We start from the raw sequence: 57,125 nt of genomic DNA, 5'->3' as shown, positions 1-57,125 counted from the left end.
GTCGACCGGATCCGCGACGGGCGGTCCTTCACCACCCGCCGGGTGGTCGCCGTCCAGCACGGGCAGCCGATCTTCCACCTCTCGGCGTCGTTCCAGACGTACGAGGAGGGGCTCGACCACCAGGCCGACATGCCGCCCGCGCCGGACCCCGAGACCCTGCCGACGGCGGCCGAGATGCTGCCCCGGCACCTCCCCCGCGAGGTCGCGGACCGGCTGATCGGGGCCCGGGCCGCGGTCGACCTGCGGTACGCCGAGACGCCCCCGTGGGGCACGGTCGGGCAGCCGCGCGAGCCGCGCTCGCAGGTCTGGTTCCGCACCAACGGCAAGCTCGCCGACGACCCGCTGCTGCATGTCGTCCTCGCCACCTACGTCTCCGACATGACGCTGCTCGACTCGATCCTGCTCGCGCACGGACGTGGCGGCTGGGCGGTCGGTGACGTCGTGGGCGCCTCGCTCGACCACGCGATGTGGTTCCACCGCCCGTTCCGGGCGGACGAGTGGCTGCTCTACGGCCAGGAGTCGCCGACGGCGTCGGGCGGCCGCGGCCTGGGCCAGGCCCGGATCTACACGCAGGACGGACGGCTCGCGATCTCCGTCATCCAGGAGGGCGTCGTCCGCGTCCCGCGACGCGACTGAGCGGGGGCCGGGCGCCCCGGGTGGGGCGCCCTAGCACCTGACTCGCTCGGCCGACGCGGCCGCGGCCTGCTTTTGACGCCGGACGCGTCGCCGACGTCGCCGACGTGACCACGCGCGGCCCCCGTCAGCCGGTCGTCAGGCGGTCGTCAACCCCGCCGCGTCCAGTACGTACGCCGTCATCGGCTCGTAGTAGCGCGGGTCCACGACGTGGTCGTCCAGGGGGATCGTGACCTGCATCGTGCCCTCGGCCTCGGCGAGGAAGAGGGCCGGGTCGTTGCAGTCGGCGTAGCCCAGGGACTCCAGGCCGCGCTGGGCCGCGCGGCCGGCCCAGCCGTGGTCGGCGACGACCAGGTCCGGCGCGGGCTCGCCGAGGGCCTCCAGGCCGTCCAGGATCGCGTTCATCGGCTCCGGGGAGTGGGTGTGCCACAGGCTGGCGCCGCGCTCGAAGACGGCGACGTCGGCGAACTGCACCACGTACCCCTCGTCGGCGGTGAGCCCGCCGGGGATCCGGACGATGTCGCAGCCGCGGGCCCGCAGCGCGGCGGCGACGCGGCTGTGCGCGTCGATCAGCGAGCCGGGGTGGCCGGTCGCGAACAGCACCCGCTCCTTCGCGGCGGCGGCCTTGGCGAGCCGCGCGGCCATCCGGTCGAGGGCGGCCACGGTCAGCTCGGGGTCGATGGTGTCCTGCCCGGTGCGGTGCGCCGGGTCGTCGACGACGCCGCAGCGCTCGGCCATGACGGCGAGCACGTCCTGCTCGTCCGTCCACCGGTCGCCGAACTCGAGGCCGAACCAGTAGTGCCGGTCGCCGTTGGCGAGCTTGCGGTAGTGGCTAAGGTTGTTGTCGCGCGGGGTGGCGACGTCTCCGGCGATACGGCTCCGGACGAGGTGCTCGACGAGGTCGGCGCGGCTGAGTATCGGCATGGCCCCCATTCTGCCGGGCGGCGGCCGCACTTGGGCCCGGACCTCCCCCACGCCCGGATCTCCCCCTCGCCCGGACCGGCGCACCGAGTCGAGTGAACCCCCTCGAAGAGCCCGGCCCGTTCCCCGGTTTCCCTGTACCCCCGTCTCCCCCCGATGATAGGAACAGTCTGTAGCCGAACGGGGACTGGGAGTACATATGACTGTGAAGGCCGGCACGCGGGAGGAGGCCGGGACGGTGGGGCGGGTGTGGGTGGTGCGCCTGGACCCCGACGGGCGTCCGCCGACGGTCGCGGTCCGGCTCTCCTGTTCCCGCCCGTCCTGCCCCGATGAGCGTCTGCCGAGCACCGCCGATGGACGCAGGGCCGCCGTCGAACACGTCAACGCGCACCTGGCCCGCATCCGCGCGGACGGCGGGCCGCGGGGAGCGGCGTGGTGCGGCTGCCGTGCCGCCGGGTGCGCGTGGCACACCCCGGCCACGGCACGTACGGGCCGCCCGGCATCCGACGTCGCGCACTGCGAAGGCCCCGTGGTCCTGTCGGTGTACGCGGACCGGGCCGGCCGGCTGTGGCGGATCGCGGAGACCTGCGCGCGTTGCGCGGCCGCCATCCCCGGCTGCCGGGTCCTGGCCACCGCTCCGCGCCCGGCCGCGGCGGGCCGGGCGACAGGGATGCCCGGAACGCCCGGAGCGCCAGGAACGCCGAGAACACCGGGAGCACCGGGAACTCCGGGAGCGGACATCGAGGGCGGGCCTGTGGCGGCGACGTTCTCCGACCGCGCCCCGGCCCTCTCCGCCGCCGGACCCTCGGCCTCGGCACCGGCACCGGCCCAAGGTCCCCGTTCCCTCCCCCGCGCCCGCACCGCATCCCCCGGCAGGCGGCTGCCCCGGCCGCCGAAGCCCGCGGGGAAGATCGCGCAGCGGATCGTGCCGCACGACCTCCAGCCCGAGGTCCTCCGTCTGGAACTCGCCGAACTCGGCGACGCGTTCCGCGCCTACCAGCAGTGCCCCGAGCCCGACCTGACCCTCCTGGCCGCACTCCACGAACGCAAGGCCCGCGCGTTCGCCCTGTGGGGCGACGTCACCGGCGACAAGGAACTGCTCCTGGAGGCGGACCGGGCCCGCAAAGCCGTGGAGACCACCCTCATGATGCGCGACAGCCGCGTCATCGCGCCGGCCGACGGTGCCGCGGGAGGCGACGTGCCGCCGGTGGAGCGGCTGCTCACCCGGGGACAGGCCGAGCTGAGCCGTACCGTGCTCGGCCACGTCCGTACGCACGCGCCCCGACGCGACGCCGGGGTGCACCTCGCGGTGCTCATGCTGGCCCTGCGAGCCGCCCGCACCGGAGCGGGGAACGTCACGGGGCAGGACCTCACCGGCTGGCTGCAGGCCGACGCGGAACGCGTACTGGCGGAGCTGGTGGCCACCGACTGGCTGCACCTGCCCGACACCGTCGAACAGGTCCTGGCGTCCCGGCCCGAGCACCCCACCGCGTTCACCGTCCCCGAGCTGCTGCCCGACCGGCCGACCGCGCTCCACCTCGGCAAACTGGCCCGGACGCGGCTCTCCGGCTGGGCCCAGAAGGTGGTGGGCGACCGGAAGATCCGCAAGAAGAAGCTTCCGGTCGCCACCCGGCTCCTCGCCCTGTACACCACCGCCCACATCTCGCCCGACGGCCGGCTCGGACACGCCCAGGACGAAGGGCTGCGCCTGGACGACGTCGCCGCCTTCTGCGCTCTGTCCCCCGAAGAGGTCGCCGAACACGCGGAGCGCCTCACCTCGGCCGACTGGCTCACCGATGTCCGGACCACCGAGGACCGGCTGCACGGACGGCTCACCGCGAGGGTCCTGCCGTACGGCGGACTGCTGTCACACCCGTCGGACTGCTGAGCGTCGGCCCCAGGCCCCGGGCCCCGGCGCCTACTCCGCCCCCAGCGCCCCGAACGCCCCGTGCGCCAGCCCCCGCAGCAGCCGTTCCGTCGCCTCGCGGCCCAGTGGCGTGCCCAGGTGCGGGGTGGAGTTGAGCAGGCCGAAGACCGCGTGGACGGCGGCGCGCACCTCGTACTCCCCCGCCGTCGGGTACAGGTCGCGGACGACGGCGACCCACAGCTCGACGTACTGCCGCTGGAGCTGGCGGACCCGCTTGCGGTCCTCGTCCTTGAGGCGGTCGAGCTCGCGGTCGTGGAGGGTGATCAGCGGGCGGTCGTCGAGGGCGAAGTCGATGTGCCCGTCGATGAGGGAGCGGAGCACGGCGCGCGGGTCGCCGTCGGACTCGGCGACCCGCAGCCGGCCGCCGTCGAGCAGCCGCTCGCTGATGCCGACGAGCAGCTCGGCGAGCATCGCGTCCTTGCCGGGGAAGTGGCGGTAAAGGCCGGGGCCGCTGATGCCGACGGCGGCCCCTATCTCGTCCACCCCCACCCCGTGGAAGCCGCGCTCGGCGAAGAGACGCGCCGCCTCCTTGAGGATCTGCTCGCGTCGCGTCGGGGCGTCCGTCCGCGCACTCGCGGCCGTGGGGCTCGTGGTCATGAAGGGAATTCTAGACAACCCGGTTAGCGGTCGTTAACCTTGCCGACATACGTTAACGCTCATTAACCGAGCGGACGACCGAGCAAGGGAGCTCGACGGATGCAGCAGGCACCCGTGCTGACGAGTGCGGCGGACCCCGCCTCGCCGGCCTGGCAGGCCAACGAGGCGGCCCATCACGAGCTGGCGGCGACCCTGCGCGCCCAGCTCGCGGCGGCCGCGCTCGGCGGCGGCGAGAAGGCCCGCGCGCGGCACACCGCGCGCGGCAAGCTGCTGCCGCGCGACCGGGTGGACACCCTCCTGGACCCGGGCTCGCCGTTCCTGGAGCTGGCCCCGCTCGCGGCCAACGGGATGTACGGCGACCAGGCCCCGGCCGCCGGTGTGATCGCGGGCATCGGGCGGGTCTCCGGCCGCGAGTGCGTGATCGTCGCCAACGACGCGACCGTCAAGGGCGGCACGTACTACCCGATGACCGTGAAGAAGCACCTGCGCGCGCAGGAGGTGGCGCTGGAGAACCGTCTCCCCTGCCTCTACCTCGTCGACTCCGGCGGCGCCTTCCTGCCCATGCAGGACGAGGTCTTCCCGGACCGCGAGCACTTCGGCCGGATCTTCTTCAACCAGGCCCGGATGTCCGGCGCCGGCATCCCGCAGATCGCGGCCGTCATGGGCTCCTGCACGGCCGGCGGCGCGTACGTCCCGGCGATGAGCGACGAGGCCGTGATCGTCCGCGACCAGGGCACGATCTTCCTCGGCGGCCCGCCGCTGGTGAAGGCCGCGACCGGCGAGGTCGTCACAGCCGAGGAGCTGGGCGGCGGCGAGGTCCACTCGCGGATCTCCGGCGTCACCGACCACCTCGCCGAGGACGACGCCCACGCGCTGCGCATCGTCCGCAACATCGTCGCGACCCTCCCCGAGCGCGGCCCGCTGCCCTGGAAGGTCGAGCCGGCCGAGGAGCCGAAGGTCGACCCGGCGGGCCTGTACGGCGCGGTGCCGGTGGACTCCCGCACCCCGTACGACGTGCGCGAGGTGATCGCGCGGATCGTGGACGCCTCCCGCTTCCAGGAGTTCAAGTCCGAGTACGGGCAGACCCTGGTCACCGGCTTCGCCCGGATCCACGGGCACCCGGTCGGCATCGTCGCCAACAACGGCATCCTGTTCGCCGAGTCGGCCCAGAAGGGCGCGCACTTCATCGAGCTGTGCGACCAGCGCGGCATCCCGCTGCTGTTCCTGCAGAACATCACCGGCTTCATGGTCGGCAAGGCGTACGAGCACGGCGGCATCGCCAAGCACGGCGCCAAGATGGTGACGGCCGTGGCCACCACGCGCGTGCCGAAGCTGACGGTGGTGATCGGCGGTTCGTACGGCGCGGGCAACTACTCGATGTGCGGGCGGGCGTACTCCCCGCGATTCTTGTGGATGTGGCCCAACGCCAAGATCTCGGTCATGGGCGGCGAGCAGGCCGCGTCCGTGCTCGCCACGGTCAAGCGCGACCAGCTCGGCGACGCGTGGAGCGCCGAGGAGGAGGCGGCCTTCAAGGAGCCGATCCGCGCGCAGTACGAGACCCAGGGCAACGCCTACTACGCGACCGCCCGCCTCTGGGACGACGGGGTCATCGACCCGATGGAGACCCGGCAGGTCCTCGGCCTCGCCCTGACCGCCTGTGCCAACGCGCCCCTGGGTGACCCCCAGTTCGGCGTCTTCCGGATGTAAGGGGACCTCGGAACATGCTGTTCGACACAGTGCTCGTCGCCAACCGGGGCGAGATCGCGGTCCGCGTCATCCGCACCCTGCGGGAGCTCGGCGTGCGCTCGGTCGCCGTCTACAGCGACGCGGACGCCGACGCCCGGCACGTACGGGAGGCGGACACGGCGGTACGGATCGGGCCCGCGCCGGCCTCGGAGTCGTACCTCTCCGTCCCCGCCCTGCTCGACGCGGCCCGCCGCACCGGCGCGCAGGCCGTCCACCCCGGCTACGGCTTCCTCGCGGAGAACGCGGCCTTCGCCCGCGCCTGCGCGGAGGCGGGGCTCGCCTTCATCGGCCCGTCGGCCGAGGCGATCTCGCTGATGGGCGACAAGATCCGGGCCAAGGAGACGGTGAAGGCGGCCGGCGTCCCGGTCGTCCCCGGCGCCGCCGACCCCGAGATCGAGGCCGCGGCGCACGAACTGGGCGCGCCGGTGCTGCTCAAGCCGAGCGCGGGCGGCGGCGGCAAGGGCATGCGGCTCGTCCGCGACCTGGCCGTCCTGGCCGACGAGATCGCGGCGGCGCGGCGCGAGGCGCGGTCCTCGTTCGGCGACGACACGCTCCTCGTGGAGCGCTGGATCGACCGCCCCCGGCACATCGAGATCCAGGTCCTCGCGGACGCCCACGGCAACGTGGTGCACCTGGGCGAGCGCGAGTGCTCCCTCCAGCGCCGGCACCAGAAGATCATCGAGGAGGCGCCGTCGGTCCTCCTGACCCCGGAGATCCGGGCGTCGATGGGCGCGGCGGCGGTCGAGGCGGCGCGGTCCTGCGGCTATGTGGGCGCGGGCACGGTCGAGTTCATCGTGCCGGGCGGCGACCCTGCCGCGTACTACTTCATGGAGATGAACACCCGTCTCCAGGTCGAGCACCCGGTGACGGAGCTCATCACGGGCCTGGACCTGGTGGAGTGGCAGCTGCGGGTCGCCGCGGGCGAGCCGCTGTCCTTCGGGCAGGACGACGTCCGGCTCGACGGCTGGGCGATCGAGGCGCGCATCTGCGCCGAGGACCCGGCGCGCGGCTTCCTGCCGTCCGGCGGCACGGTCCTGGCGCTCGGCGAGCCGCAGGGCTCCGGGGTCCGCACGGACTCGGGCCTGAGCAAGGGCACGGAGGTGTCCAGCCTCTACGACCCGATGCTCTCGAAGGTCATCGTCCACGCCGCCGACCGCCCGACGGCCCTGCGCAAGCTGCGCGCGGCCCTCGCGGACACGGTCACCCTGGGCGTCCCGACGAACGCGGGCTTCCTGCGCGAGCTCCTCGCCCACCCAGAGGTGGTGTCGGGCGAGCTCGACACGGGCCTGGTGGAGCGGGACGCGGAATCGCTGGTCCACGGGTCGGTCCCGGAGGAGGTGTACGCGGCGGCGGCGCTCGTCGCCCGGGGAGACTTCCCCCGCCCCGCCCCTTCCCGAAACCCTGCCGGGGGCGACGGGGCTGCCGCCCAGGGCTGGCTGGACCCCTTCGGGGTCGCCGACGGCTGGCGCCTCGGCGGAACACCGGCGTGGACGATCCACCACCTCAGGGTCCCGGGCCACGACCCCGTCGAGGTCCGCACCCGCGCTGCCACGCGGGGCGTGGAGATCCTCCTCCCGGGGGAAACCCCGGCCTCGCCGGCGCTTGAGGCGCGGGGGCCCGGGGGCGGAGCCCCCGGTTCGGGAAGGGGCGGGGTGGGGAACGTGCCCCGCGCAGCGGCCCCCTCCACCGCCCGGGCTGTCGCCGCCGAGGGCGGGCTGATCACGGTTGATCTCGACGGCGTCACCCACCGCTTCACCGTCGCCCCCTCCCCGGAGGGGCTCTGGCTCGGCCGCGACGGGCACTCCTGGCACGTGCTCGACCACGACCCCGTCGCCGCCGCGCTCTCCGGCGCCCGGCACGCCGGGGCCGACACGCTCGCCGCGCCCATGCCCGGCACCGTCACCGTCGTGAAGGTGGCCGTCGGGGACGAGGTCGAGGCCGGGCAGAGCCTGCTGGTCGTCGAGGCGATGAAGATGGAGCACGTCATCTCCGCCCCGCACGCCGGCACCGTCACCGAACTCGATGTCACGCCGGGCACGACCGTCGCCATGGACCAGGTCCTGGCCGTGGTGACGCCCCGCGACGAGGAGGACGCATGACCACCGGACTGCCCATGAGCGTGCCGGCGGCGGGGCTTCCGGCCCGGGTGAGGATCCACGAGGTGGGGCCGCGCGACGGGCTGCAGAACGAGAAGACGGCCGTCCCGACCGACGTGAAGGCGGAGTTCATCCGGCGGCTCGTCGCCGCGGGCCTCACCACGGTCGAGGCGACCAGCTTCGTGCACCCCAAGTGGGTCCCCCAACTGGCCGACGCCGAGGACCTGTTCCCGCAGGTCAAGGATCTGCCCGTACGGCTCCCGGTGCTCGTGCCGAACGAGCGCGGCCTGGACCGGGCGCTCACGCTCGGCGCCCGCGAGGTCGCCGTCTTCGCGTCGGCGACCGAGTCCTTCGCCAAGGCCAACCTCAACCGCACCGTCGACGAGGCGCTCGCCATGTTCGCGCCCGTCGTCACCCGCGCCGCCGAGGCCGGCCTCAGGGTCCGCGGCTACCTCTCGATGTGCTTCGGCGACCCGTGGGAGGGCCCGGTCCCCATCGAGCAGGTCGTCCGGGTCACCAAGGCCCTCGCCGACATGGGCTGCGACGAGCTGAGCCTCGGCGACACCATCGGCGTCGCCACCCCGGGCCACGTCAAGGCGCTGCTCACGGCGCTCAACGAGGCGGGCGTGCCCACCTCCCGTATCGCCGTGCACTTCCACGACACCTACGGGCAGGCCCTCGCCAACGCCTACGCGGCCCTCGAACACGGCGTCACCGTCTTCGACGCGTCCGCCGGCGGCCTCGGCGGCTGCCCGTACGCCAAGTCCGCCACCGGGAACCTCGCCACCGAGGACCTGGTGTGGATGCTCCGCGGCCTCGGCATCGAGACCGGGGTCGACCTGGCCGCCCTCACCGCCACGAGCGGGTGGATGGCCGACCATCTGGGCCGCCCGAGCCCGTCCCGTACCGTCCGAGCGCTCTCCCACAAGGAGTCCTGATCATGTCCCTCGACCACCGGCTCTCCGAAGAGCACGAGGAACTCCGCCGCACCGTGGAGGCGTTCGCCCACGACGTGGTCGCCCCGAAGATCGGCGACTACTACGAGCGGCACGAGTTCCCGTACGAGATCGTCGCCGAGATGGGCCGCATGGGCCTGTTCGGCCTGCCGTTCCCCGAGGAGTACGGCGGCATGGGCGGCGACTACCTCGCCCTCGGCATCGCCCTGGAGGAGCTGGCCCGCGTCGACTCCTCGGTCGCCATCACCCTGGAGGCGGGCGTCTCGCTCGGCGCCATGCCGCTCCACCTCTTCGGCACCGAGGAGCAGAAGCGCGAGTGGCTGCCGAAGCTGTGCTCCGGCGAGATGCTGGGCGCCTTCGGCCTGACCGAGCCGGGCGCCGGCTCGGACGCGGGCGGCACCCGTACGACGGCCGTCCGGGACGGCGACCACTGGGTCATCAACGGCTCGAAGTGCTTCATCACCAACTCCGGTACGGACATCACGGGCCTGGTCACGGTCACCGCGGTGACCGGCCGCAAGCCGGACGGCCGCCCGCTGATCTCCTCGATCATCGTCCCCTCGGGCACGCCCGGCTTCACGGTCGCCGCGCCCTACTCGAAGGTCGGCTGGAACGCCTCCGACACCCGCGAACTCTCCTTCGACGACGTGCGCGTGCCGGTCGAGAACCTCCTCGGCGAGGAGGGCCGCGGCTACGCGCAGTTCCTCCGCATCCTCGACGAGGGCCGCATCGCGATCTCCGCGCTGGCCACCGGGCTCGCGCAGGGCTGTGTCGACGAGTCGGTCAAGTACGCGAAGGAACGTCACGCCTTCGGCCGCCCGATCGGCGACAACCAGGCCATCCAGTTCAAGATCGCCGACATGGAGATGCGCGCCCACATGGCCCGCATCGGCTGGCGCGACGCGGCCTCCCGCCTCGTCCTCGGCGAGCCCTTCAAGAAGGAGGCGGCCCTGGCCAAGCTGTACTCGTCGACGGTGGCCGTGGACAACGCCCGCGAGGCGACCCAGATCCACGGCGGCTACGGCTTCATGAACGAGTACCCGGTGGCCCGGATGTGGCGCGACTCCAAGATCCTGGAGATCGGCGAGGGCACGAGCGAGGTCCAGCGCATGCTGATCGCCCGCGAGCTGGGACTGACCGGCTGACGCCTGGTCGACGGTTGATGTGGACGCGGCCCGCCGAGCACGACTCGGCGGGCCGTTTCTGAGCCCGCCCGAAGAAGCCCGCCACTCCGACCAGGGGTGGCGGGCTTTCGTCGTTCGCTGCTCGCCCCTGTTGATCGTAGTGAGGTTAGGCTAACCTGCCCTCAATAAGGTGAGGCTAACCTACCTCGACCTACCCGCCTGCCCGGCCGCCGACCGACCCCGGCACGTACCGAAAGCGACTTCGCCATGCCCAGCACCGCCGTCCGAGCCACCTCCCTCACCCGTCGCGGCCTGCTCGCCGCGGGCGGCGCCCTCGGGATCGGCGCCGCGCTCGCCGCGTGCGGGGGCGAGGACACGAAGGGCGGAGACGCCGCGAAGTCCTCGGCCGCCGCCGGGAAGTCCGGGGCCTGGGAGTTCAAGGACGACCGGGGGCAGACGGTGAGGACGCCGTCCGTCCCGAAGAACATCGTCGCCTTCACCGGCACGGCCGCCGCCCTCAAGGACTTCGGCGTCGAGGTGAAGGGCGTCTTCGGCCCGACCTATGTCGAGGACGCCAGGACGAAGACGCGGAAGCCGGACGTCCAGGCCGGTGACCTCGACATCGACAAGGTCACCGTCCTCGGCAACGTCTGGGGCGAGTTCAGGATCGAGGAGTACCTCAAGCTCCAGCCCGAGGTCCTCATCACGGACATGTGGGAGAAGGACGCCCTCTGGTACGTCCCCGAGGAGCAGAAGGACAAGATCCTCAAGATCGCGCCGAGCGTCGCCCTGTGGGCCGCCGGGAAGTCCATGCCGGCCGTGCTCCAGCGGCACACGGACCTCGCCGCCTCCCTCGGCGCCGACACGCAGAGCGCGCGGATCAAGGCCGACAAGGCTCGCTTCGAGGCCGCCGCCGAGCGGGTCCGCAGGGCCGCGAAGGCGAAGAAGGACATCAAGGTCCTCATCGGCTCCGGCGCCCCCGACACCTTCTACGTCTCCACCCCGGTCCGCCCGACCGACACCCTCTTCTTCCAGGAGCTCGGCGTGAACCTCGTCGTACCGGACAAGCTGGACCCGTCCGGCTGGTTCGAGCTGCTCAGCTGGGAGAACGTCGACAAGTACCAGGCCGACGTCATCATGCTCGACAACCGCACCTCGGCCCTCCAGCCCGAGACCCTGAAGTCCAAGCCGACCTGGGCCGCGCTGCCCGCCGTGAAGGCCGGCCAGGTGGTCCCGCGCGTGACCGAGCCCGTCTACTCGTACGCCAAGTGCGCCCCGCTCCTGGAGGACCTGGCCAAGGCCCTCGAGAACGCCAAGAAGGTGGCCTGACCGACATGACGAACGACGCCGAGACCGCCCCGTTCCAGTTCTTCTCCCTCCAGGTCGACCGGACGCGGCGGCTCGGCCCGTCCCTGGTCCGCGTCACCTTCGCCGGGGACGACCTCGCCGGAGACCACCTGAAGGGCTTCGCCTCCGGGGGACGCGACCAGTCGCTCTCCCTCTTCCTGCCGCACCCGGGACAGGACGCGCCGGTCCTGCCGCCGCTCGACGACCCGGACGCGTACCCGGACATGTACGCGGTCCTGGGCGCCTACCGGGCGATGCCGCACGACGTACGGGCCGTGATGCGCTCGTACACCGTCCGCGCGCAGCGCACCGCACCCGACGGGCGCACCGAGGTCGACATCGACTTCGCCGTGCACGCGGACGGCGGGCCCGCCTGCCGCTGGGCGCAGCGCGCCGAGCCCGGCGACCGGGTGGTCGTGCTCGGGCCGGCGGTGGCCGACAACACCGGCGTGCGCTTCCGGCTCCCCGACGACGCCGACTCGGTGCTGATCTGGGGCGACGAGACGGCCCTGCCGGCCGCCTCCGCGATCCTGGAGTGGCTGCCGGCCGGGACCCGCGCGCACGTCTACCTCGACGTCCCGCACTCCGGCGACCGGATGGAGCTCGCGACGGAGGCGGACGCGACCGTGACCTGGCTCGTACGGGAGGAGGGCGCGCCGTCCGCCGTCGAGGCCGTCGCGGGCGCGGGGCTGCCCGGCGCCGACCCGTATGTATGGATCGCCGGCGAGTCCGGCGCCGTGAAGGCCCTGCGCCGCCATTTCGTACGCGAACGGGGCCTGGACCGGCGCCGGGTGACGTTCGTCGGCTATTGGCGCAAGGGACTGTCGGAGGATGCCCTGCGCGAGGTCCCGGACGAGACGGAGACCGACGCCCAGGCGGATGCCCAGACCGACGCCCCGGCCGCCGCCGCCGCATAGAACCAGGGCACACGAAATCGGCCCTTCGCCGAACGCCCCTCGATTCAACCGGGTCGAGGGGCTTTCTCGTGCTCAAACTTAGGTTAGGCTAACCTTACTTACACCGACCGAGTTCCCTCCCGGAAGGCCCCCACATGCGCTCCCACCTGCTCAACGACACGACGGCGGACGTCTACCGACGTTCCGTCACCGAAGGAGTCGAGCGGGTGGCGAGGAAACTCGCCACGGCGCGCGGGCCGTTCACGGGAGTCACGCCGGCCGAACTCGCCCCCGTCGTCGACGCCGTCGACCTCGACCGGCCGCTCGGCGACGCCTCCGCCGCCCTCGACGAGCTGGAGGACGTGTACCTGCGGGACGCGGTCTACTTCCACCACCCCCGCTACCTGGCGCACCTCAACTGCCCGGTCGTCATCCCCGCCGTCCTCGGCGAGGCCGTGCTCTCCGCCGTCAACTCCTCCCTCGACACCTGGGACCAGAGCGCCGGCGGCACCCTCATCGAGCGGAAGCTCATCGACTGGACCGCCGCCCGGATCGGCCTCGGCCCGCTCGCCGACGGCGTGTTCACCAGCGGCGGCACCCAGTCCAACCTCCAGGCGCTGCTGCTCGCCCGCGAGGAGTCCGGCACCACCGACCTGTCCCGCATGCGCGTCTTCGCCTCCGAGTGCAGCCACTTCAGCGTCCAGAAGTCCGCGCAGCTGCTCGGCCTCGGCCGCGACGCGGTCGTCCCCATCCCGGTCGACCGCGAGAAGCGCCTGCAGTCGGTGGTCCTGGCCGCGGAGCTGGAGGCCTGCCGGGCCGAGGGCCTGGTCCCGATGGCGATCGTCGCCACCGCCGGCACCACCGACTTCGGCTCGATCGACCCGCTGCCCGAGATCGCCGCCCTGGCCGCCGAGTACGGCGCGTGGATGCACGTGGACGCCGCCTACGGCTGCGGGCTCCTCGCCTCGACGGCCCGCCGCCACCTCCTCGACGGCATCGAGCACGCCGACTCGGTCACCGTCGACTACCACAAGTCCTTCTTCCAGCCGGTGAGTTCGTCCGCCGTCCTGGTCCGCGACGGCGCCACGCTGCGGCACGCCACGTACCACGCCGAGTACCTCAACCCGCGCCGCACGCTGGCCGAGAAGGTCCCGAACCAGGTGGACAAGTCCCTCCAGACCACCCGCCGTTTCGACGCCCTCAAACTGTGGCTGACCCTGCGGGTCATGGGCGCCGACGGCATCGGCGGGCTCTTCGACGAGGTCTGCGACCTGGCCCGGGCCGGCTTCGAGCTGCTCGCCGCCGACCCGCGCTACGACGTGGTCGTCGCGCCCCGGCTGTCCACCCTCGTCTACCGCTACATCCCCGAGAACGTCACCTCGCCCGCCGAGATCGACCGCGCCAACCTCCATGCCCGCAAGGCCCTGTTCGCCTCCGGGGAGGCCGTGGTCGCGGGCACGAAGGTCGACGGACGCCAGTACCTCAAGTTCACCTTGCTCAACCCCGAGACGACCGTGGCCGACATCGCCGCCGTCCTCGATCTGATAGCCGGCCACGCCGAGCAGTACCTGGGAGAGAACCTTGTCCACGCCTGACACGTACGACTTCATCGGCATCGGTCTCGGTCCGTTCAACCTCGGCCTCGCCTGCCTGACCGAGCCCATCGCCGAGCTCAACGGCCTGTTCCTGGAGTCCAAGCCGGACTTCGAGTGGCACTCCGGCATGTTCCTGGACGGCGCCCACCTCCAGACGCCGTTCATGTCGGACCTGGTCACCCTCGCCGACCCGACCTCCCCGTACTCCTTCCTCAACTACCTTAAGGAGAAGGGGCGGCTGTACTCGTTCTACATCCGCGAGAACTTCTATCCGCTGCGGACGGAATACAACGCCTACTGCCGCTGGGCCGCCGCCAGGCTCTCCTCGATCCGCTTCTCGACCACGGTCGGCTCGGTCACGTACGACGAGAGCGGCGAGCTGTACGAGGTGGCCACCACGTCCGGCGAGACGTTCCGGGCCCGCCGCCTCGTGCTCGGCACCGGCACCACGCCGTACGTCCCCGGGCCCTGCGCGGACCTGGGCGGCGACCTGACCCACACCTCGGGCTACCTGCCGAACAAGGCGGCCCTCCAGCGGAAGAAGTCGATCACCATCGTGGGCAGCGGCCAGAGCGCCGCCGAGATCTACCACGACCTGCTGTCCGAGATCGACGTCCACGGATACCGGCTCAACTGGGTCACCCGCTCCCCGCGCTTCTTCCCGCTCGAATACACCAAGCTCACCCTGGAGATGACCTCTCCGGACTACATCGACTACTTTCACGCCCTGCCCGAACCGACCCGCTACCGCCTGGAGTCGGAGCAGAAGGGCCTGTTCAAGGGCATCAACGGCGACCTGATCAACGACATCTTCGATCTGCTCTACCAGAAGAACACCGAGGGCCCCGCCCCCACCCGCCTGCTCACCAACTCCGCGCTGCGCTCCGCCTCGTACGACGAGACGACGGGCACGTACGCGCTCGGCTTCCGGCAGGAGGAGCAGGAGAAGGACTTCCGGATCGACACCGAGGGCCTGATCCTCGCCACCGGCTACAAGTACGCCGCCCCTGCCTTCCTGGAGCCCATCGGCGACCGCCTCCGCCGCGACTCGCACGGGCGCTTCGACCTCGCCCGCAACTACGCGATCGACACCACCGGCCGCGGGGTCTTCCTGCAGAACGCCGGCGTGCACACCCACTCGATCACCTCGCCGGACCTGGGCATGGGCCCGTACCGGAACGCGTGCATCATCGCCGAGATGCTCGGCACCGCGTACTACCCCGTCGAGAAGACCATCGCCTTCCAGGAGTTCGCGGCATGAGCACGACGAGCGTGATCAGCATCCGCCCGCTCGACCCCGTCGAGGACGCCGAGCTGATCCACCCCTGGGTCACCCACCCCAAGGCCGCGTTCTGGCTGATGCAGGACGCGAAGCTCCAGGACGTCGAGCGGGAGTACATGGCGATCGCGGCCCATCCGCACCATGACGCCTTCATCGGCCTGGTCGACGGGGAGCCCGCCTTCCTGATGGAGCGGTACGACCCCGCGCGCGTCGAGCTCGTCGGCCTGTACGAGGCGCAGCCGGGCGACGTCGGCATGCACTTCCTGGTCGCCCCCTCCGACACGCCCGTGCACGGGTTCACCCGCAGGGTGATCACCGCCGTATTGCGCGAGCTGTTCGCCGATCCGGCGACGGCCCGCGTGGTCGTCGAGCCGGATGTACGGAACAAGGCCGTGCACGCGCTCAACGAGGCCGTGGGATTCGTTCCGCTCCGGGAGATACGAAAGCCCGAGAAGACGGCGCTGCTGAGCTTCTGCACCCGCGCCCAGTTCGAGACCGCCGTCGGAGCCTCCGTATGAACCCCGTCGCCCACCTCACCCCCGCCCGCTGGGCCGACGCCAACCGCGCCCTGATCCGCAAGGCGCTCGCCGAGTTCGTCCACGAGCGGCTGCTCGATCCGCGCGAGCTCGGCGACGGTCGCTACGCGGTGCTGAGCGACGACCGCCGCACCGAGTACCGCTTCGCCGCCGACCGCTTCGCGCTCGACCACTGGCAGGTGCGCCCGGAGTCGATCAGCCGGCACCGGGAGGGCGAGGAACTCCCCCTCGACGCCCTGCAGTTCATCACCGAGCTGCGCGGCTCGCTCGGGCTCGGCGACGAGATCCTGCCGGTGTACCTGGAGGAGATCTCCTCCACCCTGGCCGGCACCGCCTACAAGGCGGCCAAGCCGCGCCTCGGCTCGGCCGACCTCGCGAGGGCCGGATTCCAGGCGATCGAGACCGGGATGACCGAGGGCCACCCCTGTTTCGTCGCGAACAACGGACGGCTCGGCTTCGGTCTCGACGCGTACCGCGCGTACGCCCCCGAGACGGCCTCCCCCGTCCGCCTGGTGTGGCTGGCCGCGCACCGCGACCGCGCCACCTTCACCGCCGGCGCCGGCATCGACTACGAGGGCTTCATCCGCGCCGAGCTCGGCGACGCGGCCGTCGACGGCTTCGCCGCGACCCTCGCCGCCCGTGGCCTCGACCTCGCCGACTACCTCCTCGTCCCCGTCCACCCCTGGCAGTGGTGGAACAAGACGGCGGTCACCTTCGCCGCCGAGGTGGCGCAGCAGCGCCTGGTGTACCTGGGCGAGGGGGAGGACACGTATCTGGCGCAGCAGTCCATCCGTACCTTCTTCAACACCACCGACCCGGCCAAGCACTATGTGAAGACGGCGCTCTCCGTCCTCAACATGGGCTTCATGCGCGGTCTTTCGGCCGCCTACATGGAGGCCACGCCCGCCATCAACGACTGGCTGGCCGGTCTGGTCGACGCCGACGAGACCCTGCGGGCGGCGCGCTTCTCGATCATCCGGGAGCGGGCGGCGGTCGGCTACCGGCATCTGGAGTACGAGGCGGCCACCGACCGCCACTCGCCCTACCGCAAGATGCTCGCCGCGCTCTGGCGCGAGTCCCCCGTGCCCTCCCTCGCCGAGGGCGAGCGGCTCGCGACCATGGCCTCCCTGCTGCACACCGACCACGCGGGCGCATCTTTCGCGGGCGCCCTGGTCAAGGAGTCGGGCCTGGCGCCGACGGAGTGGCTGCGCCGCTACCTGGACGCCTACCTCGTACCGGTGCTGCACAGCTTCTACGCGTACGACCTGGTCTACATGCCGCACGGCGAGAACGTGATCCTGGTCCTCGACGAGACGGGCGCGGTGTCGCGCGCGGTCTTCAAGGACATCGCCGAGGAGATCTGCGTCATGGACCCGGACGCGGTCCTTCCGCCGGCCGTGGAGCGGATCCGCGCCGAGGTCCCCGAGGACATGAAGCTGCTGTCCGTCTTCACGGACGTCTTCGACTGCTTCTTCCGCTTCCTCGGCGCGACGCTCGCAGCTGAGGGCGTGGTCGGCGAGGACGACTTCTGGCGGACGGTCGCCGCGTGCGTGAAGGACTACCAGGCCGGGAAGCCGGAGCTGGCGGACCGGTTCAGGCAGTACGACATGTTCGCGGAGACCTTCGCCCTGTCCGCGCTCAACCGCCTCCAGCTGCGCGACAACCGGCAGATGGTGGACCTGACAGACCCCTCGGGCACGCTCCAGCTGGTCGGCGACCTGGTGAACCCGATCGCACGGTTCGCCTGACGGCCGTCTGACGGCGGGAGCCGGCAGACCGGATGCCGGGCCGGGGCGGAGTACGGTCCTCCGCCCGGGCCCGGCATCCCCCCTCCGATCAGGCGATTGCGCTGCGTAACCGCTCGACGGTCGTCGACTACTCAGCGTCGCCATGTCAGCTTGACCACGTGAAGACTCGAATCGCCCGTGGCCTCTCCGGCACGGCACTGCTCCTGGCCCTCGCCGCGACCGCCGCCTGCGGGAACACGGCCGACACCATGACGTCGGGTGACACGTCGGAGACCACGGAGGCGCCGACGACGGGCCCGACACCGGATTCGGGCGACACCGTGGCATCGCTCTTCCCGGGGAAGGGTGGCGGACAGGCCGCCCCCGCACACGTGCCGACCGCCAAGGTCGGCGAGACGAAGCACGTGAAGGTGAAGGTCCACAACAGCTCCGACCAGCCCATGAACTTCGCGGGTCCGCAGGCTGCCACGGAAGACCCCGCGAGCGTGTCGGCAGCAGCCGGCCTCGGCACCTGCGGCGGCACGCTGAGCCCCGGCGCGGAGTGCGAACTGGACCTCGAGATCACACCGTACGAGGAGGGGTCCTACACCGGAACGCTGACCGTCGAGACCTCGCAGGGTGAAACACTCACCGCGCCCTTCGCCGGGGAGGCGGTCGGGGATGCTCCCACGGACACCATCTCGCCTACGACCGACACTCCGACCCCCACCGAGACGACCGAGACCCCGACCGAGCCGCCGACCGAGCCACCGACCGAGCCACCGACCGAGTCCGAGTTCGAGCCCGAGCCCTAGTAGCTCTCCGAGGTCAGCGCCACGCGCACCGTGTCATCGTCGGGCAGCACGACCGTCATGTAGTTCCGGTTCGTCGCGGTGTGGGAGACCAGGTAGAAGCGGGACGGGGCCTTCACGAGCAGGAGGAATCCGATGTACCGGTGCCGGTACGGCCCTGCGCCGTCGCCCATGTCCTTGTATGTGATGCCCGACGCCGAGTGCGCGATCGGGATGCGCGAGTAGACCACCACCGGCAGGCTGCCCGTGTTTCCGTCTCTGATGGCATCCCGGGCTTCGCTCGCCCCCGCGGCGACCACGTACTGGGACATGCCGAAGAACAGGCTCATGGCCAGCAGCCCGATCAACAGGGCACCGCCCGCGGCCCACATCCGTTCGGCGGTCTCGTCCCGTCCGCCCGAGTCGTGCGCGCTCCGCTGCAGCCGCTGCTGCACGGCGAAGAACGCCAGAGTGGCCCCCAGGGCCACCACGAGGATCGGGACGTATTCGGTCCCCCACCAGCTTTCGGGGAGAGGGTTCGGGATCCACAGCCCGAAGAACACCCAGAATCCCAGCATCGCCATCAGGAGACCGGCGACGAGGAGCCACCGGCACACCGTGCGGCGCCGGCGCTCCTTCCCGGGGCGGGCCAGCACGTGGCCGACCCTTCCGAGCACCAGCAGCACGACCAGTCCGCAGACCAGCAGGAACCACACCGGGCCGAAGACCGCGTCCGGGCTCTTGGCCAGGTACGCCTGGACGGAGAGCTGGAGATCGGTCGGCGGCACGCCGAAGGACGAGTAGTAGGCGTCGGTGTAGACGCTGCCGAAGTAGTACAGCAGGCCGATGACGGCGGTCCCCGGTGCCACCACGTACGCCGCCTTGGCGAGCAGACTCGCCGTCGGTGGCGCGGGCTCCGGCGCGGAATCGTCCCCTCGCGGCACATGCATGCCGCCAGCCTCCGCACCGGCCCCCGGCCCCGCACCCAGAGGCGCGCCACCTGGCTCAACGGCCCGTCACACCCACGGCACCTGCGGCGAGCGGTAGTAGTCGATCCCCAGCGCGTCGAGCCGCGGCCCCTGCCGGCCCAGCCGCAGCCGGTACGCCTCCCAGTCGTGGCTCGCGGCCGGCGACCAGCCGAGTTCGGCGATCCCCGCGACCCGCGGGAAGGCCATCCGGTCGATGTGGGCGCTCTGCGAGATCGTCTCCGTCCACAGCGGCGCCTCGACGCCCGCGACCGCCTCCTCGGGCAGGCCCGGCAGCAGGGTCGCCGGGTCCCAGTCGTACGAGCGCCGCACCTCGACGTAACCCGCCCAGGAGAGCCCGAGCGGCGTCTCCTTCGTGTACTTCATGTCGAGGTACGCCCGGTCGGCGGGCGACAGGATGATCCCGGTCCCGGCCCGCCCGGCCGCCGCGACCTGCTCCTTCTCGGCGGCCGACGACCGGTCGAGCCCCCAGTACTGGGCGAGCGCGCCGGGCGCGGGCCTGGCGCCGGTCAGCTGGTGCCAGCCGATGACGGTCTTGCCGTACGTGGCGACGAGCGGCTGCACCCGGTCCATGAAGGCCGCGTAGTCGGCGTGGCTGGTGGAGTGCGCCTCGTCGCCGCCGATGTGGAGGTAGCGGCCGGGGGTGAGCTCGGCGAGCTCGCGGATCACGTCCTCGACGAAGTCGTACGTGCGCTCCTTCGGCACGCACAGCGAGCTGAAGCCGACGTTCGTGCCGGTGTAGAGCGGCGGGGCGACGCCGTCGCAGTTGAGCTCGGGGTAGGAGGCGAGGGCCGCGTTGGTGTGCCCGGGCATGTCGATCTCGGGGACGACCTCCTGGTAGCGGGAGGCGGCGTAGCGGACGATCTCCCGGTAGTCGTCCTTGGTGTACGAGCCGCCGGCGCCGCCGCCGACCTGGGTCGAGCCGCCGTACGCGGCGAGCCGGGGCCAGGAGTCGACGGCGAGGCGCCAGCCCTGGTCGTCGCTGAGGTGCAGATGCAGCTTGTTGACCTTGTAGAGGGCGAGCTGGTCGATGTAGCGCTTGACCTGGTCGACGGTGAAGAAGTGCCGGGAGACGTCGAGCATCGCGCCCCGGTACGCGAAGCGCGGGGTGTCGGTGACGGTGCCGCCGGCGATCTTCCAGGGCCCGGACTGCACGGTGCGGCGCTCGACGGCGGCGGGCAGCTGCTGGCGCAGGGTCTGCACGCCGCGGAAGAGCCCGGCGGGCGCGTGGGCGGTGAGGACGACACCGGCGCGCCCGGAGCGCAGCTCGTAGCCCTCGTCGCCGAGACCGGTGGCGCGCCGGTCGAGCCGGAGCAGGATGCCGCCGCCGGCCGCGTGGTCGTCGACGACGGGCAGCGGATAGCCGGTGGAGGGGCGGAGCACCCCCGCGAGGTAGCGGCCGATCTCGCGGGACTCGTGCTGGACCCGGATGGAGGTCGCCCTGGTGAGCGTGTACGGCTCCCCGCCCGGGGTGACGGAGGCGGGCGCGGGCACGACGTCGCCGAGCGGGCGCACGACGGGTTCGGCGGCGGCGCCCGCGCCGGAGGAGGTGCCGGCGGCGAGCAGCAGGGAGGAGAGGAGGAGCGGAAGCGTTCTGCGCGGAGTCACAGGCAGGTCCCTTTCGACGGGATGCCCGGCGGTGGGACCGACAGGCATGCGGCTGCGGGCGTACGGCTGCGGACGTGTGGCTGCGGGCTTTGCGTATCCGGACAGTCGCCATGCGTACCGTCTGCCCCGCCGAGGGTCAAGGTGTAGACCAATTAGCCCATCCGGCGGCGTGATCATGACCACTGTTGCCCGAAATCGGGCAGGATTGTTGCCAGGACCGCCTGGAACCCCTCAGTATTCACGGGTGCTCGAACGCCGCCCGTCGCATGACGACCTCATCGACCATCTGGTCCGCAGCACCGCGCTCCAGCGCGGTGAGGCCGCCCGGGTGGTCCTCGACGTCCTTGCGTACTTCGACGAGTCGACCGAGGAGTTCGTCCGCCGCCGCCACCGCGAGCTGCAGTCCGGCGGGGCGGTGAACGCCGAGATCTTCGAGCGGATCGCGGCCGAGCTGCCGCACCGCGCGGTGGCACCGCCAGAGCTCTCGCTGCGGCAGCTGCGCCGCATCGTCTACGGCTGAATCCTCGACGCCCGGATCGTCCACGGCTGAGCAGCACCTGTCACCAACTTGGAGGGGTAACACCTTTATGTGCGGAATCGTCGGTTACATCGGTAAGCGCGACGTGGCCCCGCTGCTCCTGGAGGGCCTGGCCCGCCTGGAGTACCGCGGCTACGACTCGGCCGGCATGGTCGTCACCAGCCCGAAGGCCTCCGGCCTGAAGATGGTGAAGGCCAAGGGCCGGGTCCGTGACCTGGAGGCCAAGGTCCCCAAGCGCTTCACCGGCACCACCGGCATCGCGCACACCCGCTGGGCCACCCACGGCGCCCCGAGCGACATCAACTCGCACCCCCACCTGGACCCCGAGAACAAGGTCGCGGTCGTCCACAACGGCATCGTCGACAACGCGGCCGAGCTGCGCGCCAAGCTGGAGTCCGAGGGCGTCGTCTTCGCCTCCGAGACGGACACCGAGGTCATCACCCACCTCATCGCCCGCTCCCAGGCCGAGACCCTGGAGGAGCGGGTCCGCGAGGCGCTCAAGCACATCGAGGGCACCTACGGCATCGCCGTGATGCACGCCGACTTCAACGACCGCATCGTGGTGGCCCGCAACGGCTCCCCGGTCATCCTCGGCATCGGCGAGAAGGAGATGCTCGTCGCCTCCGACGTCGCCGCCCTGATCGCCCACACCCGCCAGGTCGTCACCCTCGACGACGGCGAGATGGCCACCCTCAAGGCCGACGACTTCCGCACGTACACCACCTCGGGCGCCTCCACCACGGCCACCCCCGAGACGGTCGAGTGGGAGGCCGCCTCCTACGACATGGGCGGCCACGACACGTTCATGCACAAGGAGATCTCCGAGCAGCCCGACGCGGTCGACCGCGTGCTGCGCGGCCGGATCGACGACCGCTTCTCCACCGTGCACCTGGGCGGCCTGAACCTGGACCCGCGCGAGGCCCGCACCATCCGCCGGATCAAGATCCTCGGCTGCGGCACCTCGTACCACGCCGGTCTCATCGGCGCCGGGCTCATCGAGTCCCTGGCCCGTATCCCCGCCGACGCCGAGCCGGCCTCGGAGTTCCGCTACCGCAACCCGGTCGTGGACCCCGACACCCTCTACATCGCCGTCTCCCAGTCCGGCGAGACCTACGACGTGCTCGCCGCCGTGCAGGAGCTCAAGCGCAAGGGCGCGCGGGTCCTCGGCGTCGTCAACGTCGTCGGCTCCGCGATCGCCCGCGAGGCGGACGGCGGCATGTACGTGCACGCCGGCCCCGAGGTCTGCGTCGTCTCCACCAAGTGCTTCACCAACACGGTGGTCGCCTTCGCGCTGCTCGCCCTGCACCTCGGCCGCATCCGCGACCTGTCGGTCACCGACGGCAAGCGGATCATCGAGGGCCTGCGCAAGCTGCCCGGCCAGATCGAGGAGATCCTCAAGTCCGAGGACGAGATCAAGAAGCTGGCCAAGGAGTACGCGGGCGCCCAGTCGATGATGTTCATCGGCCGTGTCCGGGGCTACCCGGTCGCCCTGGAGGCCTCCCTCAAGCTGAAGGAGATCTCCTACATCCACGCCGAGGCCTACCCGGCCTCCGAGCTGAAGCACGGCCCGCTCGCCCTCATCGAGCCGGCCCTGCCGACGGTCGCCATCGTCCCCGACGACGACCTCCTGGAGAAGAACCGCGGCGCCCTGGAGGAGATCAAGGCCCGCAGCGGCCGCATCCTCGCGGTCGCGCACCAGCCGCAGGAGAAGGCCGACCACACCATCGTCGTGCCGAAGAACGAGGACGAGCTGGACCCGATCCTGATGGGCATCCCGCTCCAGCTCCTGGCCTACCACACGGCGCTCGCCATGGGCCGCGACATCGACAAGCCGCGCAACCTGGCCAAGTCCGTCACGGTCGAATAGCGGAACCTCCGGGCCTGTCCCCCGGACCCCCGCCGCCGGGCCTGTCCCCCGGCGTCGACCGGACACAAGAGCGGCCTCTGTGCATCCCAGGTGCACAGAGGCCGCTGCTTCTTTGTGGCTCGGTTCAGCCGGCCGCAGCCGCGCGGGAGCCGCGGGCCAGGGAGGTCGGCCAGCCGGCCACCGCCGCCGTCGCGCCGTACCAGGCCGCGAGGCCGGCCACCGCGGCGACCCAGCCGCCCGCCTTGCCGAGGCCCGAGTTGTCGGCGAGGGCGCCGATGCCCATGAGCAGCAGGGCGACGAACAGCAGCCCGTACACGCCCTGTCCGAACAGGCCGGAGCCGTTGGACGCGACGGTCAGGGTGAGGGCGAGCAGGGCCCACAGCAGCAGGAAGAGGCCGGCGGCCTCGGCCGAACCGCCGTCGCCGACCCCGGTGCCCCAGGTGAACCAGAAGGCGCCGAGCGCCGTGGAGGCCGTGCCCTCGCCGGTGTTTCCGGCACGCAGGGCGAGCAGCCCGACGAGGAACAGGGCGACTCCGCCGACCCAGGTCGCGAGGCCCGCGGCACTGCCCGCACCGACGTGGTCGATCACGCCGGTGGAGCCTATGCCGAAGGCCAGCAGGGTCAGTCCGAGTGCGAGGTGTCCGAGAGTGGAGGTGCTGTTTCCCGCGGCGGCTTCGTTGGACACGGCGGGCTCCCTTCAGGAGTGCAGTTGTGCTGCTTGGGCCACTTTTGTTCCGGTGGCTCTTATGTACCCTTCACAAGCACACAATTCACCTGAGGGAGGCCGAAATTATGGCCGAATCAAGGGAGTTGAGGGGAGCCGCGACAGAAGCCGCGGCAGGAGCTGAAGAAGTGACCGCTGTGACGGGAGAGATGGGGCCCGGGCTACGGGATGACGACCACGGGCCGCTGGGCGCGGCGCGCGAGCCGGCCGGCGACCGAGCCGAAGATCCGTCCGACGACGCCGTGGGTCGAGCCGACCACGATCGCGTCGGCGGAGTACTCCTTGCCGACCTCCTCCAGCTCGTGGCAGATGTCGCCGCCGCGCTCGACCAGGATCCAGGGCACCTCGGAGAGGTGCTCGGCACAGGCCAGCTCCAGGCCGAGGACCTCGGTGCGGTGGTCCGGCACGTCGACGAAGACCGGCGGCTCGCAGCCGGCCCACACGGTGGTGGGCAGCCGGTTGGCGACATGCACGATGATCAGGCCGGAGCCGGAGCGGCGGGCCATGCCGATGGCGTACGCCAGGGCGCGTTCACTGGACGTCGAGCCGTCGAAGCCGACGACGACCCCGTGCCGGAAGGCCGGGTCGCAGGGGTGACGTGGCTGTTCCACCGCGAGGGGGTCGACCGTGGAGTCGGCGACGCGCTTGCGGTCCGCGGGTTCGGGGTATTCGTGACCGGCCATCGGTGTCTCGGCGAAGAGGGTCCTCAGAGAGGGACGGAAAGGACGGGGAGCGGAACAACGGTTGGCGGCGGAGCTGTGTCCGGGAATCATCTTCCCAAGCCCATACCCCCAAGGGTACGGCGACACTCCTCCGGTGCCCAGGGGCGACCGCCGGCGCCGTGACGGCGTCCCAGGGAGCATGCACGAGCCGCGCGCCGTAGCGCAATGCCGGTTGTGTCCTACAGGCGTCCGTACGGGGGCCAAACGGACGCCCCGCGCAGTGACCGGAACGTTCCGCTCCTCGTTGCCACAGGTCAACGTCACCGTCGCAGGGAGCCCGCCCGTGCCCGCACCGTCCCCCATGGACACCGACGCCCGCCCCGACCCCCGCCGCCCCCGTCACCCCGCTCACCCCCGTGCCGACCCTCACCCCCGCCCCCGGGTCGACCCCGCCGCACTCGCCGCCGCCGAGACGGTCACCGCGTTCCACGTCCCCACGAGTGCGGGCACCGGCGCCGCCCCGGCGCACGGCCGGACCCCCGGCGCGCGGGCCGGCGGCGGGCGCCGCCGGGCCGCCTCACCGGTGCCGGGGAGCGCCGGGGCGGACAGCGGGGGCGACGTGGTGCGATGGGCGGTGTTCTGCTCGGTCCTGGTCCCGGTGGTCCTGCTGGTCTACGGCACCTCGCTCGGCGGCGCGGCCGGCACCGCGCTCGGACTCGCGGTCGTCACGGCGGCCTGCCGGGTGCTGCTCCGGCGCTCGGAACGCGGGCTGCGGGCCGAGCTTCGGGCCGAACGCCACTCTCGGAGTTGACAGGGTCGCACAGCCGATCCCGTATGTTTTCAGCCAAGTTCCAGTACTCGGTGAGTCCTTGGCCGAAGACCGATTGACCCGCATCGGTGCTGGCATCACCGCGCTGTACTGGGCTTCACGATCGAATGCTTCACGCCAAGTTGCCATGTCGACAATGTGCCGGAAGGAGAACGTGGCACGCGGGTGCCGCGGGACGCAGTAGATTCGATCATGGATACCGAAGACTGGGGTCTCGCGCAAAACCGAGGGGAAACGTGGCACATCCACATGACCAGGGAGACGCCAACACCGAGGGGGGCTTAGCGTCATGAGCCAGGACTCCGCCGCACCGGAGGCGGCACGGAAGCTGTCCGGGCGCCGCCGTCGCGAAGTCGTCGCGGTACTGCTGTTCAGCGGTGGCCCCATCTTCGAGAGCTCCATCCCGCTCTCCGTTTTCGGCATCGACCGCCAGGACGCGGGGGTGCCGCGCTACCGGCTGCTCGTCTGCTCGGGCGAGGAGGGCCCCCTGCGGACCACAGGGGGACTCGAACTCACCGCGCCGTACGGCCTGGAGGCGATCAGCAGGGCCGGCACCGTCGTCGTGCCGGCCTGGCGCTCCATCACCTCGCCGCCGCCCCTGGAGGCGCTCGACGCGCTCCGCCGGGCGCACGAGGAGGGCGCGCGCATCGTCGGTCTGTGCACCGGCGCGTTCGTGCTCGCCGCGGCCGGGCTGCTCGACGGCCGGCCGGCGACGACGCACTGGATGTACGCGCCGACGCTCGCCAAGCGCTACCCGTCGGTCCACGTGGACCCGCGGGAGCTCTTCGTCGACGACGGCGACGTGCTGACCTCGGCCGGCACCGCGGCCGGAATCGATCTGTGTCTGCACATCGTGCGGACCGACCACGGCACGGAGGCCGCGGGCGCCCTGGCGCGCCGGCTGGTCGTCCCGCCGCGGCGCAGCGGCGGTCAGGAGCGCTACCTCGACAGGTCTTTACCTGAGGAGATCGGCGCCGACCCGCTGGCCGAGGTCGTCGCCTGGGCGCTCGAACACCTCCACGAGCAGTTCGACGTGGAGACGCTCGCGGCCCGTGCGTACATGTCACGGCGGACCTTCGACCGCCGGTTCCGCTCGCTGACCGGCTCCGCGCCGCTGCAGTGGCTGATCACCCAGCGGGTGCTCCAGGCGCAGCGGCTCCTGGAGACCTCCGACTACTCGGTCGACGAGGTCGCCGGGCGCTGCGGCTTCCGTTCGCCGGTGGCCCTGCGCGGGCACTTCCGGCGGCAGCTGGGCTCGTCCCCGGCCGCGTACCGGGCGGCGTACCGGGCCCGGCGGCCGCAGGGCGAGGGCGGCCCGGCGCTGCTCGACGCGATGGTCCCGGCCCAGGCCCAGGCCCAGGCTCAGGTCCCGGCGGCCCCACGCCGCCCGGCCCACCTCCTGGAGCCCGGCAAGCCGCCGTCGGACGCGTTCACCGCGGGCCGCCCGGCCCTCCCGGGCCAGCGCAGCGCCCCGTAGGGGCCACCCGTACCGCGCGTGCCACAAGCCGCGCACCGAGAAAAAGCCGAAGGGCTCCCCGGTACACCACCCGAGGGGCCCTTCGGCCGTCCCCGACCAAATTTCGGCCATAAGGTAGGACGCATGAACGATCGCATGGTGTGGATCGACTGCGAGATGACCGGGCTCTCGCTGACGGACGACGCACTCATCGAGGTGGCCGCGCTGGTCACCGACTCGGAACTGAACGTGCTCGGCGAAGGCGTGGACATCGTGATCCGCCCGCCGGACGCGGCCCTGGAGACCATGCCGGAGATCGTGCGCGAGATGCACACGAAGTCCGGGCTCCTCGACGCGCTCGCCGGCGGCACCACGCTCGCCGACGCGGAGGCCCAGGTCCTCGCGTACATCCGCGAGCATGTGAAGGAGGCCGGCAAGGCCCCGCTGTGCGGGAACTCGGTCTCCACGGACCGCGGGTTCCTGGCCCGTGACATGCCGGCCCTGGAGGCGCACCTCCACTACCGGATCGTCGATGTGTCCTCGGTGAAGGAGCTGGCGCGCCGCTGGTACCCGAGGGCGTACTTCAACAGTCCGGAGAAGAACGGCAACCACCGGGCGCTCGCGGACATCCGCGAGTCGATCGCCGAGCTGCGCTACTACCGCGAGGCGATCTTCGTCCCGCAGCCCGGCCCGGACTCGGAGACCGCGAAGCAGATCGCGGCCCGCCATGTGATCGCGGGCGACTCGGCCCACTGACCGGCTTCCGACCCGCTTCGGGCCGTCGCCAGGGGGGCCTGCTCGTGCGCGAGGAAAACGTGTGCGCGAGCACCCCCCAAGACCCTGTAGACTTCTTCTCGGCCGGTCAGGGAAGCCCTCGGGCGAATGACCGGTCATGGTGGGTGTAGCTCAGCTGGTAGAGCACCTGGTTGTGGTCCAGGATGCCGCGGGTTCGAGTCCCGTCACTCACCCTGAGGGTCGAGGTCCCGGTTCGGAAGAACCGGGACCTCGATCGTTTTCCCGCCCGGATACGGGTCCGGCCCCGCCCCCTGAGGGGGACGGGGCCGAGGCTTTCGCGACCGTGTGTCTCAGATCACCGGCGGGCTCAGATCACCGGCGGGCGGCCCAGGCGGCCCATCCGCCAGACCGTGGCCCAGCTCATCGGCCGGCGGTCGCCGCCGGAGCGCCGGACGCCCTCGAAGAAGCCGCCGAACCAGGCGCGCAGCCCCGGCAGGGAGCGGGTGCGGGCGATCGTGAGCAGCGTCCAGACGCCCAGGTAGACGGGGACGAGCGGGGCCGGCAGGTTCCGCTTGGCCAGCCAGACGCGGTTGCGGGCCGTCATCCGGTAGTAGACCGCGTGCCGGGCCGGGCTGGTCTTCGGGTGCTGGAGCAGCAGCTCCGGCGCGTACCGCACGCGCCAGCCGGCGTCGAGCGCCCGCCAGGCCAGGTCGGTCTCCTCGTGCGTGAAGAAGAAGTCCTCGGGCCAGCCGCCGACCTGGTCCAGCATCCGCATCGACAGGCCGTGGCCGCCGCCCAGGAAGGTGGTGACCTCGCCGCCGCGCATCGGGTCCTTGGCGCCGAGCCGGGGCACGTGCCGGCGCTGGGTCTCGCCGTGCTCGTCGGCGATCCGGAAGGAGACGATGCCGAGCGCGGGGTCCGCCTCGTACAGATCGGCGAGCCGGCGGAAGACGTCCGTGTCGACGAGCAGGCCGTCGTCGTCGAGGTCCACGACCACGTCGACGTCACCGAAGGAGCGCAGGGTCTCGATGGCGACGTTGCGGCCGCCGGACACCCCGCGGTTCTCCGGGAGCTCCACGCCGTGCACACCGTCGGGCAGCTCGGCGAGCGAGCCGGTGCCGTTGCCGATGACGACGACCCGGGTGGCCTGCTCGTCCTGCCCGGCCACCGAGTCGAGCAGTGCCCGCAGCTCCTTCGGGCGCGTGCCCATCGTCAGCACCGCCACACCCAAACGCGGTCGTGCCACAGCCCACTCCGTTTCGTCGCTCACCATCAGCCGCTCACCATCGAGCGTCCCGCGATGCTAACGGCCCCGCGTTCCCGCCCGTTCACGTGTACGGCACTCAGGGCATGTCGGGACGTCACCACCGGCCCTGGCACGTGCCGTGTCGCGTCAGCGCAGATCGCGGCGCATCAGGACGCGCGGGTGGCCGGCGAGGACCGAGGTGGTGTCGGCGGCGTGGACGAACCCGGCGCGCTCGAAGTTCTTGCGCAGCCCCGCGTACGCCATGGTGAGGTCGACCCGCGCGTCGCCGTTGTCCAGCGGGTACGCCTCGACCGCGGGCGCGCCGTGGGCGCGGGCGAACTCGACGGCGCCTTCGATCAACGCGTGCGAGACGCCCTGCCCGCGGTGCCCGGGTCGGACCCGGATGCACCACAGCGACCACACCGGCAGGTCGTCGACGTGCGGGATCGTGCGGCTGCGGGCGTACGAGGTGTCGGCGCGCGGCGCCACGGCCGCCCAGCCGACCGGCACGTCACCGTCGTACGCGAGGACCCCGGGCGGTACGGCGCCCCGGCACAGCTCGGCGACGTACGCGCCGCGCTCCGGGCCGCGCAGCGCGTGGTCGAGCTTGGCCGGGACGCGGTGACTGAGGCACCAGCAGACGGTGGCGTTCGGCGACTTCGGGCCGATGACGGCGGCCGTGTCGGCGAAGTCGGCGGCCGGCCGCACCTCGAAGCGCCGCCGCTCCCCGGTGCCGCCCTGCGTCCCTGCCATGTGCTCGGTACCCCCGTCCCGCGCGACCGCGCGGCCGCTCCCTCCTCACCCTGCCACGGGCCGCGTTCCGCGGCGCGGGAGACTGAGTCCGAGCAGGCCATGGGGCGATCGGGCGACCGGGGGACGGATCATGATCACGACGGACGACGGGATACGGCTCTGGGCCGAGCGGACGGGCTCGGGGCCGGCCCTGGTGCTGTGCCACGGCGGGCCCGGGCTCTGGGACATGTTCGGCGAGGTGGCGGCCGGGCTCTCCGACACGTACACCGTGCACCGCTGGGACCAGCGCGGCTGCGGACGCTCGGAGGGGGCCGCGGGCCCGTACACGGTGGAGCGGGCCGTCGCCGACCTGGAGGCCGTACGGCAGGGCTTCGGGCTCGACCGGATGGTGCTGCTCGGCCACTCGTGGGGCGCCTACCTGGCCCTGCGGTACGCCCTCGACCACCCCGGGCGGGTCGAACGGCTCGTGTACGTCTCCGGTGTCGGCATCGGCCCGGAGGCGGACTGGCGCCCGCCCTTCGTGACCCGCTTCCTGAGCGCGCTCGGCCCGCACCGCGAGCGCTGGGAGGAGCCCGGCACGCCGGACCGTGAGCGGTGCGTGCTCCGATGGGCGGCGGACTTCGCGGACCCGGACCGGGCGCTTCAGCAGGCGGCCCGGATGGCGACCCCGTTCTTCGGGGTCAACACGGAGGCCGGCGAGCAGCTCGGCGCGGCCATGCGCGCGGAGGATCCGGCGGCCCTGCACGCCCGCTGCGCGGCGCTCGACGTGGAGACCATCATCGTGGACGGCGAACTCGACCTGCGCCCGCGGCCGGCGGTCGACTCCCTTGAGCGGGCGCTGCCCCGGGTGCGGCGGGTGACCCTGAAGGGCGCGGGCCACATGCCGTGGGCGGAGGACTGGACGGGCGTCAGGGGAGCGGCAGCTGGCTGACCCGGTGGGCGAGTGAGCCGAAGGGGCGCGGCCGGGGGAACAGTGACGAGCGCGCGCAGTCCCCGAGGAACGAGGGGGCGAGCACGTACGGCGCTGTGAGTCCGGCTGAAGCGCCCCGGAGGCAAACCGAGCCACAAAAAAGAAGGGGGCGCGCCCCGGTCGATGGTGGGGTGGGACCGACCGGGGCGCGGTGTGGGGGGCCGAGGTGGCCTTTGGTGTTACTTGTAGGCGCCGAAGGCCTTCGTGAAGGCCAGCGGCTGCTGGAGGATCGAGGAGCAGGTCGGGTCGGCGTAGTTCACGGCGCCGGACGCGCACTGCTTGTCGCGGGTCGCGGACCACATCGCCAGCCAGCCGATCCCCTTGGACTTCGCGAAGTCCACGAGCTGGGTGGCGTCGTCGACCTTGAAGACCTCGGAGGAGACGTCGTTGACGCCGATCATCGGGGTGACGGCGACGGCCTTCCAGGCGGCGGCGTCGGAGAGCCCGAGCACCCCCTTGATCTGGGCCTGGGTGGCGGTGGCGGCCTGGACGGCGTACGTGCCCATGTCGCCGCTGTACGCCCCGCCGTAGTCCATCGCCATGATGTTCACGGCGTCGACGCGGACGCCGTTCCGCTTCGCGTCGGCGAGCAGGTCCACGCCCGGCTGGGTCAGGCCCTCGGGCATGACGGGCAGCGTGAAGGACACGTTCAGGCCCGGGTGGGACTTCTGGAGCTGCGCGATGGCCTGCGCGCGGCGGGAGTTGGCGGCGGTGTCGGGCAGCGCCGCGCCCTCGATGTCGAAGTCGACCTTGGTCAGCTTGTACTGGTCGACGACCTTGCCGTACGCGGCGGCGAGGGCGGACGTGGTCGAGCAGTTGAGCGCCAGCTCGTGCCCGGCGGCGCCGCCGAAGGACACCCGCACGTCGCCGCCCTTGGCGCGCAGCGCGCCGATCTGCGCGGCGACCTTGTCCGATGCCAGGTCGGTGACCCCGCCCCAGAGCGGGGTGCAGCTGCCGCCGGAGGTGATGAAGGCGAGGTTGAACTCCTTGACGCCGGTCTGGTCGACGGTGGAGAGGAGGTCGTACGCGGGGTAGAGGGAGGTGTCGACGTACGGGGCGAACCTGGCGGAGCCGCCGGCCGGGGGCGGCGGGGTGGTGGGGGTGGGCGTGGCCGTGGGGGTGGGGGTGGCCGTCTTGGTGGGGGTCGGGGTCGGCTTCGGGGTGGGCGCGGTCGTGGTGGGGCGGCCGGTGGGGGTGGGCGCGGGGCCGCCGGCGGCGCAGCTGGCCTTGTTGATCAGGCAGTTGGCGGGATCACCGGCCTGCCCGGCGGCGGAGGTCACGAAGCCGACGTTCACGGACTGCCCGGGCGCGAGCTGCCGGTTCCAGCTCGCGGGCTTCACGGTGACGTGCCGGCCGGAGACGGTGTGCTCGCCGTTCCAGAGCGACCCGATCGTGGTCCCCTGGGGCAGGTCGAACTCGAGGGTCCAGTCGGACTGCACGGTGTCGGTCCGGTTGGTGACCACGTACTGCCCGGTGTACCCGCCGGTCCAGGAGCTCGTCCTGGTGTACGCGGCGCCGACGGACGCGGCCTGCGCGGTCCCCGTGAACGCGAACGCCGCGCCCCCGATCACCACGGCGGCCACGACCGCGCCGATCGCCTTGGTCCTGCCGCTCGCCTTGCGCCGGTGCGTACTGGTGCCCATCGCGTGCCTGCCTCTGCGTGCCGGGGGTGTGGGGTGTGGGGGGTGGTGAGGCAGCACGCTAGCGACTCGGAAACGGACAAATGCCCGATGGTGGGGCGGGGTTGGGATTCTTAGGGTCCGCTTAAGGAAGCCATCGGCCCTGGAAAAGGTTCGGCCCGCACGGGGCCGGAGCCGGAGCCGGGGCCGGTCGGTGCGGACCGGCGCCGCCGCGAGGCGCGTTCGGCCCACAGGGGACCGGGGCCGGAGCCGGAGGCGGTCGTGCACCGGCCGGCGTCAGCGCGGACCGGCGGCGCCGCAAGGCGCGTTCGGCCCGCACGGGACCGGGGCCGGAGCCGGAGGCGGTCGTGCACCGGCCGGCGTCAGCGCGGACCGGCGGCGCCGCAAGGCGCGTTCGGCCCGCAGGGGACCGGGGCCGGGGGCGGGGGCGGTCGTGTACCGGCTGGCGGCAGCGCGGGCCGGCGGCGCCGCGAGGCGGGGAGCGCCACGGCGCCGGGCCCCCGGGCTCCCGCCTCCTGCGGCCCGCGCCCGCCCGTGGCGGGGCCGGGCCGCAGGCCCGAGGCTCAGGACGCGAGGGCACAAGCCGGGACCTCGGCGCAAGGGCACGAGCCGGGACCTCGGCGCAAGGGCACGAGCCGGGACCTCGGCGCACCCGCCCGGGCCGCAGGCCCCGAGGCTCAGGACGCAAGGCCACAAGCCGGGGCCTCGGCGCGAGGGCACAAGCCGGGACCTCGGCGCACCCGCCCGGACCGCAGACCCCGAGGCGCAGGACGCAAGGCCACAAGCCGGGGCCTCGGCGCGCGGGCACAAGCCAGGACCTCGGCGCACCCGTCCGGGCCGCAGGCCCAGGGCCGGGCCCCGCGCGCCGTGCGGAGCAGGCCGTCCCCGCACCGGCGCCCCCTCAGTTCTCCCGCCCCCGCGTCAACGCCCCCTGCGCCCCGCGCCCGTACCGCCTCTGCGGCTGCGGCCCCGGCGGCGGCCCGGGGCCGGGGCCCGGCGGCCGTCGAGGGCGATCCAGATGCGGACCTCCGTACCGCCGAGGACCGAGTGGCCGATGCGCACGTCGCCGCCCGTGGTCTCCGCGAGGCGGCGGACGATGTCGAGGCCGAGGCCGGTGGAGCCGTCGCGGCCGCTGCCCGCGCCGCGGGCGAGGGCGGCGGCAGGGTCGGGGATGCCGGGGCCGGCGTCGGAGACCAGGATGATGACGGCGTCGTCGGCGTTGTGGACGTCGACGGAGAAGGCGGTGCCTTCGGGGGTGTGGCGGAAGACGTTGCCGAGCAGGGCGTCGAGCGCGGCGACGAGTTCGGGGCGCGGGACCGGGATGCGTACCGGACGGGCGACGCCCGCGACCCGTACCTTCCGCCCCTCGTCCTCCGCGAGCGCCGACCAGAAGTCCATCCGCTCGCGCACGACCTCCGCCGCGTCGCAGCCGGCCACCGGCGCGGTGGCCTGGGTCTGCGGCTTGGCCTCCCGTGCCGTACGGATGATGGTGTCGACCTCGCGCTCCAGCTGCTCGACCGCGGCCCGGGTCTGTTCGGCGGCCGGACCGGAGCCGAGCGAGGCGGCGTTGAGCCGGAGCACGGTGAGCGGGGTGCGCAGCCGGTGGGAGAGGTCGGCGGCGAGTTCGCGCTCGTTGGCGAGGAGCTGGACGACCTGGTCGGCCATCGAGTTGAAGGCGACGGCCGCGGACTTGAGTTCCGGCGGCCCCTCCTCGCGGACCCGGGCGCCGAGCCGCCCCTCGCCGAGCTCGTGCGCGGCGCGGGCCAGCCGCTGCGCGGGCTGCACCATGCGCAGCCCGAGCCGGTCGGCGACCGCGACCGAGCCGACGATCAGGGCGGCGCCGACGGCGGCGAGGACCAGCCACGCCGTGGCGACGCCGTTGCTGACCTCGCCCTCCGGCACGAAGAGTTCGACGACCGCGACCTGCCCGGAGCTGACCGCGGTGGGCTGGAGCAGCGCGAAACCGCCCGGCACCTCCGCGATCGTCGCCCGCCCGAGCGCCCGCGTGGTGGCCAGGTCCTCGTCGCCGGCCCGCCGGGTGCCGATCGCCTGCCCCTGGCCCCGGCCCCGGCCCCGGCCCTGGCTCTGGCTCTGGCCCTGGCCCTCGCCCTGGCCCTCGCCCTGGCCCTGGTCCTGGTCCTGGCTCTGGCCCTCGCCCTGGCCCTTTCCGCCGGACTCGCCGGGCGTCCCGGGCAGATGGACGGCGAGCCGCCCCTCCGCGCCGTCGTCCGTGGTGGCGACGGCCCGCTCCAGCTGCTCGCGGTCGGTGGTGATGGCGAGCACCGGCGCCAGGCCGGAGGCCCGCCGCTCCGCGTTGGAGAAGGCCCGGTCGCGGGCCATCTCCTTGACGACGAGCCCGAGCGGTACGGCGAAGGCGACCACGACCATGACGGTGACGGCGAGGGACACCTTGACCAGGGCCCATCTCACGCGCGACCGCCCTCCGCCGGTCCTTCCACCCGTCCCTCCGCAGCCTGCCCCTCCGCCGGCGGCTCCAGCTTCACGCCCACCCCGCGCAGGGTGTGCAGATAGCGGGGCCGGGCGGCCGTCTCGCCCAGTTTCCGTCGCAGCCATGACAGGTGTACGTCAATGGTCTGGTCGTCCCCGTACGCCTGCTGCCACACCTCGGCGAGCAGTTCCTTGCGCGAGACGACCACACCGGGCCGCCCGGCGAGGAAGGCGAGCAGGTCGAACTCACGGCGGGTCAGATCGAGCGCCGCGCCGTCGAGCGCGGCCTGCCGGCGCAGCGGGTCGATGGCGAGCCCGCCGACCCGGATCTCCCGGGACGGCGGCGCCTCCCCGGCCGAGGAGCGCGCCCGGCGCAGCACGGCCGCCATCCGCGCGGACAGGTGCTCCACGGAGAACGGCTTGGTCAGGTAGTCGTCGGCACCGTCGTTGAGCAGCCGGACGATCTCGGTCTCGTCGTCGCGCGCGGTCGCGATGATCACCGGCACATCGGTGATGCCGCGCAGCATCTTCAGCGCCTCGGCGCCGTCGAGGTCGGGCAGCCCGAGGTCGAGGATGACCACGTCGAAGCGGAAATGGGCGACCTCGCGCAGCGCCTCCAGGGCCGTCCCGACGCTCCGCACGGTGTGGGCGGCCTCGGTGAGATGCCGGATGAGGGCGGAGCGGACGAACTGGTCGTCCTCGACGACGAGCACACTTGCCATGGCCCGCACCGTACCGTTCCGTCCGCCATTCGGGTGAGGGTGGGACCGTGGCAGGGGGATGACCGGGGAATGGCAGGATGAGCCGGTGCGAAGAGGTCTTGTTCACGCCCTGGCGTGGTCGCTCGCCACGGGCGCGGCGGTCACGCTCTCCTGGTGGGGGGTGCACACCGTGCTCGCCGGTACGGTCTACGACCCGCCGCGCGCCCTGCCCATCCCGTCCGGCGCCACGGGCTCGGACACCGCCTCGATCGGGGCGCCCACTTCGGCCGCGACCCCGCCGTCGCCGTCCTCGACTCCCTCGACTCCCTCGGCCACTCCGAGCACCGGCCGCCCGTCGAAGCCGCCGACCACTCCCCCGGCCGCGCCCCGGCAGCCCGCCGCGGCGAAGTCCCCCACGAGCAGCGGCAACGTGAAGAGTTACGGCACGGACGGCGGCCGGGCGGTCTTCGACCTGGGTCCGTCCTCGGCGGAGCTGGTGAACGCGACGCCCGAGGCGGGCTGGCAGATGCAGGTGTGGAAGCAGAGCACCTGGATCCGGGTGACCTTCACCAAGGACGGGCGGGAGATCTCGGTCTTCTGTCTGTGGCACGACGGCCCACCGCGCGTCGAGATCGACGAACGCGCGGTCTGAACCGTCTGGGCTATTCGAAGACCGAAGCCGGCGGTACGGGCGAGGGCTTCGCGCGCTCGTCGGTGACCGGGGCCGCGCCGCCGGTGAAGTCGGCGAGCGCCCGCCCGTGTTCGACCCGCCCCGCGTGCGGGTCGGTCGCGACCCGCCGGGTCAGTTCGGCCACCGGCAGCTCCCGGTCGGAGGCGAGCAGTACGGCGTTGCCGAAGCGGCGGCCGCGCAGCACGGTCGGGTCGGCGGCCAGGGCCAGTTCGGGGAAGACGGCCGCCGCGGTCGCGATCTGGCCGCGGAGATGGGCCAGCGGCGGGCCGTCGGCGAGGTTGGCCGCGTAGAAGCCGCCGGGCCGCAGCACCCGCCGTACCTCGGCGAGGAACTCCGTACTGGTCAGGTGGGCGGGCGTACGGGCTCCGCTGAAGACATCGGCGATGATCAGGTCGGCCCAGCCGTCCTGGACCTTGCCGAGCCCGGCGCGGGCGTCGGTGGAGCGCACCCTGATCCTGGCGCCCGGGTCGAGCGGCAGTTCGCGCCGGACGAGGCGTACCAGGGGCTCGTCCAGTTCCACGATCTGCTGCGTGGAGCGGGGCCGGGTGGCGGCGACGTACCGGGCGAGGGTGAAGGCGCCGCCGCCGAGGTGCACGGCCTGGATGGGCCGGTTCGGCGGGGCGACGAGGTCGGCGACGTGGCCGAGGCGCCGCTGGTACTCGAAGGAGAGGTGGGCGGGGTCGTCGAGGTCGACGTGCGACTGCGGGGCGCCGTCGATGAGCAGCGTCCAGGCACGCGCCCGCTCGCGGTCGGGTACGAGTTCGGCGCGTCCGCCGTCGACCTGCTCGACAACCGCCGCCCGATCCCGATCCCGCTCCCGCTGCTTGTTCCTGGCCACGCCCCCATTATCGGGCCAGGTGAGAGGTGGCAGCGCCCGGCAGGGGGCGCGAGGCTGTGACACCATGCGGCTCTGCCGCGTGGGCGCGACCGGCCAACGACGCTGCGGCAGCCTCTAGGGGCGCGGGGCTGTGACACCTTGCGGCTCCGCCGCGTGGGCGCGACGGCCACGACGGCGCCGAGGCCGCGAGACGGCAGACCCCACCCGCCCCGCTAGGCGCACCGCAGTCACCGCTCAGCGACAGCCATCCGCCGCCTCGATCAGCCGCGCCGCCTGCCCCAGCGCCGCCCTCAGCATCGCCGGGTCGGTGACCTCGCCGCTGTCGCCGGGCGGCAGCAGCCAGTCGGCGGGCCGGGGGGTGGCACCGTCCGGGCCCGGGAGCTCGGGCGGCTCCGGGATCCGCAGCCCACGCCCGTCCGTCCTCGTACACGCGCTGCCCGGCATGTCCCAGCCCGCCGCGGTGCCGGGCGGCACCAGGAAACCGAGCGTGTCGCAGGCACCGTCGTGCAGTACCGGGCCGACCGCCGGAGCGCCGCCGCGCCGCAGGATGTCCACGGCCTCCAGGCCCTGCCGCGCCGGCACGGTCACCAGGTCGCACGACTCCGGCGACTCCAGTGGCGCCGCCGACGCCGGTGACGCCGGCCAGCCGCCGTGAGGCGCGCGGGGCACGAAGGACGCGCTCGCGTCCGCCGTCGGCGTGTGCTGCTCGGTGGACGCCCGCGAGGCGGCGTGCGAGGCGGCCTGCGCCGCGCCCGGCACCGGCCCGATGGCTCCGGCTTCCACCATTTCCACCATGGGACCCTCCTCGTTTGCGAAGAGGAGACACGTTCCGTCTCTCCACATGGTTCAACGCCGATCCACGTCAACGGCTACGGCGGCACGCCGCCGCAAAGGATGGCAGTTCATGGCAGATCGCGTACGAGATATCCGATTTGTTGTCAAACCCAGCGTGCGCGACCGGTCACAGCAGGTACGTTCTTGCCCCGCCGGAACACCGGCAGCACCAGGAGAGGGCTCGGCCATGGCGTTGTCACGGGCAGTTCCCAATCTCGCCTTCCGCAGGCTCCGCGGATCGCGGTCTCCGGCGGAGTTCGCCGCGGCCGTCCGCCGGGCGGCACGGGAGATCGGCGAGCAGGTCGCATGTGACGCCCGCTACGTCGGGCGCGTCGAGGCGGGCGAGATCCGCTGCCCGAACTACGCGTACGAGCGGGTCTTCCTGCACATGTTCCCCGGACTGAGCCTTGCGGACCTGGGGTTCTCGGCGCGGGAGGCCGTTCGCGGCCGGCGGCCGGCCGCCGTGGCGGCCGGGGCACCGCCGCCCCTCGCCGCCTTCACCACCCGGAACGATGAGGGGAGCGACGTGCTGCGTCGCGCATTCATGACCGGCGGCACCGCCACCCTGGCGACCGCCTCGCTGGGACTCGGCGGCCCCTCCGCCGTGGCGATCCCGGCCCCCCGGTCCGCCCACCGCGTCGGCGACGCCGAGGTCCGCGCCGTCGAGGAAGCGGTCCGGCAGATCCGGCTGCTCGACGACCGGCACGGCGCCGAGGGCCTCTACAAGCGGGCCACCCAGCCGCTGCGCACCGCCTACGCGCTGCTCGACGCGGGCGTCACCGCGCGCCGCTCCACCGCCGACCGGCTGCACAACGGCGCCGGCGAACTGGCCATCTCCGTCGGCTGGCTGGCCCATGACTCGGGCCGCTTCGACGACGCCCGCTCGCACTACGCCGAGGCCCTGGCCACCGCGCGGATGGCCGGCGACGCCGCGCTGGAGGCGCACGCCTTCTGCAACGCCTCGTTCCTGGCCCGCGACGCGGGCTGCTACCGGGAGGCGGTACGGGCCGCCCAGGCCGGGCTGCGGGCCGCGGCCCCGCTCGACTCCGACCGGCTGCGCGCGCTGCTCACCCTCCGGGAGGCCGGGGCCTGGGCCGGGCTCGGCGACCGCGCGGCCTGCTCCGAGGCCCTCGGCCGGGCGCACTCCCACTTCGGGCGGGGTCCGAGCGAGGGCGACCCGGAGTGGATGTCCTTCTTCGGCGAGCCGGAACTGGAGGCCCAGGAGGCGCGCTGCTGGTCGCTGCTCGGCGACTGGTCCCGCGCGGCCCGGCACGCCCAGCGCGCCACGGTCCTCCAGGACCCCCACTTCGCCCGCAACCTCGCCCTCTACCGTACGCAGCTGGCCGGAAACCTGGCCCGCGCCGGCCACCCCGACGAGGCCGCGGCGGAGATCCGACGCGTGGAGGAGTCCCTCGGCGGCGTGGAGTCCGCCCGCATCCGCAACCTGCTCGGCGAAACCCGCCGGGCCATCGCCGCCGCGCGCTGAGGCGGGCGGAAAGCCGGGCGCCGACGCGCAAGCCGCCGGGCGTGACGCCGGGGATGGTTCCGGGCGCGCAGCCGCGCGCGAGGCCCCGGCGAGACCGAACCCTGGCGCGCACACCGAGCGGCCGCCGCAGCGCGCAGGCCGCCAGGCGTGACGCCGACGGGCTACCGGCCCCGACGCGACGGCGCGACGGCCGCGGGCTGGGCGGAGCCAGCTCATCGTGGCACCGGGCGGCTGTCTCTCACCGCAAGGCGGAGCCCCGGCGCGAAGCCGGGCGCGCTGACGCGCACACCGAGCCGGGCACGACGCCCCGCAACGAGCCGCTCGCGAGGCCCCGGCGCGAAGCCGGGCCCTGGCGCGCACACCGAGCGGCCGCCGCAGCGCGCAGGCCGCCAGGCGTGACGCCGACGGGCTACCGGCCCCGACGCGACGGCGCGCCGGCCGCGGGCTGGGCGGAGCCGGCTCATCGCGCCACCGGGCGGCTGTCCCCCGCCGCGGGGCGGAGCCCCGGCGCGAAGCCGGGCGCGACGCCCCGCACCGAGCCGCAGGGCCGACCGGGGCCCGCTCCGGGGGCCGCTGCCCCCGCCGCTCGCCCGTTGCCCGGGCCGGCCGGGCCGGCCCCCGGCCGCCTCCGACCCGCCTACTCCAGGTGCCCGGTGTCGTTCCAGCGCTCGATCGCGGGGGCGCCGTACGCCCAGCCGAGGACCGACAGGCTGGTCGGGTCGAGGCGGATGCGGGAGGCGAAGGAGACGTCCTCGCCGAGCCAGCGCGCGCCGATCGAGCGCAGGATGTGGCCGTGCGCGAAGACCAGGACGTCGCGGTCGGCCGAGCGGGCCCACTCGACGACCCGGTCGGCGCGGGCCGACACCTCGGCCAGGGTCTCGCCCTCCGGCACGCCGTCGCGCCAGATGAACCAGCCGGGGTCGACGGCCTGGATCTGGGCCGGGGTCATCCCCTCGTACGCCCCGTAGTCCCACTCCATCAGCGCGTCCCAGTCCTGCGCGCGCTCGCCGAAGCCGGCGATCTCGCAGGTCTCCTTGGCCCGGACCAGCGGGCTGGTGCGCACCTCGACGCCGTCGAGCCCCGCCCACGGCCCGCGCGCCAGCCGCTCGCCGAGCAGCTTCGCGCCGCGCCGGCCCTCGTCGAGCAGGGGGATGTCGGTCCTGCCGGTGTGGCGCCCGAGCAGCGACCATTCGGTCTGGCCGTGCCGGGCGAGCAGGATGCGCGGTGCCATGGAGGCTCTCCAGAGGTGACGGGAAGGATGCCCTCCCATCATCACCCACGCCCTTCGGCCCCGATCGCCCGGCGGTCGCCCACCGGTCACCCGCCTGAACTCACGGTGACGGCCGGGCAACCTCAAGGGCCCTGACCGCGTCCTCCCACGACCGGACGGACACGGATCCGCAGGCGACGGGGGAATCAGACATGCGCAGGCCTCGCTGGTGGGTGGAGCTGCTCCTGATCGCCGCCGTGTACGCGGCCTACTCCTGCGGACGGCTGCTCGCCCGCGGCGATGTCCACATGGCCGTGGACCACGGACTGGCGGTCCTACGGATCGAGGAGACCCTGGCTCTCGATCTCGAACGCCCGCTCAATCGCCTCTTCTCCACCACCCCGGCGCTCGGCGTCCCCGCCGACTTCGCGTACGCCTCCCTCCACTACATGGTCACACCCGCCGTCCTGATCTGGCTGTTCCGCCGCCGCCCCGCCGCCGCCTACCTGGCCGCCCGCACATGGCTGATGACCGCCACCCTCCTCGGCCTCGTCGGCTTCGCGCTCCTCCCGACCTGCCCGCCGCGGCTGCTCGCCGCCGGGCACGGCTTCGTGGACACGATGGCGCGGTTCAGCGCGTACGGCTGGTGGGGCGGGGAGGCGAGCGCGCCGCGCGGGCTCGGCGGGCTGACCAACCAGTACGCGGCGATGCCGAGCCTGCACGTCGGCTGGGCGCTGTGGTGCGGCGTGATGCTCTGGCGGTACGGGCGGACGCCGCTGTTCAAGGTCGTCGGCGCGGCGTACCCGCTGCTCACGGCCCTGGTGGTGATGGGCACCGCCAACCACTACTTCCTGGACGCGGTGGCGGGGGCGGCGGTGATGGGCGCCGGACTGCTGCTCACGCCGCACATGCGGCGGGCCGCGGAACGGATCTTCGGGGGCGAATCGGCGCGAAAACACCCGCGTGTCAGTGGCGGATGGGAGACTTCCGCGGGTGAGCGCATCCCTGGGCAGCGGACCGCACCGGCCGCCGCAGACGACACTCCGGCATCGGCTCGCTGAGCTGCGCGGACCGGCCGCCGTGCCGCGTCCGCTGGACGCGCGGGCGCTGGCCGCCCTGGCCGCCAACCCCGGCTGCCGGCGGCGGGCGATCCTCGATGGGGCGGGGGTCGACAAGACCGCGCTCGCCGCGAAGCTGGGCGCGCCCTCGGGCTACGGGCAGTCGCAGTTCGCGATCGCCCGGGGCAACGCGTTCGAGGCGAAGGTGAAGGCGGACGGCGGGCGCGAGCTGCTCGCCCTGCTCGGCATCACCGAGCCGGGCACGGTGGATCTGCCGGAGCTGGCGGCCGCCGGACCCGAGGGCCGGGCGGCGCGCACCGCGCTGGCCCTGCGCGAGGCGACGGCGGCGGCGGCGACGGCGGGCCGCTGGGCGCTGCTGGACCATCCGATGCTGGCCCTGGAGGTGGCCGGTTCGCCGGTCTATCTGGAGCCGGACGCGGTCGTGGTGCGGCCCGACGGGCGGTGGACGGTCGTGGAGATCAAGTCCTTCCCGATGATCGACGGTTCGGCCGACGCGGCGAAGGTGGGCGCGGCGGCCCGCCAGGCCGCGGTGTACGTCCTGGCCCTGGAGAAGGTCGCGGCGCTCACGGAGGGCGCGTCGGTGGGCCACCAGGTGCTGCTCGTGTGCCCGAAGGACTTCTCCAACCTGCCGACCGCCTCGGCCGTGGACGTGCGCAAGCAGCTGTCGGTCACCCGGCGGCAGCTGCAGCGCCTCACCCGGATCGAGGAGATCGCGGACGCGCTGCCGGAGGGCGTGACCTTCGATGTCGCGGAGTGCTCGGCGGAGGAGCTGGCCTCGGCGGTGGAGTGCGTGCCGCACGCCTACGCGCCGGAGTGCCTGGCCGCCTGCGAGCTGGCGTTCCACTGCCGCGAGCGGGCGCGTGCGGCGGACGCGGTGGCGGCGCTCGGGCGTTCGGTACGGGGTGAGCTGGGCGGCCTGACGACGATCGGCGACGTCCTGGCGGCGGCGCGCGGCGAGGCGGGCGACCCGGACGACCCGGCGGTGGCGGCCCTGCGCCGGGCCCGGGCGCTGCGCGCGGAAGCGCTGGCGGCGGCTCCGGCCCGTATCCCGGCGGAGGTCGTCGCATGCCCCTGCTGACCGGCCTCAGGGCCTGTGCGGCGGATCATGGCCGGGTCCGCGACGCCTGGCACGTCCCCGCCGAGGAGGCACCCGCATGTCGCTGATCGGCACCCTGGCCCGGATGGAGGCCGTCGAGGCGGGCCGGGCCCAGCCGCTGGCCACCGTACGGCACCGGCATCTGTCCGCACGGCCGCTCGTCCTCGTACCGCTGACGACCTCCGGTGAGGCCGGGGCGCCGCTCGGGGCGCTGGTGGGCACCGACCCGGAGGAGCCGCGGCTGCTCGTCGTACCGCAGCCGCGCGACCGGGATCTGCGGTTCGCGTTCCTCGCCGAGCTGGCCGACGCGATCCTGCCGTACGTCGACACGTACGCCGGCGTCGTCGAGGCGGCCGAGCGCAACGAGACCGACCCGGAGACCGGAAAGAAGGTCAAGGTCGAGGTCGAACTGTGCGCGGACGCCCCGCAGTTGGTGGTGCCGAGCCGGGCCGGCATCGAGTACGTACGCCTCCTCGGGCGCTCGACCCGCTTCCGGCGCACGGCCGAGCAGGACCCGGAGACGCCGTTCCCGGCGCCGCCGCGGGTGCCGCTGCTCGGGCGCTGGCTGACCCACTTCGGCGAGCGGGCCCGGGTGCCGGGCTCCTCGCTGCTCGTCGCGGCGACCGATCTGCTCAACCGGCACTGGGCGACCGGCCAGTCCTCCCTGGAGGACCAGCACCTGGGCGCGCTGCTCGCCTGGATCGACCCGTACGACGGAGAGCCGGGCGCGAAGGCGGCGCTCCGCGCCGAGCTGGGCCGGGACGCGCAGGGGCAGCTGCTCTGCCCGCCGGCCGGTCCGGCCACCGACCCGGCCTTCGACAACAAGCTGCTCGCGCCCGCGATCGAGCGCTACGACCGGGCCCGGCAGGCGCTCGGCGCGGCCGAGGACGGCGGGGCGGCCGAGGACGGACTCGCCGAACTCACCCGCGCCGAGCGGGAGATCCGCCGCCTCGTCGCCACGCAGCTCAAGCCCACCTGGGACGCGGTGTGGCAGGCGCTCGGCCTGCTGCGCGAGCTCCCGGAGGGGGCCAGGGTCCCCGACCGCTGGACCCGCGACCGCTGGTCGTTCACCGGCCAGCGGGACCGGATCGCGGCGGGCGAGCCGCCGCAGCCGCGCCGGGACGACGCCGTGACGGCGGCCTCGAAGCTGGCGGCGCGCGAACAGGCGCAGGGCCAGCTGGAGGCGCAGGAGGCCCTCGACGACCCGCTGGTGATGGCGGGCCGGCGGCTCGCGGGCGAGGCGTTCGTCGCCGAGGTCATGGAGGTCACGATGGCCTGGACGGAGTCGAAGCGCCCGGCCCCGCGCCCGCTGCTCACCCTGCGCACCGACGACCGGCCGCACCTGGGCGAGGGCGTGAAGGTGTACCGCTCGCTCGACGGCAAGCCGCAGTCGGCGGAGTTCGTCCGCCACGAGCCCGACGGCGCGCTGGTGCTGCGGCTCCTGGACAAGATGGGCCGGGGAAAGGATCCGGCGGAGGGCACGGTGCCGGAGAAGGGCGAGCGGATCGCGTGGACGCTGTTCGAGCACGACCAGCGGATGGGCCCGAAGCTGCCCGACCCGGAGGAGACCCCGTGGACGCACGGCGGCCCGCCGCGTACAGACGCCGCCGAACTCCCTGACGCCGTAACGCCGGAGGACATCCTGTGAGCCCCGAGTCCCTGCCCTTCGACTCCCCGCCCTTCGACCCCTCCGCGGAAGCCGCCCGGGCCACGGCCGGCATCCTGGCCGACACGCTGCACGGCACCGCCCGCGGTGTGGTCGTGGACTCCCCGCCGGGCGCCGGCAAGTCGACGCTCGTGGTGCGGGCGGCGCTCGAACTGGCCGAGGCGGGGCGCCCGTTGATGATCGTGGCGCAGACCAACGCGCAGGTCGACGACCTCGTCCTGCGGATCGCGGAGAAGCAGCCGGAGCTCGCGGTCGGCCGGCTGCACTCCAATGACGCGGACCCGTACGACAAGGCCCTGAACGACCTGGAGCAGGTGCGGAAGTCGGCGAAGGCCGGCGACCTCGCCGGCCTCCCGGTGGTGATCTCCACCGCCGCGAAGTGGGCGCACGTGCAGAACGTGGAGCCCTGGGCGCACGCCATCGTGGACGAGGCGTACCAGATGCGCTCGGACGCGCTGCTCGCCGTGGCGGGCCTGTTCGAGCGGGCCCTCTTCGTGGGCGACCCGGGGCAGCTCGACCCGTTCTCGGTGGTGGGCGCGGACCAGTGGGCGGGCCTTTCGTACGACCCGTCCGCATCGGCCGTCTCCACGCTCCTGGCCCACAACCCGGAGCTCCCGCAGCACCGCCTCCCGGTGTCCTGGCGCCTCCCCGCCTCGGCCGCGCCCCTGGTGTCGGACGCCTTCTACCCGTACACGCCGTTCCGCAGCGGCACGGACCACGGCGACCGGCGGCTGTCCTTCGGCGTGCCGTCGGACGGCTCGGGCCCGGACCGGGTCCTGGACGAGGCGGCGGAGTCGGGCTGGGGCCTGCTCGAACTCCCGGCCCGCCACACCCCGCGCACCGACCCGGAGGCGGTCCACGCGGCCGCCCTGGTCGTCCGCCGCCTCCTCGACCGCGGCGGCGCCTCGGTCAGCGAGCGCTCCCCCGACCCGGCCCCCCTCACCCCGGACCGCATCGCCGTCGGCACCGCCCACCGCGACCAGGCGGCGGCGATCCGCGCGGCCCTGACCGGGCTCGGCGTCACGGGCGTGACGGTGGACACGGCGAACCGCCTCCAGGGCCGCGAGTACGACGTCACGGTCGTCCTCCACCCCCTCTCCGGCCGCCCCGACGCCACCGCCTTCCACCTGGAGACCGGCCGCCTCTGCGTCCTCGCCTCCCGCCACCGCCACGCCTGCATCGTCGTCTGCCGCGCCGGCGTCACCGACCTCCTCGACGAACACCCCTCGACGGAACCGGTCCAGCTGGGCGTCACGGTGAAGTTCCCTGACGGCTGGGAGGCGAACCACGCGGTGCTGTCGCACCTGGCGGAACACCGGGTGAGCTGGACGCCGTGAGCGGCGGGCTTCGGCCCTCTTGCCAGGCGCGGGAGAATGGGAAGTGGCGGCCCGGGTGTCCGGGCCGTGTGCGTGCGAGGAGGAGAAGGACGATGGCGGAATCCGCGGAGCGGAGCGGGCAGCGGCGGGTCCGGCCTGCGCCGCTGATCTTCGAGCCGGCCGAGGCGACCGCCGACCCGGAGCACTTCTTCGACCTGGAGTCGATCGAGGACCCGCGGGAGCTGCTCGCCCGGGCGACGGAGCTGACCCTCGCCTTCCGGGCGGCGACGGACCGGGCGATCGAGTTCCAGGCGATCGCGGCGGCCCAGCTCACGGACCCGCGCCGGTTCGACCGCCTGACGCCGGCGGACGTCGCCGAGCGGGCGGCGTGGACGGAGGACTACGCCCGGAAGATGATCGAGTTCGGGCAGGGCCTGATCCGTACGGGCGGGCGCGAGATCGAGGACTGAGCAGCGGGGCCGGAGGCCCAGGGCCCGGGGACTGGGCCCGCGGCCTACCCCCGTCGCCCAGCACCGCGGCATATGCCGGGGCGCAAGATACTCCTCCGGACCCCGCCGTGTCCGGGTTTCCGGCAACCCGCGGAATCGGCTCCGTCACAGCCGGTAGATCTTCTCGTATGACGACGTGGCTGAGCGACGAGACGACGGTCCTGTACGACATCTGCCGGCATCAGCCCGCGCGGGTCACCGAGGACGGCGCCGCCTGGCTCGCCTCCGCCGTCTCCCGTCCGGTCGCCGCGCTCGCGGTCTGGGAGCAGCACCCCGCCTCCCCCGCGGTGCTCCCCTGCGGCACCGTCTTCGACGTCGTGAACGTCGAGCCGACCTTCGGGCGCCGGATGCTGGACCGGCTGTGGGCCGAGGGCCCGGGCAGCGGGCCGGTCGCGATGCACCGCGGCCGGATGCTGCTGTTCGCGGCCCCCGGCACCGCCCAGCGTCTGCCGTCGCTGCTCGACTGGGAGGAGTGGGGCCAGGAGGTGCCCCGGCCGCTCTGCCACGGCACCGGCGACGCGGTGACCATCCCGCCGCTCACCCCGCACGACTCCGCCGGCCCCCGCTGGCTGGTCGCCCCCGACACCCGCAAGCCCTGGCTCCCCGGCCCCGAGGTGCTGCTGTGGGCCTGCGTGCGGGCGGTCCGGGCGGTTAAGGCGGCCGACGTGCGGGTAGCGATTTTTGCTTCCCCGGATCCGGATGCTAATGTCTACGACGTCAGCAGGCGCCGCTAGCTCAGTTGGTTAGAGCAGCTGACTCTTAATCAGCGGGTCCGGGGTTCGAGTCCCTGGCGGCGCACCGACGGAAGAAGCCCCTCGCGGAAGCGGGGGGCTTCTTCGTGTTCCAGCACGGATCCCCTCAGCCGACGGGCTGCGGGCCCGTGATCCGTACCGTCCACACGCCCGCCCGGGTCCGTTCGGCCACCTCAAGGCGTACGCCCGTGTCCGGGACCGTGAAGGACTCGCCCTCGCCGAGCGGGGCGTCCGCGAGGGGCGGGTAGACCGAGCGCTCCCAGCAGGCGTCGGTGCGCGGGTGGGTGTCGACGACCTCCACGGGGCCGTCGCCGGACGCCGCCCGGTTGCGCACCCGGTAGACGAGGACGCCCTCGGTGCAGGTGTCGGCGTCGTTGCCGGTCGCCGAGCGGGCCTCGATCGCCAGGACGCTGTCCTCGCCCGTACGGACCACGGCGAGCCGGGTGCCGAGCGTGCCGCCGGCCACCGGGGCGGCGGCGACCGGCTCCAGGCCGATCACATGCGTGCCGGGGCCGCGCACGCAGGTCACCTGGGCGCGGTCGAGCCAGCCCAGCTTCCACTTGTGCCAGGCGAAGAGATCGGGCGCCAGGCCGAACTGGCTGCCCATGACGTCCCAGTCGCCCACATGGGTGTCCCAGTCGCCCTTGCCGTCGGTCGGCCGGTGGTAGAGGTCGGGCAGGTCGAAGACATGGCCGGTCTCGTGGGCGAGCACGTTGCGGTCCGGCGGGTGCCGCTCGAAGACCGTCACGACCCGCTTGAGCTCGGTGCCGTCGGCCTCCAGCGGGTGCTCCAGGTTGACCACCTTGGTGGCGTCGGAGTCCACGCCGGGAGCGTCCGGGTCGGCGACCAGATAGACGATGTCGTAGCGGGAGAAGTCGACCGAGGCGTCGGCCGCCCGGATCGCGTCGCGCAGATAGGCCGCGCGGTGCTCGGGGCTCCAGTCACGCCGTATCGCGTACGAGGAGGAGGCCCGCGGCATCTTCGCCCAGCCGGTCTGCGGGTGCACGCGCAGGTGGAACCGCCCGTACGAGGCGCGCTCGAAGAACTCGGCCGTGGCGGGGAAGTGGTCGGCGGTCAGCTCGGCGGGGGTGGTGAGCGGCGGGGAGTCCGGGAAGGAGAGGAAGATCATGACCGCGTCGAGGGCGCGGGTGGGCCGCGGATAGGCCCGGTTCCAGGTGTCGAGGCCGAGGGAGTGGTGCGCGGCGGTACGGGGCAGGGCGCACGGGCCCGCGGAGGGCGCGGCGACGGCCGGGCCCGCCACCAGGCCGGTCGCGGCGAGCGCCGCGAGGGAGGTGAACGCCGCGGCCCCGGCCCGCAGCCGCGACCGCCGCGGCCCGCCGGGCGTTCCGCCACCGGGCACCCCGGCGGGGCCGGAGCCGGACGGCCCACCGGGCCCGCCGCCAGGAACCCCACCGGCGCCGGAGCCGGGCGACTCCCCGGGCCCGCCGCCAGGAACCCCACCGGGGCCGTGGCCGGACGGCCCACCAGAGCCGGCGCCGGACGGCCCACCGGGGCCGGAGCCGAACGGCTCACCGGGCCCGCCGCCAGGAACCCCACCGGGGCCGGAGCCGGACGGCCCGCCAGAGCCGGCGCCGGACGGCCCACCGGCCTCCGAGCCGGGCGACTCCCCGGGCCCGCCGCCAGGCACGCCGCCGGCCGCCCCACCAGGGCCGGGACCGGGATCCGCGCCGGGACCAACGCCGCGCGCCCCGTCCGGCGGGCCGCCGGACACCCCGTCGGGCACTCCCCCGGGTACTCGCCCGGGTGGCTGCTGACCCCTCACGTGGACCTCCGGCTGCGGAAAGCTGACACCTCAACCACCTTGTGGTGATTTGAGATGTTTCGCACCTTTCGGCTGCCCCGGTCGGGTGAGCGCGACCCGCCGGGTCGACACGACACGGGCGCTCGGCAGCTCACGGAAAGTCACATTCGGTCAGGCCCTCGACGACCCGTGTCACACCCGCGCAGAAACGATCGGCCAGTCCTCCGGGTGGGGAGCCTCACAGTCCGCCCGGGCCCCGAGGGCCGTCCAGAAGCTGGAACGGCGCCCCGGCCAGCCTCTATGATCGGCACAATTTCCCTGGGCCGACCATTCCGACCACATCTGTACGGGAGCGAGCGGTGAGCGGATCCCCCGAAGTACCGGTGCACCCGTCGGCGGAACCGGCGATCACAGAGTGTCACTCACCCGCACCCGATCCGGGCGACGGTACGGAATTCCACGAGCACCGCGACCTCGGCGACCCCGGCGCCCTCCGCGACCTCCGCGACTGCCGGGCCGCCTTCCGCGCCGCCCGGCTCGCCATGGCCGTGGTCGACCGCGACGGCGTCGTGGTCACCGCCAACGACGCGCTCGGCACCCTGCTCGGCACCGAGGCCGGCGCGCTGCGGCAGCAGGCCGCCGCCGACCTGGTCGACCTCGCCGCCGACAACCGCACCTGGCACGCCTACCGCGAGGTGCTGCGCGGCCGGCGCTCCCGCTTCCGCTGCACCCGTCGCCTCAAGCACCCCGACGGGCACTCCCTGTGGGCCGAGGTCACGGTCGCGCCCATGCCGGACAGCACCGGCATGCTGCTCTCGGTCGCGGACATCAGCGACCGGCGCGAACTCCAGGCCCGGCTGCGCCATCTCCAGATGCACGACCCGGTCACCCGGCTGCCCAACCGCGCCCTGTTCTTCGAACGGCTCACCGCCGCCCTGGAGGGCGCCGTCGCCGAGGGCCCGGCGGCCGACGAGGACCCCCGGGACCACACGTACCAGTCCTATGAGTCGTACGGGCAGGGCAGAACAGGGCGGATCGGGATCTGCTACCTGGACCTGGACGGGTTCAAGGCGGTCAACGACACCCTCGGGCACCGGGTCGGCGACCGGCTGCTCGCCGCCGTCGCGGGCCGGCTGACCGCGTGCGCCGACGGCTACGGCTACACCCGCAGCGGCGGGCATCTGGTCGCACGCCTCGGCGGCGACGAGTTCGCGATCCTGGTCGAGGACTCCACCGGCACCGAGCAGGTGGCCGACCTCGCCCAGTCGGTGCTCGCCGCGCTCCAGGAGCCCTTCGACCTGTCCGGGCAGCGGCTCTCCGTCTCAGCCTCCATCGGTGTGGTCGAGCGGCGCGCGCACGGCTCGACCGCGACGCAGCTGATGCAGGCCGCCGACACCACGCTGTACTGGGCCAAGGCCGACGGCAAGGCCCGCTGGACGCTCTTCGACCCCGAGCGCAACGCGCACCGGATGACGAGGCAGGCGCTCAGCTCCACCCTCCGGCCGGCCGTGGAGCGCGGCGAGTTCGTGCTCGAGTACCAGCCGCTCGTGGACCTGGCCGACGGGGCGGTGCGCGGGGTGGAGGCGCTGGTGCGCTGGGACCACCCGCAGTTCGGGCTGCTGACGCCGAATCGGTTCGTCGGGATCGCCGAGGAGGACGGCTCGATCGTCGAGCTCGGCCGGTGGGTGCTGCACACCGCCTGCCGCCAGGCCCGGCAGTGGCAGAAGGACCACCCGGGCGACCGGCCGCTCTTCGTCAGCGTCAATGTGGCAGTGCGTCAGGTCTGGGACTCCGACCTGGTCGCCGATGTCGCCGGCATCCTCGCCGAGACCGGGCTCGCCCCGTACCTGCTCCAGCTGGAGCTGACCGAGTCCGCGGTGATGGGCTCGGCGGGCCGCCCGCTCCAGGCGCTGCAGGCGCTGAGCGACATGGGCGTGCGGATCGCCATCGACGACTTCGGCACCGGCTACTCGAACCTCGCCTATCTCAGCCGGCTGCCGGTCTCCGTCCTGAAGCTGGACGGATCGTTCGTGCGCGGCTTCCAGGACGAGGCGCACGCCAACCCGGCCGACGAGCTGATCGTCGAGGCGCTGGTGGGACTCTCGCACCGGCTCGGGCTCACGGTCACCGCCGAGTGCGTGGAGACCGCGGGCCAGGCCGCCCGGCTGCGCCGGATCGGCTGCGACACCGGCCAGGGCTGGCTGTACTCGCGGCCGGTGGCGCCGGACCGCATCGCCGAACTGATCGGGGTCGCACCCCTGCCCGTACAGCCGCAGCCGGCGTAGCCCGTACGTACGGGAGACAGCGGGCATGGAACTGCCCCCGGCCGGAGGGACATTCCGGGCGGGGGCAGCGGTTCATGAAGGGGTCACACGGGGGGTGACCGAGGTGGCCGGGGTGACCAGAGGGACTAGCAGGCGCCGAGGTCCTGCCAGACGCCCCACTCGCCGGTCGTGCCCGGCTCCTCGTTCTGCGTCCACCACTTGGCCTTCCAGTTGTGGCCCTTGTGGGAGACCGTGTCGCCACCGACGTAGACCTGGCCGGCCACGTACGCCGGGGCGGTGCAGCCGGTCGGCGGGGTCGTGGTCTGCGTCGGGGTCGGGGTCGGGCTGGTGGTGGTCGCCGTCGGGGTGGGGGTCGGGGTCGCCGTCGTCTGGGTCGGGGTCGGGGTCGGCGTCGGGTCCGTCGGGGTCGAGCCGACCGCGGTCACGATCTGGTTGAAGAGCGTGGCGTTGGCGTCCAGGCCGAGCAGCGAGTACATCATCGCGCCGGCGAGACCGCGCTGGTGGGCGTAGTCCGCGCGGGCCTGGATGGTGCGCTGGTCGAGACCGGTGAAGAACTCGCCGTCCTTGTAGAAGTAGGCGGACTTGGCCTGGTCGTCCCAGAAGGTGGCCGACGGGTTGTCGACGATGCCGCCGAGCTCCTTGTAGTACGCGATGCCGGCCGCCTGGCTCAGCGGGCGGGCGTTGGAGCCGCCGGTGGCGGTCTGCGCGAGGCCGTTGGTGGTGCCGGCCGGCACGCCCTTCCAGCCGCGGTAGTAGAACTCGTAGCCGAGGGTCAGCTTGTTGGCGGGGAAGCCGCCCGCGATGCCGTAGGCGGGCTTGCCGTCGAGCCAGGAGTCGATGGCGTTGTCGATCGAGTACTTCTCGGTGCCCGGCTTGATGACGTCGGTCGGGTCGTTCGCGCCGGAGTAGAGCGGGGACTGGTGGTACGTCGGCCCGTCGCCGTCCCAGGCGCCGTGCATGTCGTACGTCATGATGTTGGCGTAGTCGAGGTACGCGCCGATCTTGTCCGTCTCGATGTTCGCGATCTTGTCCTGGCCGGCCGGCAGGGCGGCGGTCAGGAGGTACTTCTTGCCGCCGTGGGCGGCGCCGTACTCGTCGAGCTGCTTGCGGAACTCGGCCAGGAGCAGCGTGAAGTTCTGCTTGTCCTCGGGGGCGTAGTGGTTGCCGAGGTGCCCGTCGGGCGAGCCCGGGTACTCCCAGTCGATGTCGATGCCGTCGAAGATGCCGGCGGCGGTGCCGGGGCCGCCGTAGCCGCCCTCGACCGGCAGGTCGCCCTGGATGTACTGCTTGATGCAGGAGGAGACGAGCTTCTTGCGGCTCGCGTCGGTCTTGGCCGCGTCCGAGAAGTACTTGGAGTAGGTCCAGCCGCCGATCGATATGTTGATCTTCAGGTTGGGGTGCTTCGCCTTCAGTTCCTTGAACTGGTTGAAGACGCCCACGATCGGCTGGTCCCACTTGTCGGCCACGCCGTCGACGCTGTCCGCGGCCGAGAAGGACTTCTGGTAGTCGGCGTACGAGTCGCCCGCGCCGTCACCGGCGCTGGGGTTGGCGTCGTCGCCGGCCGCCTTGTTGGCCTCGAAGCAGGTCAGGTCGGTCGGGTGGATGTTCCCGAACGAGTAGTTGATGACGTCCAGCTTGGCCGCGATCCCCCGCTCGTCGAGCTGCTTGGGGTAGAAGGCGTTCCCGTACACGCTCCACTGGTCGTAGTACGCGATCTTGACGCCGCCGGTGGACGCGGCCGTGGTGGCGGCGGAGGCGGAGCCGAGGCTGGCGGTGGCGGCGAGCGCTCCGCCGGCGAGGGCCGAGGTGAGCAGGGCGGCGATCAACGGCTTGCGGGGACTGCGGCGACTGCGGGGGTTGCGGGGGTGCACGTGCGGCCTCCGGGAGGGGTGGCGGTACGGAAGTTGGAGCAGTGATATCCGCCGCGTGAACGGTGCGTCAATGGTCTGAACCAGATTGAGGACTAGACCAATTGACGGAAGAAAGCCCTTGTCAGAGACGTGCAGCACAAAAGCCAACCGCCCGCCACCATGTGTGACGAGCGGTTTAAGGTTCACTTAGGAGTCGCGGAGTGGTTCGTTCGAAGGTGAACCAACGGCCCGGGAAATTCCGCTTAGCCGAGCACCGGCAGGACCTCCGGCAGTCCGTACGCGTCGGCGATCAGCTCGTAGCTCCGCAGCCGCGCCTCCCCGCCGTGCGCGTTGGCCGTGAGCATCAGTTCATGGGCGCCGGTGCGCTTCTGGAGGGCTTCGAGCCCGTCCCGTACCTCGTCGGGCGTGCCGTACACGATGTTTCCCAGCCAGTCGTCGACGAACTCGCGCTCCGCGGGGCTGAATGCGTACGCCTCCGCCTGCTCCGGTGTCGGTACGAGCCCGGGCCGGCCGGTGCGCAGCCGCAGCATCGACAGGGCGCCGGTCAGCACCTGGCGGTGTGCCTCCTTCGCCTCGTCGGCGGCGAGCGCGGCGACGCCGATCAGCGTGTACGGCTCGTCGAGGACGGCGGAGGGGCGGAAGGACTCCCGGTAGAGGTCGAGCGCCGGGACGGTGTTGCGCGCCGAGAAGTGGTGGGCGAAGGCGAAGGGCAGGCCGAGCAGGCCGGCGAGGCGCGCGCTGAAGCCGGAGGAGCCGAGCAGCCAGATCGGGGGGCGGCCCTTCGGGCCCTGCACCGGGCCGGGGACGGCGTGGATCCGGGCGTACGGGTGCCCGTCGGGGAAGGAGTCGTCCAGGAAACGGGTCAGCTCGGACAGCTGCTCCGGGAAGTCGTCCGCGCCCTCGCCCAAGGTCTGGGTCCGGCGCAGGGCGGCAGCCGTGGCGCCGTCCGTGCCGGGCGCGCGGCCGAGCCCGAGGTCGATCCGGCCCGGGGCGAGCGCCTCCAGGGTGCCGAACTGCTCGGCGATCACCAGCGGGGCGTGGTTCGGCAGCATCACACCGCCGGAGCCGAGCCGGATGCGGCGGGTGTGGGCGGCGAGGTGGGCGAGGATCACGGCCGGCGAGGAGGAGGCGACACCGGGCATGGAGTGGTGCTCGGCCACCCAGTGCCGGTGGTAGCCGCGCCGCTCGGCGAGCCGGCTGATCTCGACACTGGTCGCGAGCGCCTGGCTCGCGGTGCGCCCCTCGCCGACCGTGACCAGGTCCAGTACGGACAGCGGTACGGGCGCGGTGCCGCGCGCCTCTCCTCGAATCGCGTCTCGAATCGCGTCGCTCACCGTGGGCGGCCTTCCTGCGCAGTGACGTCGGTATGGAGACCCCTAACAGGAGGAGGTCTCCGGTTATTCCGCCGGGACAGGGGGCGGGGGTACCGGCGGGTGGCCGACGGGGACACCGACAGGGACACCGACAGGGATGACGGGGGCACCGACAGGGATATCGGCGGGCATACGGGTGGGGGTACCCACAAATCTACGGCCGGAGGTGGGACCGGGGGTGCGAACGGGGCTCGGGAGGTCGGCGCGCGAAAAAATCTTCACGTCCGGAGGGGCCCCGAACGCCTGCGCGAGCGGGCCCGCGCACGGCCCTGACCTCAGCCTCTATCCGAGGGCTGTGACAGTGACATATGCCAGGGTGGTGAGGCCCAGTACAGGGGCCCTGTGCGCCACATCATTCTCGCCAACAGCCGCCCCGTTGCGGGCGCTTGGCGGCTATCGTGGTACGGAAGCTTGCGGTCACAACCTGGTAGGGGGAAACCGTGGCGCTGAAGCCCGAGCCCACCGCGCCGTTCCACTCGGTGCAATACGCCTTGCGCGTGCTTGAGACGGTCTCACGGCACGGCGGCGGCGTGACGGACGTGCAGATCGCACGGGAGACCGGTCTGCCCGTCGCCCATCTGTCGTCCCTGCTTCTGATGCTCCGGCGTGAAGGCTACGTGGAGCAGGTCGCCGACGGCGCCTACGTCATCGGTGACTCCCTGGTCCTCCTCGGCTCCGGTCTGACCCGCCGCGAAGCCCTGGAGCGCAAACTCCAGGAGACCCTGACCGAACTGCGCGACTCGGTCGGTGCCGCCGTCTACATCAGCCGCTACATCGACGGCGAGGTGAAGATCACCCAGTTCGCCGACGGCCCGCGCACCCCGAAGGTCAACGAGTGGGTGGACTTCCGCTCGGCCGCCCACGCGAGCGCGGTCGGCAAGTGCCTGCTCACCCAGCTCGACCAGAACGGGCGCCGCGACCACCTCTCCCGCCACAAGATCGCCCGGCTGACCTCCCGGACGATCACCAACGAGCGCGTGCTGTTCTCCCGGCTGGACAGCCAGCCGCCGACGGTCCCGATGCTCGACCTCCAGGAGTACGCGGTGGGCACGGTCTGCGCGGCGGTGCCGCTGACGGCGGGCTCGACCGTGGGCTGCCTGGCCCTGTCGCTGCCGATCGAGCACGCGCACCGGCTGCGCGCGGCGGCCGACACCCTCAACCGGCGGGCGGCTCCGGTGGTGCTCTCGCTGGCGATCTAGGTGATCCGGAGGGCGGCCAGGAGAGCGGCCGGGAGGGTGATCACGAGGGTGGTCACGAGCACCCCTCCGGACCAGGTAGTATTTTCTCTGTCAGCAGGCGCCGCTAGCTCAGTTGGTTAGAGCAGCTGACTCTTAATCAGCGGGTCCGGGGTTCGAGTCCCTGGCGGCGCACAGACAGGAAGGCCCCTCGCGAGAGCGAGGGGCCTTCTGCTTTGCGTGGATGTGTCTCGCCCGGCGGTGCCGGAAGGGGGGCGTCAGAACTGGACGTCCGAGCACGCGTAGAACGCGTTCCCGGTGTCCGCGATCGTCCAGACCGCCAGGATCAGATGCCGGCCGGTCTTGCCCGCCGGGAGGGTCCCGGAGTGCGAGAGGGTCGACGGCGGCTGCTGGTTGTTGTAGGGGACGACCAGGAAGGGCTGGCTGTCGAGGTCGGACCGGGTCAGGACCTTGTTCCCGGTCCAGCCGTTCTTGGTGATGTAGTAGCGGAAGTCCGTGGTCGCGTGCCGCGCCGTGAACTGCCAGCGGAAGCTGTAGCTCTGCCCGGCGGTGACCTTGGTGGTGGGCCAGGCGCCGCTGCGCGGGTTGTCGAGCTGCGCGAAGCGGGAGTTCCCGCCCGCGCAGATCGTCCCGTCCGCGGGCCCGCCGGACGGGAAGCCCTTGGGCCCCTCGACCGACTGCGGCTCCCACTGGATGTCGCCGCAGTTGGTGACGGTGCGGTTGGCGCAGAGCTTCTGGCGGCTGATCGGCGAGTCGGTGTAGCCGTGGCTGCTCGCGCTGGTGGTGGCGAAGAGGGAGGCGGCGGCGACGCCGAGCGCCACGGCCGCCACCCCTGTCTTTTTGCGCATGCTGTCGCTCCAGGAGAACGTGGGGGGTGTTCTGTGGGCTGTGCTGCACGCGTGCGGTGTTGCTGTCGAGTGTCCGGTTCAGGTCTAGACCAAGTCCCAAGGTAGGGACGAAACTTGAACATGTCCATACCAACGGCGGTGCCGGCGGTACGGGCTCAGGCGCCCTCCCCCGGGGCGGTACGGCCGGTGTAGAACGCCACGGTCAGGTCCTTCACCAGCGCCTTCTTCTCGTAGTCGTCGAGCTCCACCAGACCACGGGAGGTCAGCCGGTGGACCACGTCGTCGACCGCGTCCACGACCGAGGTGAGCACACTGTCCCGGTGCTTCGCGTCGATCGCCGCGATCCGGCGGCGCTGCATCGCGGCGGCGACCTCGGGGGCGTACTCGATCCGCGTCGGCTGCGCCGAGAAGACGTCGATCCCCACCGGCGCGCACTCCGCCGACAGCATCCGGGTCAGCGCCTCGCCGACCGCCTCGGCGTCGCGCAGGGTCGGCGCGTCCTCGTGGAACGCGTCGGCCGGCAGCTGCGAGAGCACCCGGGCCATCGCCGCCTCGACCTGCTCGCGCAGATACTCCTCGTGCCCCTCGACCCCGAGGGCCGCGCGGACGGTGTCCCTGATCCGCCACACGACGAGAACGACGACGTCCAGCGCCGTGCCCTTCGCGTCCACCGCGGGCAGCGGCTCACTGCGCCAGTGCCGAAGCCGTACGTCCACCCGGCGGCGCAGCAGGAGCGGGCTCACCCAGAGCAGGCCGGTGCGGCGGACGGTGCCGCGGTACTCGCCGAAGAGCGTGAGCACGAGCGCGTAACCGACCCGACCGCGGCCGAGACCGCCCAGGAAGAACAGCGCGAAGACGACACCGAGGGCGAGGAGCGCCCACTGGCCGAGACGGATCCCCTCGTACGGGCGGGCCTCCGGCAGCCGCAGCATCCGCGCCGCCTCGCCGGGAACGGCCCCCGTCCACCACACGACCG

The 57,125-nt window shown here is 73.0% G+C and carries 48 protein-coding genes and 3 tRNA genes (2 of these 51 running past the window's edge); 32 read left to right on the top strand and 19 right to left on the bottom strand.

Features of this window, described 5'->3' with window-relative positions:
• Positions 1–636, top strand: the 3' portion of a protein-coding gene (locus AB0C73_RS16025) for an acyl-CoA thioesterase II (protein WP_362529736.1). 240 nt of this gene lie to the left of the window's left edge; the window shows 636 of its 876 coding nt (coding positions 241–876); its start codon lies off the left edge, out of view; it ends in the stop codon at positions 634–636.
• A gap of 135 nt (positions 637–771) precedes the next feature.
• On the opposite strand, the gene AB0C73_RS16020 is transcribed toward AB0C73_RS16025, so the two are convergent.
• A complete protein-coding gene (locus AB0C73_RS16020; RefSeq protein WP_362529992.1) occupies positions 772–1,566 on the bottom strand; it encodes a phosphatase in 795 nt (264 codons plus the stop codon).
• A 187-nt stretch (positions 1,567–1,753) separates the two neighbouring features.
• Between AB0C73_RS16020 and AB0C73_RS16015 the strand changes: the two genes are divergently transcribed.
• On the top strand, positions 1,754–3,442 hold the full coding sequence (locus AB0C73_RS16015; protein ID WP_362529733.1) for a hypothetical protein: 1,689 nt from the start codon (positions 1,754–1,756) through the stop codon (positions 3,440–3,442).
• A 30-nt stretch (positions 3,443–3,472) separates the two neighbouring features.
• Here AB0C73_RS16015 and AB0C73_RS16010 read toward each other — a convergent pair whose 3' ends face one another.
• Complete coding sequence (locus AB0C73_RS16010; RefSeq protein WP_362529731.1) at positions 3,473–4,078, bottom strand: TetR/AcrR family transcriptional regulator; 606 nt, start codon at positions 4,076–4,078, stop codon at positions 3,473–3,475.
• A 99-nt stretch (positions 4,079–4,177) separates the two neighbouring features.
• Here AB0C73_RS16010 and AB0C73_RS16005 point away from each other — a divergent pair, with 99 nt between their 5' ends.
• The 11 genes from AB0C73_RS16005 to AB0C73_RS15955 all read left to right on the top strand — a co-directional run bounded on the left by AB0C73_RS16005 (position 4,178) and on the right by AB0C73_RS15955 (position 18,198).
• Positions 4,178–5,785 carry a carboxyl transferase domain-containing protein gene (locus AB0C73_RS16005; RefSeq protein ID WP_362529728.1) on the top strand — a complete coding sequence of 536 codons (1,608 nt, stop codon included), beginning with the start codon at positions 4,178–4,180 and terminating at the stop codon, positions 5,783–5,785.
• A gap of 14 nt (positions 5,786–5,799) precedes the next feature.
• Positions 5,800–7,923, top strand: a complete 2,124-nt coding sequence (locus AB0C73_RS16000; protein WP_362529726.1) for a biotin carboxylase N-terminal domain-containing protein — start codon at positions 5,800–5,802, stop codon at positions 7,921–7,923.
• Positions 7,920–8,858 (top strand): hydroxymethylglutaryl-CoA lyase, encoded by a 939-nt coding sequence (locus AB0C73_RS15995; protein WP_362529723.1) that lies wholly within the window; start codon positions 7,920–7,922, stop codon positions 8,856–8,858. Before AB0C73_RS16000 ends, AB0C73_RS15995 begins: the two co-directional genes overlap by 4 nt.
• A 2-nt stretch (positions 8,859–8,860) precedes the next feature.
• The gene (locus AB0C73_RS15990) at positions 8,861–10,021 is read left to right on the top strand and encodes an acyl-CoA dehydrogenase family protein (protein ID WP_362529720.1); all 1,161 of its coding nucleotides are present in this window, start codon (positions 8,861–8,863) and stop codon (positions 10,019–10,021) included.
• 246 nt (positions 10,022–10,267) lie between these two features.
• On the top strand, positions 10,268–11,329 hold the full coding sequence (locus AB0C73_RS15985) for an ABC transporter substrate-binding protein (RefSeq protein WP_362529717.1): 1,062 nt from the start codon (positions 10,268–10,270) through the stop codon (positions 11,327–11,329).
• Between the two features lie 5 nt (positions 11,330–11,334).
• A complete protein-coding gene (locus AB0C73_RS15980; protein WP_362529714.1) occupies positions 11,335–12,264 on the top strand; it encodes a siderophore-interacting protein in 930 nt (309 codons plus the stop codon).
• Positions 12,265–12,398: 134 nt separating this feature from the next.
• A complete protein-coding gene (locus AB0C73_RS15975) occupies positions 12,399–13,838 on the top strand; it encodes an aspartate aminotransferase family protein (RefSeq protein ID WP_362529711.1) in 1,440 nt (479 codons plus the stop codon).
• Positions 13,825–15,099 carry a SidA/IucD/PvdA family monooxygenase gene (locus AB0C73_RS15970; RefSeq protein ID WP_362529708.1) on the top strand — a complete coding sequence of 425 codons (1,275 nt, stop codon included), beginning with the start codon at positions 13,825–13,827 and terminating at the stop codon, positions 15,097–15,099. The genes AB0C73_RS15975 and AB0C73_RS15970 overlap by 14 nt, the downstream gene beginning before the upstream one ends.
• Positions 15,096–15,638 (top strand): GNAT family N-acetyltransferase, encoded by a 543-nt coding sequence (locus AB0C73_RS15965; RefSeq protein WP_362529706.1) that lies wholly within the window; start codon positions 15,096–15,098, stop codon positions 15,636–15,638. Before AB0C73_RS15970 ends, AB0C73_RS15965 begins: the two co-directional genes overlap by 4 nt.
• A complete protein-coding gene (locus AB0C73_RS15960) occupies positions 15,635–17,404 on the top strand; it encodes an IucA/IucC family siderophore biosynthesis protein (protein ID WP_362529703.1) in 1,770 nt (589 codons plus the stop codon). The genes AB0C73_RS15965 and AB0C73_RS15960 overlap by 4 nt, the downstream gene beginning before the upstream one ends.
• 158 nt (positions 17,405–17,562) lie before the next feature.
• Positions 17,563–18,198: a hypothetical protein gene (locus AB0C73_RS15955; RefSeq protein WP_362529701.1), complete on the top strand. Its 636-nt coding sequence runs from the start codon at positions 17,563–17,565 to the stop codon at positions 18,196–18,198.
• Here AB0C73_RS15955 and AB0C73_RS15950 read toward each other — a convergent pair.
• Positions 18,195–19,124 (bottom strand): hypothetical protein, encoded by a 930-nt coding sequence (locus AB0C73_RS15950; protein ID WP_362529698.1) that lies wholly within the window; start codon positions 19,122–19,124, stop codon positions 18,195–18,197. The two genes, AB0C73_RS15955 and AB0C73_RS15950, sit on opposite strands and share 4 nt — an antisense overlap.
• Before the next feature lie 66 nt (positions 19,125–19,190).
• Positions 19,191–20,768: a beta-N-acetylhexosaminidase gene (locus tag AB0C73_RS15945; RefSeq protein ID WP_362529695.1), complete on the bottom strand. Its 1,578-nt coding sequence runs from the start codon at positions 20,766–20,768 to the stop codon at positions 19,191–19,193.
• Between the two features lie 244 nt (positions 20,769–21,012).
• On the opposite strand from AB0C73_RS15945, the gene AB0C73_RS15940 reads away from it, so the two are divergent.
• A complete protein-coding gene (locus AB0C73_RS15940; RefSeq protein WP_362529692.1) occupies positions 21,013–21,288 on the top strand; it encodes a hypothetical protein in 276 nt (91 codons plus the stop codon).
• 67 nt (positions 21,289–21,355) lie between these two features.
• Complete coding sequence (gene glmS / locus AB0C73_RS15935; protein ID WP_362529689.1) at positions 21,356–23,173, top strand: glutamine--fructose-6-phosphate transaminase (isomerizing); 1,818 nt, start codon at positions 21,356–21,358, stop codon at positions 23,171–23,173.
• Positions 23,174–23,297: 124 nt separating this feature from the next.
• Here glmS and AB0C73_RS15930 read toward each other — a convergent pair whose 3' ends face one another.
• Positions 23,298–23,858 (bottom strand): GPR1/FUN34/YaaH family transporter, encoded by a 561-nt coding sequence (locus tag AB0C73_RS15930; RefSeq protein ID WP_362529687.1) that lies wholly within the window; start codon positions 23,856–23,858, stop codon positions 23,298–23,300.
• 200 nt (positions 23,859–24,058) lie between these two features.
• Positions 24,059–24,580, bottom strand: coding sequence for a universal stress protein (locus AB0C73_RS15925; protein ID WP_362529685.1), 522 nt, complete (start codon positions 24,578–24,580; stop codon positions 24,059–24,061).
• Positions 24,581–25,142: 562 nt separating this feature from the next.
• Between AB0C73_RS15925 and AB0C73_RS15920 the strand changes: the two genes are divergently transcribed.
• From AB0C73_RS15920 to AB0C73_RS15905, 4 genes are all read left to right on the top strand, one after another.
• Positions 25,143–25,370, top strand: a complete 228-nt coding sequence (locus tag AB0C73_RS15920; protein ID WP_362529989.1) for a hypothetical protein — start codon at positions 25,143–25,145, stop codon at positions 25,368–25,370.
• 307 nt (positions 25,371–25,677) lie between these two features.
• Positions 25,678–26,865, top strand: a complete 1,188-nt coding sequence (locus AB0C73_RS15915; RefSeq protein WP_362529683.1) for a helix-turn-helix domain-containing protein — start codon at positions 25,678–25,680, stop codon at positions 26,863–26,865.
• Positions 26,866–26,988: 123 nt separating this feature from the next.
• On the top strand, positions 26,989–27,600 hold the full coding sequence (orn, locus tag AB0C73_RS15910) for an oligoribonuclease (protein WP_362529680.1): 612 nt from the start codon (positions 26,989–26,991) through the stop codon (positions 27,598–27,600).
• A gap of 139 nt (positions 27,601–27,739) precedes the next feature.
• A tRNA-His gene (locus AB0C73_RS15905) sits at positions 27,740–27,812 on the top strand.
• A gap of 134 nt (positions 27,813–27,946) precedes the next feature.
• Here AB0C73_RS15905 and AB0C73_RS15900 read toward each other — a convergent pair.
• Positions 27,947–28,825 (bottom strand): glycosyltransferase family 2 protein, encoded by an 879-nt coding sequence (locus AB0C73_RS15900; RefSeq protein WP_362529678.1) that lies wholly within the window; start codon positions 28,823–28,825, stop codon positions 27,947–27,949.
• Between the two features lie 147 nt (positions 28,826–28,972).
• The gene (locus tag AB0C73_RS15895) at positions 28,973–29,578 is read right to left on the bottom strand and encodes a GNAT family N-acetyltransferase (RefSeq protein ID WP_362529677.1); all 606 of its coding nucleotides are present in this window, start codon (positions 29,576–29,578) and stop codon (positions 28,973–28,975) included.
• A 130-nt stretch (positions 29,579–29,708) separates the two neighbouring features.
• Here AB0C73_RS15895 and AB0C73_RS15890 point away from each other — a divergent pair, with 130 nt between their 5' ends.
• Positions 29,709–30,509, top strand: coding sequence for an alpha/beta fold hydrolase (locus tag AB0C73_RS15890; RefSeq protein ID WP_362529675.1), 801 nt, complete (start codon positions 29,709–29,711; stop codon positions 30,507–30,509).
• Positions 30,510–30,727: 218 nt separating this feature from the next.
• Here the strand turns inward: AB0C73_RS15890 and AB0C73_RS15885 are convergent, their stop codons facing one another.
• The 3 genes from AB0C73_RS15885 to AB0C73_RS15875 form a co-directional block, all read right to left on the bottom strand.
• The gene (locus AB0C73_RS15885; protein WP_362529673.1) at positions 30,728–32,191 is read right to left on the bottom strand and encodes a cellulose binding domain-containing protein; all 1,464 of its coding nucleotides are present in this window, start codon (positions 32,189–32,191) and stop codon (positions 30,728–30,730) included.
• 918 nt (positions 32,192–33,109) lie between these two features.
• Positions 33,110–34,618, bottom strand: coding sequence for a HAMP domain-containing sensor histidine kinase (locus tag AB0C73_RS15880; protein WP_362529671.1), 1,509 nt, complete (start codon positions 34,616–34,618; stop codon positions 33,110–33,112).
• Positions 34,615–35,358, bottom strand: a complete 744-nt coding sequence (locus tag AB0C73_RS15875; protein WP_362529669.1) for a response regulator transcription factor — start codon at positions 35,356–35,358, stop codon at positions 34,615–34,617. Before AB0C73_RS15875 ends, AB0C73_RS15880 begins: the two co-directional genes overlap by 4 nt.
• 85 nt (positions 35,359–35,443) lie before the next feature.
• Here AB0C73_RS15875 and AB0C73_RS15870 point away from each other — a divergent pair, with 85 nt between their 5' ends.
• Positions 35,444–35,989, top strand: coding sequence for a hypothetical protein (locus AB0C73_RS15870; RefSeq protein ID WP_362529667.1), 546 nt, complete (start codon positions 35,444–35,446; stop codon positions 35,987–35,989).
• A 10-nt stretch (positions 35,990–35,999) separates the two neighbouring features.
• Here AB0C73_RS15870 and AB0C73_RS15865 read toward each other — a convergent pair whose 3' ends face one another.
• Together AB0C73_RS15865 and AB0C73_RS15860 are read right to left on the bottom strand one after the other, a co-directional pair.
• Positions 36,000–36,866 carry a fused MFS/spermidine synthase gene (locus AB0C73_RS15865; RefSeq protein ID WP_362529665.1) on the bottom strand — a complete coding sequence of 289 codons (867 nt, stop codon included), beginning with the start codon at positions 36,864–36,866 and terminating at the stop codon, positions 36,000–36,002.
• A gap of 234 nt (positions 36,867–37,100) precedes the next feature.
• Entirely contained in the window at positions 37,101–37,652 is a 552-nt protein-coding gene (locus AB0C73_RS15860; RefSeq protein WP_362529987.1) for a hypothetical protein, read from the bottom strand.
• 235 nt (positions 37,653–37,887) lie between these two features.
• Between AB0C73_RS15860 and AB0C73_RS15855 the strand changes: the two genes are divergently transcribed.
• On the top strand, positions 37,888–39,186 hold the full coding sequence (locus AB0C73_RS15855; protein WP_362529663.1) for a tetratricopeptide repeat protein: 1,299 nt from the start codon (positions 37,888–37,890) through the stop codon (positions 39,184–39,186).
• Positions 39,187–39,823: 637 nt separating this feature from the next.
• On the opposite strand, the gene AB0C73_RS15850 is transcribed toward AB0C73_RS15855, so the two are convergent.
• On the bottom strand, positions 39,824–40,417 hold the full coding sequence (locus tag AB0C73_RS15850; RefSeq protein ID WP_362529661.1) for a histidine phosphatase family protein: 594 nt from the start codon (positions 40,415–40,417) through the stop codon (positions 39,824–39,826).
• Between the two features lie 191 nt (positions 40,418–40,608).
• On the opposite strand from AB0C73_RS15850, the gene AB0C73_RS15845 reads away from it, so the two are divergent.
• The 7 genes from AB0C73_RS15845 to AB0C73_RS15815 all read left to right on the top strand — a co-directional run bounded on the left by AB0C73_RS15845 (position 40,609) and on the right by AB0C73_RS15815 (position 46,860).
• Positions 40,609–41,457 (top strand): phosphatase PAP2 family protein, encoded by an 849-nt coding sequence (locus tag AB0C73_RS15845; protein WP_362529658.1) that lies wholly within the window; start codon positions 40,609–40,611, stop codon positions 41,455–41,457.
• A complete protein-coding gene (locus AB0C73_RS15840; RefSeq protein WP_362529655.1) occupies positions 41,390–42,553 on the top strand; it encodes a hypothetical protein in 1,164 nt (387 codons plus the stop codon). Before AB0C73_RS15845 ends, AB0C73_RS15840 begins: the two co-directional genes overlap by 68 nt.
• Before the next feature lie 76 nt (positions 42,554–42,629).
• On the top strand, positions 42,630–44,219 hold the full coding sequence (locus AB0C73_RS15835; protein WP_362529652.1) for a hypothetical protein: 1,590 nt from the start codon (positions 42,630–42,632) through the stop codon (positions 44,217–44,219).
• Positions 44,216–45,574 (top strand): AAA domain-containing protein, encoded by a 1,359-nt coding sequence (locus AB0C73_RS15830; RefSeq protein ID WP_362529650.1) that lies wholly within the window; start codon positions 44,216–44,218, stop codon positions 45,572–45,574. The genes AB0C73_RS15835 and AB0C73_RS15830 overlap by 4 nt, the downstream gene beginning before the upstream one ends.
• Positions 45,575–45,666: 92 nt before the next feature.
• Positions 45,667–46,023 carry a hypothetical protein gene (locus AB0C73_RS15825; RefSeq protein ID WP_362529648.1) on the top strand — a complete coding sequence of 119 codons (357 nt, stop codon included), beginning with the start codon at positions 45,667–45,669 and terminating at the stop codon, positions 46,021–46,023.
• 167 nt (positions 46,024–46,190) lie between these two features.
• The gene (locus AB0C73_RS15820) at positions 46,191–46,796 is read left to right on the top strand and encodes a bifunctional DNA primase/polymerase (RefSeq protein WP_362529645.1); all 606 of its coding nucleotides are present in this window, start codon (positions 46,191–46,193) and stop codon (positions 46,794–46,796) included.
• Positions 46,787–46,860: transfer RNA gene (locus AB0C73_RS15815), tRNA-Lys, on the top strand. Before AB0C73_RS15820 ends, AB0C73_RS15815 begins: the two co-directional genes overlap by 10 nt.
• A gap of 60 nt (positions 46,861–46,920) precedes the next feature.
• Here the strand turns inward: AB0C73_RS15815 and AB0C73_RS15810 are convergent.
• A complete protein-coding gene (locus AB0C73_RS15810) occupies positions 46,921–48,174 on the bottom strand; it encodes a M6 family metalloprotease domain-containing protein (RefSeq protein WP_362529644.1) in 1,254 nt (417 codons plus the stop codon).
• Between the two features lie 761 nt (positions 48,175–48,935).
• Here AB0C73_RS15810 and AB0C73_RS15805 point away from each other — a divergent pair.
• Positions 48,936–50,861 (top strand): EAL domain-containing protein, encoded by a 1,926-nt coding sequence (locus AB0C73_RS15805; RefSeq protein WP_362529641.1) that lies wholly within the window; start codon positions 48,936–48,938, stop codon positions 50,859–50,861.
• Positions 50,862–50,986: 125 nt separating this feature from the next.
• On the opposite strand, the gene AB0C73_RS15800 is transcribed toward AB0C73_RS15805, so the two are convergent.
• Both AB0C73_RS15800 and AB0C73_RS15795 read right to left on the bottom strand, forming a co-directional pair.
• Positions 50,987–52,732 carry a glycosyl hydrolase family 18 protein gene (locus AB0C73_RS15800; protein ID WP_362529639.1) on the bottom strand — a complete coding sequence of 582 codons (1,746 nt, stop codon included), beginning with the start codon at positions 52,730–52,732 and terminating at the stop codon, positions 50,987–50,989.
• Positions 52,733–52,974: 242 nt separating this feature from the next.
• On the bottom strand, positions 52,975–54,054 hold the full coding sequence (locus AB0C73_RS15795; protein WP_362529985.1) for an LLM class flavin-dependent oxidoreductase: 1,080 nt from the start codon (positions 54,052–54,054) through the stop codon (positions 52,975–52,977).
• A 491-nt stretch (positions 54,055–54,545) separates the two neighbouring features.
• Between AB0C73_RS15795 and AB0C73_RS15790 the strand changes: the two genes are divergently transcribed.
• Together AB0C73_RS15790 and AB0C73_RS15785 are read left to right on the top strand one after the other, a co-directional pair.
• Entirely contained in the window at positions 54,546–55,304 is a 759-nt protein-coding gene (locus tag AB0C73_RS15790; protein WP_362529637.1) for an IclR family transcriptional regulator C-terminal domain-containing protein, read from the top strand.
• Positions 55,305–55,401: 97 nt separating this feature from the next.
• Positions 55,402–55,475 (top strand) — tRNA-Lys (locus AB0C73_RS15785).
• Between the two features lie 83 nt (positions 55,476–55,558).
• On the opposite strand, the gene AB0C73_RS15780 is transcribed toward AB0C73_RS15785, so the two are convergent.
• Together AB0C73_RS15780 and AB0C73_RS15775 are read right to left on the bottom strand one after the other, a co-directional pair.
• A complete protein-coding gene (locus AB0C73_RS15780) occupies positions 55,559–56,149 on the bottom strand; it encodes a lytic polysaccharide monooxygenase (protein ID WP_362529636.1) in 591 nt (196 codons plus the stop codon).
• Positions 56,150–56,304: 155 nt separating this feature from the next.
• Positions 56,305–57,125: the 3' portion of an SPFH domain-containing protein gene (locus AB0C73_RS15775; RefSeq protein ID WP_362529634.1), read on the bottom strand. The gene runs 445 nt beyond the window's last position; the window shows 821 of its 1,266 coding nt (coding positions 446–1,266); the start codon falls outside the window, past its right edge; the stop codon is at positions 56,305–56,307.

It is taken from the genome of Streptomyces sp. NPDC048623 (assembly GCF_040650755.1).
Taxonomy (GTDB): Bacteria; Actinomycetota; Actinomycetes; order Streptomycetales; family Streptomycetaceae; genus Streptomyces.
The sequence above is the reverse complement of the archived record's forward strand: the minus strand, read 5'-3'. Positions and strand labels throughout refer to the sequence as shown.

Bases quoted from the DNA above. Each gene is read 5' to 3' on its own strand.
- AB0C73_RS15965 (WP_362529706.1), top strand. From the start codon at position 15,096: ATGAGCACGACGAGCGTGATCAGCATCCGCCCGCTCGACCCCGTCGAG.
- AB0C73_RS15990 (WP_362529720.1), top strand. From the start codon at position 8,861: ATGTCCCTCGACCACCGGCTCTCCGAAGAGCACGAGGAACTCCGCCGC.
- AB0C73_RS15875 (WP_362529669.1), bottom strand. From the start codon at position 35,358: ATGGCAAGTGTGCTCGTCGTCGAGGACGACCAGTTCGTCCGCTCCGCC.
- AB0C73_RS16005 (WP_362529728.1), top strand. From the start codon at position 4,178: ATGCAGCAGGCACCCGTGCTGACGAGTGCGGCGGACCCCGCCTCGCCG.
- AB0C73_RS16020 (WP_362529992.1), bottom strand. From the start codon at position 1,566: ATGGGGGCCATGCCGATACTCAGCCGCGCCGACCTCGTCGAGCACCTC.
- AB0C73_RS15780 (WP_362529636.1), bottom strand. From the start codon at position 56,149: ATGCGCAAAAAGACAGGGGTGGCGGCCGTGGCGCTCGGCGTCGCCGCC.
- AB0C73_RS15925 (WP_362529685.1), bottom strand. From the start codon at position 24,580: ATGGCCGGTCACGAATACCCCGAACCCGCGGACCGCAAGCGCGTCGCC.
- orn (WP_362529680.1), top strand. From the start codon at position 26,989: ATGAACGATCGCATGGTGTGGATCGACTGCGAGATGACCGGGCTCTCG.
- AB0C73_RS15850 (WP_362529661.1), bottom strand. From the start codon at position 40,417: ATGGCACCGCGCATCCTGCTCGCCCGGCACGGCCAGACCGAATGGTCG.
- AB0C73_RS15860 (WP_362529987.1), bottom strand. From the start codon at position 37,652: ATGGTGGAAGCCGGAGCCATCGGGCCGGTGCCGGGCGCGGCGCAGGCC.
- AB0C73_RS15895 (WP_362529677.1), bottom strand. From the start codon at position 29,578: ATGGCAGGGACGCAGGGCGGCACCGGGGAGCGGCGGCGCTTCGAGGTG.
- AB0C73_RS15885 (WP_362529673.1), bottom strand. From the start codon at position 32,191: ATGGGCACCAGTACGCACCGGCGCAAGGCGAGCGGCAGGACCAAGGCG.
- AB0C73_RS15975 (WP_362529711.1), top strand. From the start codon at position 12,399: ATGCGCTCCCACCTGCTCAACGACACGACGGCGGACGTCTACCGACGT.
- AB0C73_RS15890 (WP_362529675.1), top strand. From the start codon at position 29,709: ATGATCACGACGGACGACGGGATACGGCTCTGGGCCGAGCGGACGGGC.
- AB0C73_RS15825 (WP_362529648.1), top strand. From the start codon at position 45,667: ATGGCGGAATCCGCGGAGCGGAGCGGGCAGCGGCGGGTCCGGCCTGCG.
- AB0C73_RS15820 (WP_362529645.1), top strand. From the start codon at position 46,191: ATGACGACGTGGCTGAGCGACGAGACGACGGTCCTGTACGACATCTGC.
- AB0C73_RS15950 (WP_362529698.1), bottom strand. From the start codon at position 19,124: ATGCATGTGCCGCGAGGGGACGATTCCGCGCCGGAGCCCGCGCCACCG.
- AB0C73_RS15995 (WP_362529723.1), top strand. From the start codon at position 7,920: ATGACCACCGGACTGCCCATGAGCGTGCCGGCGGCGGGGCTTCCGGCC.
- glmS (WP_362529689.1), top strand. From the start codon at position 21,356: ATGTGCGGAATCGTCGGTTACATCGGTAAGCGCGACGTGGCCCCGCTG.
- AB0C73_RS15980 (WP_362529714.1), top strand. From the start codon at position 11,335: ATGACGAACGACGCCGAGACCGCCCCGTTCCAGTTCTTCTCCCTCCAG.
- AB0C73_RS15845 (WP_362529658.1), top strand. From the start codon at position 40,609: ATGCGCAGGCCTCGCTGGTGGGTGGAGCTGCTCCTGATCGCCGCCGTG.
- AB0C73_RS15855 (WP_362529663.1), top strand. From the start codon at position 37,888: ATGGCGTTGTCACGGGCAGTTCCCAATCTCGCCTTCCGCAGGCTCCGC.
- AB0C73_RS15960 (WP_362529703.1), top strand. From the start codon at position 15,635: ATGAACCCCGTCGCCCACCTCACCCCCGCCCGCTGGGCCGACGCCAAC.
- AB0C73_RS15985 (WP_362529717.1), top strand. From the start codon at position 10,268: ATGCCCAGCACCGCCGTCCGAGCCACCTCCCTCACCCGTCGCGGCCTG.
- AB0C73_RS16015 (WP_362529733.1), top strand. From the start codon at position 1,754: ATGACTGTGAAGGCCGGCACGCGGGAGGAGGCCGGGACGGTGGGGCGG.
- AB0C73_RS15915 (WP_362529683.1), top strand. From the start codon at position 25,678: ATGAGCCAGGACTCCGCCGCACCGGAGGCGGCACGGAAGCTGTCCGGG.
- AB0C73_RS16010 (WP_362529731.1), bottom strand. From the start codon at position 4,078: ATGACCACGAGCCCCACGGCCGCGAGTGCGCGGACGGACGCCCCGACG.
- AB0C73_RS15835 (WP_362529652.1), top strand. From the start codon at position 42,630: ATGTCGCTGATCGGCACCCTGGCCCGGATGGAGGCCGTCGAGGCGGGC.
- AB0C73_RS16000 (WP_362529726.1), top strand. From the start codon at position 5,800: ATGCTGTTCGACACAGTGCTCGTCGCCAACCGGGGCGAGATCGCGGTC.